The organism is Paraburkholderia sp. LEh10, assembly GCF_017814945.1.
Lineage (GTDB): Bacteria > Pseudomonadota > Gammaproteobacteria > Burkholderiales > Burkholderiaceae > Paraburkholderia.
This window is the reverse complement of the sequence record NZ_JAGIPX010000026.1, coordinates 1-54,615: the sequence shown is the minus strand read 5'-3', so window position 1 is coordinate 54,615 and position 54,615 is coordinate 1. Positions and strand designations below refer to the sequence as shown.

The following is a 54,615-nucleotide window of genomic DNA, read 5'->3' as shown; positions in this document are numbered from 1 at the left end:
TATGCGCATAAACCGGGATGGCGTTTATAAACGCCGATGTAGCCGTCCGAGCGCTGTTGAATATGCGCTCCGTATTCCGCCCGACTGCTTCGAGTCCCATTCCCCGTTCGTCGAAGTCCTTTCCATCGCTCTCCCTCCGCAGACGATGTCCTCACGCTTGCTTTATGCGCATAAACCTCTGCCAAACGTCCTATATCTGTTGGAAATAAACAAAAACGTTTGAACTAAAAAATCGACAAGGTAAAATTCAGCGGCGTCCAAAAAGAGGAGGTGAACATTGGCAGCAGAAATCATCGCGGTTACACAGCAAAAGGGCGGGGTCGGTAAGAGCACAATTGCGATGCACCTCGGCGCAGCCTTTCACGAAAGAGGCAAGCGCGTGCTTGTAGTCGACGCTGACGGGCAAAACACCCTCATCCACTGGGCTAGCGCGTCTTCAGATAGTGAGTCCGGCATTCCGTTTCCCGTAGTCAACCTCTCTGAGGCAGGCGCGCAGATTCATCGCGAAATCAAGAAATTCGTCGCCGACTACGATCTGATCGTTGTCGACTGTCCTCCCTCCATTACTGAGAAAGTTTCCGGCGTAGTCCTTCTAGCGGCAACGGTTGCGGTTATTCCGACGTCTTCGTCCCCGGCGGACTATTGGTCGAGCGTAGGACTCGTCAAACTCGTCCAGCAGGCACAAGTCATGAATGAAGACCTGCGCGCGGTCTTTTTGCTAAACAAGACGGAAGAGAAGCGAATGCTCACGCGAGAGTTGAAGCGTGCGTTGGAAGAACTCGGCTTCCCGCTTCTGCGTACCCAGATTCCGACACGCGAGGCCTACAAACAGGCGATGGCCCTCGGCCAAACCGTATTGCAGATGAACGACCGGGGCGCCAAACTCGCCAGCCTCGAGATCCGCGCATGTGCCGATGAGATCGCTGCCCTGCTACCCTGAATTTATGCGCATAAAGGTACTTGAATGAAACCGTCCCAATTCGCCAAAGGCTTCCAGGCACGCCCCGATACGACCAGTAGCGAAAAGCGCACGGCGCTCGATCGGCTCAACGCGATCGACGGGCTCGTGCAGAGCGCGCCCAAGGCTGCCAACGTCGCCGCATTCAAGCCCCCCCCTGTCCCGTCGACACTCCCGAACGAATCGGACTCGATCGATTCAGCGAACGAGTCGAGCGAATATCGCGCTTGGCGAGCTGAGCATGGCTACCGTCCTGGCCAGATCATTGAGCTCCCACTGAAGGCGATCAAGCCAAGTCCTTTTAATCCGCGATACTTCTATTTGAAGTCGTCGATAGCAGAACTTGCCGTCAACCTCGCGAAGCAAGGGCAGCAGCAGGCCATCCACGTTATTCCCGATTACGACAATCCGGGTAGCTACTTCGTCAGCGATGGTGGTCGGCGCGTCCGCGCGTTGAAGGAGGCGAACAAGGAAACGGTGAAGGCGATCGTCATCGATCTGCCTATCGGGATTCAGAGCTATAAGCTCGGTTACGATCTCAATGTCCAGCGCGACTCGCAGACGGTGTTCGACAACGCCATCGTATGGCGCCGCTTTCTGGACGAGCGACACTTCCAAAGCCAGAAGGAACTCGCTGACCATCTCGGTCTGGACGAGTCGACCATCGCAGTCGCGCTGTCGATTGCGAAACTGCCGGAAACGGTGATGCAGGAAATGGTGGCGCGGCCAGATCGATTCGGCTCGAACATGGCGTATCAGGTCGGCCGATACCACACGGCCCGCGGAACCGATGCGACGCTTCGCCTGATCAACAAGATTCTCTCCGACGATCTGAGCACGCGTCAGGTCGCGGACATCGTCAAGGGAAGGGCGACCGCGCAGGACAGCGCAAAGCCGACGGGACGTCAGCGTTACGCGCAGCGGCTCGATATCAAGCTGGGTGGTGTTTCCGTCGGCGATCTGAAGTCGTATGGAGACGATCGACTTGAACTGAAGTTGCGGGGATTATCGCGCGAAAAGCGCGACGAAATACTTCGGCAGATCGAGCAGATGTTATCGGAGCAGTAAAACACCGCTAGGGAAAAGGTGCGCCAACAGCGGCGCACTACATCAAACGCACGACGTCACATTCAGGCGGCTCGCGACTGACTCAAAGTGAACGCGAGCAGATCGCCATCCGTCGGCTCGCCCCAGGTCTTGCGCGCGAGCCAGTCGAAGAACGCTGTTTCGGTCAACTTGGACTCCAAGCCACGTCGACGCCAATCGTCTCGCAGATGAGCGCCGAGGCCCGGCAATTCGTCTTCCTCGAACGAGTTGCGTGCGAGTTCGCGCTCCCCCTCTCCCTGTTCCTCGTAAAGCGCCTGGGCCTCCTTGCGCCGATATGCCATGTACTCGCCGAGCAGGCGAGCCTTCAGATCATCGGCGGGCGCCGTCGCTGCACCTTTGCCAGCGGGGGTTGACGGCAACGCGTCCACGGGCGGCGCATAACCCTTCTTCAATGCGTCCTTGAACAATGCGGGTGCGCTGCGCACTGGTGGCAACGTCGTACTGCGCATACGCTGCTCCGTCATCTGCAGAGCGGCACGGATACGGTTTTCCTCGCTATCGGCGTAAAGCGTCTGCGCTTCCTTGAGCGGGATGCCGATCTTGACCATCCGGTCGACGAGCGTGCTATCGAAGACGTTCGGATGCTCGTCGAGCGCGAGCATCGGCTGCTTGCGCTCGGTCACGCGAAACTGGATTTCAGCGACGCGACGACCTTCGCGATGCTCGATCAGTTCGACGAAGATATTCGTGACAGCGTTGACTTCAGCGATCGCGGGACGCAGATAGTCGCGCTTGAAATATTTGTACTCGCGCTTCGCCTCGTCGCCTGCTTCCGTGTCGGGCGTACCCGAGAGGATTGGCCGCCACCATTCCCACGCTTCGCGCATTGTCAGATGGCTCGGATTCGTCAGGTAGCGCACGCAGATCTCGTACAACGCGAGTCCTGCGCTGCTGCGCAACTGGCTTTGGAACTGCAGGCTCAACCGCGCGTATTGCACCGGATCGAGCAGTTTCTTTTTGATTTTTGGCGCGAACGAGAATTCGACCCAGACGCGACGTGTTGTCGGATCTTCGAGAATTTCGGCGTCGGCGATCAGCGTCGAAATACCCCATTTGCGGCCAGGCTTCTGGCTCGACGTGCCCTGACTCCATTCGACCTGCACGGAAACCATGCGACGCAGGTGTTCCTTGACGAGCGCGGTGTCATTCGAATCGAACGCAGAGTTGGCGACGATGTCCGAAAGTAGCGCGCGATAGGTGTCGCCCGATTCGTCCGCCTGCTGCGCGACCGCGAGCAAGACGTTGAATAGCTTGCGGGTGAGAAGCGTGATCTTGCCGCTCTTGGGCTGAATGGCGATCGCCTCGACGGCTTTGCGCAATTCGGCGGAGCTTGGGCTCACCACATCGGTTTTTTTCGCGCGCTTCGTGGCCATGCGTCGAGTCAGGAAGAGATTTTGCGAAAGCATACCGGCTGCGGTGATACGCGTCTATAGCGCCTTTCTCACCTACTCGGGGTGAAATCTGTTTACGATAGCTGACTCACCAGGAGATGCTCCCGAAAAGCCTCACCTGAGAGGCCTGGGCCCATTGCGCCACAGCTTTGGTGGTCGCGGCACTCGCTCGGACAGGGGAGAAATCGTGCCCGCAATCGCCGTTAACGGCGTCCCGTAAGGACTCACCTTTCTGGACGTCGCGAATATGCGACGGACTCGAAGTCGGTCACGGTAAGCGGGCTCGTGGATGCCGGGTCGAGCCTATGCGCTCAGCAATGACGTGGGTCACGACCTCGGCTTCAAATGAGGTGCGTCGCATGAAACGTGCACCGTCACCTTCAGCAAAAGCACGTCGGCGCGGCCGCCTGCCCGTCATCCATCCATCTCGCGCATCGGCACCGGCATCTGCTGGACGAAGTCCCGAAAACCCTCACCTTTACGGGCGTGACAACAGGACTCCGCGAGGACTTCCGGCCTGGCGCACGAGGCATCAGTGCCAAAACGGTCCCGAAAACGCTCACCTATTGCGTCTGATACGACCGCAGCCGAACCAGGCTTTGGCGCGCGGACTCTATCCCGCAGAATCTCACCTTCGCCAAGTCTACCCGAGAAAATCCCATAAATTCAGTCACTTAGTCAGAATTGGCATGCGCCTTCAGAAAAAATGACACGCGGCGCGCTCCCGAATACTCTCACCCTTTTCGAATGAGAGAGCGAAATGGCATTCGTAGCGCCGATCCGCGACGCCCCCGAAAAGCCTCACCTTTGTCGGATTCGTCAAATTGCCGTTTTGTATCCCGGATCCCGCAAATACGGCCTCTCGGGCCTGACAGTCGCGTCGTTGCGCCCGTATCGCCTCACCTTAAGGTCAACATCGGCAGTAGCGACGTCCTGTAAAGGCTCACCTTTAAGCCTTGGCCCGACGCGACTGGCCCAAGATATGCGTAAAAAGCGCGCTCCCGAATCCGCTCACCTTCCCGACTTGTACGTCCCAAACTGGGGTTTCGATAGCAAACGAGCAGTTGAAGCACTCCCGAAAAGGCTCACCTTGACGGTCCGCGCGTCGACAAATACCCCACAAAAGCCACGCCGGCCCCGAATAATCTCACCTCTCCGTGCTTTTTCTTCCCGCGGAAGCTCACCAAACGGCTCGGACGCCCTCAAAACGAGCCGAAGCGGCTGCCAATTCTGCATCCTGAATCCGCTCACCGGGCATATGTCGGAGTGAAAGGGTCCGTACTCAACGTTTACAGGGAACTCCTCGACTGCACATCCCGAAAATGCTCACCTGTGTCGCCGGCGACTATTCCGGCTGGTCCTGAAGCCACTCACGAACCCTCCCGACGTGGCTCACCTCGATCCCCGAACCCCATCACTGTGAGATCCCGGGAACTCTCACCACCTGTCCCGTAAACCTTCACCCGATCGGCCGCTCAGCCTTGTCCAGTAAGCGTTTCCGCTGGCGTTAACGTTTTTAACTGGGGTTCAAGGTGTTTACTTTTATTACTCTCAACGCGCCCCCGCGAGTTCTTCGACAACGCATCTCCCAACCTAGCCCATGTACAACCGCCCGTGAAACAGTGCCACAACGACAGTGTCGAATGGAAAAGGGTTCTATAACAACGGGTTAGAGAGTATTCTTCGATTTGTTTCACGTTCGTACGGGCACGATTCAATTCGTCGCGCCGAATTCAGCGCAAAAAGGTCATCCGTGGTGAGAAAGACCCAAGTGCAGCAAAAATCGTAGCAAACGCTACGTAAATTGTTATGATTCGTCGAATTACCGCCATACTGAGGTCAACATGAATCTGGACGAAGAACGCCAGGCCATCCGAAAAGAACTCGATACGATGCGCGCGTCCGGTGCGCGTCGTCAGGATTTGTCGCTCCATGCCTGCAAGCGCCTGTTCTTCGACCTCGGTATTCGCCCGTCGATGGCTGCTGTGCGTGAATTAACGCAAACGGGCAGCGCGAGCGACATCCCAAAGGACATAGATAGCTTCTGGGAACGCATCCGGTCGGCGTCGCGCGTACGTGTTGGCGCAGGTGTGATTCCGAAAGCCCTTGAGGAGCGTGCGGGCGAGCTACTCGGTGCGTTGTTCGAAGAGGCGCTGGTACAGGCAAAGGCCTCGCTCGACGAAGAGCGACGGGAGCTGCAAGCGCTGGTCGCCGCGGCCGAGCGTGACTCTCATGAGGGCAGGATTCGAAAAGAAGTTTCCGAAGAAGCCATCCAGCGCAGCGAAGCGCGCGCCGATGCGGCTTGGGAGCGCGTGCGCCTTCTTGAGACGCAGCTTGCTTCGTCTAATACCAGCGAGTCGGCTCACCAGGAAGCGCTAAAGGCGTCTGTCAGGCGACTTGAAGCTGAAAAAGAGTCTTTGCATAAACGTCTCGATAGCGAGCAATCGACGAATGCAGGGCTGCGTGACCGGCTCGACACATTGCAGAGCGAAATGCGCCATAACACCGAGCACTACGCGCAACAGATCAAGGACGCGGTCGCCGAAGCAGAACGGCGCGTCAAGCCGATGCTCGTGGAACTCGACTCGTTACGCGCGATGGCGGCCACATATCAGGCTGGCGTGCGCGATGCGAGCAAAAAGGAGTTTGATTTCATCCAGCAACTGGCCGCTGCGAAAGCGCGTGGCGACCGCCTCGATGCCCAGTTGCGTGAGCAGTCGGACGAACTCGATCTGTTGACGCGCCAGATGGCGGCGTTGCGCGCTCAGCAAGGTATCGATCCCGCTGTCGCCGACTTGTTGTGCCAGTTGGCGAACACCGGAAGACTTAGCGCCGAGGAACTCGAAACGATCGGCACCGCGATCGACGGCCACGTTACTGTTCCCGCACGTTGCCCGAAGTGCGCTGAAGGTGAGCCCGAACTCTCGCAGGTCGGTCACCGTTATGAACTGCTGTGTCCTGAATGTGAGCATTCGTCAGGAACGGGCAGCTCGCGCTTGACGGCCGTGACGCGGTTCATGTCGATGGCGCAAACTTCCGCCGTGTCCTGACTGGAGACCGCTTTCGATTTTTCGAAAGCGCCCAAGAGCGTTAAGGTGAGCGTTTTCGGGAAGTTAATGGTGAGGATTTTCGGGGCCGTTCGGATCGTCGTCCTGCGTGGCGCCGGGCGTGGCGGGAAACGCGGATATTCCCGCGAACTGTTTCTCCTCGTCGAATTTCTCCTGTTCATTCCAGGCTTTCCATGCGCGATGTAGTCGGTTTGCGGAAACGGCCTGCGCAAATCCGAGCCACTGGCCGACAACCTCCGGTCCCACCCCACTTTCGAACAGATCAGCCGCGAAAGTGTTGCGTAACGTATGAGGGCTTGCGCGTGCTTCTCGAGACTGGCTGATTCCCGACGCCTCGACAAGCGCGTCAACGGCTCTCAGCATGGTCGCCTTGTGCATCGGACGTCCGGATGGCGAGGCCGGAAAGACCAGGTCGCCAGGCAGTCCAGCTTGCTTTCGCTCTTCGAGCCACGCGTCAATGATCGACACCGCGAACGGCGCAAGGCGTGTGCGTCGAGTGAATAGCGGATTTGACGCCTCAATCACCACCCACGGCGAGCCCGGTGTCATGCAACTAACCCCGAGCGATCGCGCCTCGCCTGTTTTGATGCCGCCGCCAAGAAAGGCAGCAATCAATGCGCGATCGCGACGTTCGCGCCAGCGCTGCGCTGGCGACAGATGCGTAACGGGCGAAAAAAGATGCGTGATCAGCGCCGTGCGTTCGGCAATCGCGAGAAATCCGGTTGGCTCGTTGTCACGTGCGTTGCGCCATTCTGCTTCGCCATCCTGAGCGATGAAACGCGCGGGGTTGGTGGACGCCAATTCGATCTCTCGCACGTGATCGAGTACACGCTCGATCAAGCGCAAATACCTGGCACGCTGTGGCTTTCGGATAGACAGGCCGGAAACGAACTCGCCGATCGACGCCATATCGACGGTGATGAGATTCTTATGACGGAGTTCGAGCCATTCAAGGAAAAGTCCCCACTGTGCCCGGTACACGTCCGCGGACGAATTACGAAAATTTTGGCTGGCGAGCCAGGTATCGAATGCGGTGCGTGGATCGAGCAGCCAATCCTGACGTTCACGATCGAACAGGTCAGTGCTTTCAGGTGCTTGCTTCGGGGAGGAGCGAATGGGATCGGTGGACGTCATCGTCTATCCTTCCGTCAGTTGCATGAAAATGATTGTAATCGGCGACACGACGAGTGGTTGGCTGTGACAAGCGTTAGGGAACGACCGGGATTGACGTTGTTTCGGCAAAGCGCCGTGGTCTTCGCAGAGCGCGAGGCAGTACACCCGCGCAGACTTTACGCGCATAAACTTCCGCCACCCGTGTGTCCGTCCGGTAAGCCCGCGCACGGGCAAACACATCCGGACATCGATTACCCGCCCCATGCGCGTCCGACGCCTTTGGTGATGGCGCGCTGCGAGCCTATCTTGGGCTTCGACTTTCGCGCCTCGTCATAAGCAGCAACAGCGAATGCGAACACAGCCGGCAATGCATTCGACTGCCCGAAGTCAACGGGATCGTCGGTCTCGGGAAAATGGAAATCGTCGGGTCGTTGAAACAGCCCGAGCATGAGCGGATCGTGCCGGCTCGCAAAACCCAGATCGGCGAGCGCTTCCGCTTCGATGGCGTGCAATAGGCGCCACGTGAGCGGCACTTGCTGCACGATGTAACGTCCTGCGATATGCCGGACGATATGTTCAAGGTCGCGCGCCGCGGACTTGAAGCGCAGCGCAGCCAGATGCTGTTCGTTGTTCAGCTTATTCATTCTTCGGCTCCGTCGGACTGCCTATACTGTACAAATATACAGTATCAACTGCAACGGAACAGGCATTGCCGAAGATCAGTTCTCTCGTAACACTATCCGTGGATCACGACCAGCAAGGCCTTCGCCTCGCCCTTCCCCGCGTTGCGAATCGCGTGTGGTTCGTCGGCGACGTAGCGCGCCGTGTCAGCGACTTTCAGGCGCTTGGTCGTTCCGGCCGCTTCGATATCGACGACGCCATGCAGAACAGTCAGATGTTCGCGCGTGCCCGGCTCATGCGCGCTCGAAACCAATGCGCCACCCGCCTGAAGGGTCAACTCATACCATTCGAATTTGCCGGCGAGCTCGATCGGCCCCCACACGCGCAGTTGATATCGCGCATCGTGCCCACTGAGCGTCGGGATGTCATGCGGGCCGGACACCGCAATCGGCTCCGGCGCCTTTTGCGGCGTAAATAGCGAATCGAGACTGACGCCAAGTGCGTTCGTCAGGCGCCACGCGACTGCTATCGTCGGATTTGCCTTGTCCCGTTCGATTTCCGACAGCATCGATTTCGACACGCCCGCAGCCCGCGACAGATCATCGAGCGTCATCTTGCGTTCGTTGCGCAATCGTTGAATCTGCTCGCCGACGCGCGGCGGTGCGGCGACCGTCTGTGCTGCCGTAGCCGCCGTGTTTGATGCGCCTCTGCGCATTCCCGAACTTGCCATTTCCAGACCTATCGTTTAGAGTTGTTCGACATACCGAACTTTAGTTCGAAAAAACGAAAATTTCCGATAAAACTGATCGCCGACTATAACAGGCCGCCGCATCCCATGGTGCGCTGCAAAGCCGGCCAATCAAGGAGCCGTTTCATGCGAGACCCTTTCCTCGCGCATCTGCGCAACACGCTCGACCAGATTCGCGCCGATGGCTTTCATAAGACCGAACGCGTGATCGCGAGTCAGCAATCGTCGGACATCCGGCTCGATAGCGGCGCGCAAGTGCTGAACTTCTGCGCGAACAACTATCTCGGCCTCGCGAACGATACGCGCCTGATCGCCGCAGCAAAAGAAGGGCTCGACAAGGACGGCTTCGGGATGGCCTCGGTGCGCTTCATCTGCGGCACGCAGACGGTGCACAAGGAGCTCGAACATGCGCTGTCCGCGTTTTTGAAAACGGACGATTGCATTCTCTATTCGAGCTGCTTCGACGCGAACGGCGGCCTGTTCGAAACGCTGCTCGACGAGAACGACGCGATCATCAGCGACGAACTGAACCACGCGAGCATCATCGACGGCGTGCGTCTGTCGAAAGCGAAGCGCTACCGTTACAAGAACAATGATCTCGCCGATCTCGAAGCGAAGCTGCGCGAAGCCGATGCAGCGGGCGCGCGTTTCAAGCTGATCGCAACCGACGGCGTCTTTTCGATGGACGGCATCATCGCGGACCTCGCAGGCATCTGCGATCTCGCGGACCGCTACGGCGCGCTCGTGATGGTCGACGATTCGCATGCTGTCGGCTTTATCGGCGAACACGGACGCGGCACGCCCGAACATTGCGGCGTGCTGGATCGCGTCGACATCATCACGGGCACGCTGGGTAAAGCGCTGGGCGGCGCATCGGGCGGCTATGTCGCGGCGCGTCAGGAGATCGTCGATCTGCTGCGGCAGCGCTCGCGTCCCTATCTGTTTTCGAACACGCTCACGCCGAGCATCGCTGCAGCATCGCTGAAAGTGCTCGAACTGCTTGCCAGCGACGAAGGCCGGCAATTGCGCGAACGTGTACGCGCGAACGGCGCGCACTTCCGTCAGGCAATGAGCGCGCACGGCTTCACGCTCGTGCCCGGCGAACATCCGATCATTCCCGTGATGTTTGGCGACGCACAACTCGCATCGGGCATGGCCGATGCGTTACTGAAGGAAGGCGTGTACGTGATCGGCTTTTCGTACCCGGTCGTGCCGAAGGGTCGCGCGCGCATCCGCACGCAAATGAGCGCCGCGCACACGGCGGAACAAATCGATCGCGCCGTGGACGCGTTCGCGCGCGTCGGCCGTTCGCTTGGCGTGATTTGAAACAGGGTATCGATACTAATGAAAGCACTGGCAAAACTCGAACGCGCACCGGGCCTCACGTTGACTCGCGTGAAGAAGCCCGAAGTGGGGCACAACGACGTGATGATCCGCATCACGCGCACCGCGATTTGCGGCACGGACATTCATATCTGGAAGTGGGACGACTGGGCGCAAAAGACGATTCCTGTGCCGATGCATGTCGGTCATGAATACGTCGGCGAGATTGTCGAAATGGGCCAGGAAGTGCGCGGCTTCGCGATCGGCGACCGCGTGTCGGGCGAAGGGCATATCACGTGCGGCTTCTGCCGCAATTGCCGCGCGGGACGCCGCCACTTGTGCCGCAACACCGTGGGCGTCGGCGTGAATCGCGAAGGCGCGTTCGCCGAATATCTCGTCATTCCCGCATTCAATGCGTTCAAGATTCCGCCTGAAATTTCCGACGATCTGGCCGCGATCTTCGATCCCTTCGGCAACGCGGCGCACACCGCGCTGTCGTTCAACCTGGTCGGCGAAGACGTATTGATCACGGGCGCGGGGCCCATCGGCATCATGGCCGTGGCGATTGCGAAGCATGTCGGCGCGCGCAACGTCGTGATCACCGACGTCAACGATTACCGGCTCGAGCTCGCGCGCAAGATGGGTGCGACGCGCGCGGTGAACGTAGCGCGCGAATCGCTGCGCGACGTGATGAGCGATTTGCATATGACGGAAGGCTTCGACGTCGGCCTCGAAATGTCCGGCGTGCCGAGCGCATTCACGTCGATGCTCGAAGCGATGAACCACGGCGGCAAGATCGCGTTGCTCGGCATTCCGCCCGCGCAAACGGCCATCGACTGGACGCAGGTCATCTTCAAAGGCCTCGAAATCAAGGGCATTTATGGCCGCGAGATGTTCGAGACCTGGTACAAGATGGTCGCGATGCTGCAAAGCGGCCTCGATCTCTCGCCGATACTTACGCATCGCTTCGCCGTCGACGATTACGAAAAGGCCTTCGCCACGATGCTTTCCGGCGAGAGCGGGAAAGTGATTCTCGACTGGACCGTCTGAAAGCGCAGCAGACGAATACGCGCTCAACCCGCCGGAGGCCGCGCCGCCTCCGTCTGAATGACGACGTGGATCTCGTCGCCTACGGCGGGATACCACGTCGTCAGCCCGAACTTCGAGCGGCTGAACCGGCCGTCCGCTGAAAAGCCGAGCGTATCGGCTTTCGTCAGCGGATCGCGGCCGTACCCATTGAACGTCACATCGAGCGTGACCGGCTGCGTCACGCCGCGTATCGTCAGATCACCCGTCAGCTTGCCGCGCGCGTCGCCCGTGCGCTCGAAGCGCGTGCTGACGAAACGGATCTGCGGATTGCGCTCGGCCTCGAGCATGTCAGATCCCTTCACCATCTTGTCCAGTTGCGCGACGTTCGTGTCGATGCTCGCCGCGTCGATCGTCACGGTCACCTGGCTCTTGTCGAGCCCGCCTTCCTTCCAGTCGATCTGTCCCGCCACGCGATCGAACCGCATCATGAAGTGCGAATACCTAAAGTGATCGACGTCGAATGTGACGCTCGTGTGATGCGGGTCGAGCTCGTACTCGCCGACAGGCACGCGCGCCTCGGTTTGCGTGACCGTGTGCGTGACGACCTGCAGCGGCGTGCACGCGCCCAGCGCCGCGGCAAGTGCGACCGCCGACACGACGCAGCGAAAAGCGATGCTCATGACAGTCATCCTTTGAACGGTTTTCCGACACGATAATGCATGCAGCGCGAACGCGTCATTTGACGCGAAGCTGGCATTAACTTGACGAAGGAGAATGATCGTTCTACCCTTCGCGGATGGTTACTTCTGATGACACGTCAAACGCTGCGGCCGGCGCGCGCGAGCGGCTGCTCGATGCCGCGGAAGCGCTGATCTACGCGGGCGGCATCCACGCGACGGGCGTTGATGCGATCGTCCGGCAGTCGGGCACCGCGCGCAAAAGCTTCTACACGCATTTCGAATCGAAAGATGCGTTGGTGGCGGCTGCACTCGAGCGGCGCGACGAACGCTGGATGCAATGGTTCATCGACAACACACTGCGCCGCGGCAAGCATCCGCGTGCGCGTCTGCTGGCAATGTTCGACGTATTGCGTGAATGGTTCATGTCGGAAGACTTTCACGGTTGCGCGTTTCTCAACGCAGCGGGCGAGATTGCGTCGGCTGACGATCCCATTCGCGTCGTCGCGCGCGAGCACAAGGAGCGTCTGCTCGATTTCGTGCGGACGCAGTGCGATGCGCACGTCGCGTCGACGGTCGGCGATAGCCGGCGCGCCGCGCGGCTGTCGCGGCAATGGCTGATCCTGATCGACGGGGCGATCGGCGTGGCGCTCGTTAGCGGCGACGCCGATGCAGCGCTCGATGCGCGCGCCGCAGCCGCGCATCTGCTCGATCCCGCAACGACCGAAAATTCTGCAAGTGCAAGCACCCGTTCGCCGAACAGGCGAGCGTCCACCTGACGCAGTTCAACGAGGAAACATCATGGCCGACATCGAAAGACGTCCTCCCGTCCCGCCCTTCACGCGAGAGACAGCGATCCAGAAAGTACGCGCCGCGGAAGATGCGTGGAATACGCGTGAGCCCGAGCGCGTGTCGCTCGCTTACACGCCGCAAAGCAAATGGCGCAATCGTTCAGAGATCTTCTCGGGACGCCCGGAAATCGTCGCGTTTCTCACGCGCAAATGGGCGCGGGAACTCGACTACCGGCTAATCAAGGAACTGTGGGCCTTCACCGATAACCGCATCGCGGTGCGCTTCGCCTATGAATGGCACGACGATTCGGGCAACTGGTTCCGTTCATACGGCAACGAGAACTGGGAGTTCGACGAGAACGGTCTGATGGCCTTTCGCCACGCGAGCATCAACGACAAGCCGATCCGCGAAGAAGAGCGCCTGTATCGCTGGCCGCTCGGCCGTCGTCCCGACGATCATCCAGGGCTGTCGGACCTGGGCCTCTAAAATATTTGTATCGAAACGGTTCGAAACGGTGAACGCGCGCACGACGCGTTCACCGGGCCGGCTTCGTTCGTCCGCTATCGTTGCTGTCTGCACGCGCGTTGTCGTTCCGAGCGCACACTCCACATCAGCTGTAGGAATTGTGGGGTAGAGTGCGCGACTGGAAAGCAATTCGACCAAATCGCGACATTGAAGACGCCGGCGCGCGACCGGTTGCGGAGAGCACATGCCGTTTGCAACGATCAAGAACAAGATACGTCGTGCATGCGTGGCGGGTCTGGTAGCGGGCGTCGGTTTGATCGGGACGTCGGCGGCGCGCGCGGCCGACTGGTGCAGCGGCGGCGTATGGGTCGATGCGATGCTCGCCTCATATCACATCGACCCGGACCCCGGCACGGACTTCGAGCAGTTCAATCCGGGCCTTGGCGTCGAATGCTGGCTCAATGGGCAATGGGCATTGACGGCGGGCGGCTTTCGCAATTCGTTGCGTCGTCCGTCATGGTATGGCGGCGCCGTGTGGGCGCCGGAGTTCGTCCACTGGGGCTTCGTCCGCCTCGCCGCGATTGGCGGCATTATCTCCGGCTATAACTACGGCAGCTGGGGCCTCGGCCACAATCATACGATTGGGCCTGTCGTGGCGCCTATCGTGATGGTCGAATACAAGCGCGTCGGCGCAAACTTCATCCTGGTTCCGCCCATCCCTTCGGATAACCTGCCGTTCACAATCGGGTTTCAGGTCAAGGTGAAGTTCTGAGCGAACCGGCCAGTTCCCGCTCCCACGGTGGGAGCGGTTGCCACGCGGCCGTCAGGCTATCGATGAACATCCGTACTTTCGGCGCGACCTGTCGCCGTGTCGGGTAGATCGCGCGAATCGGCGAACCGCGCGGAGCGAACCGTTCGAGTATCGGCGTCAACTGGCCGCCCCTGATTGCGCTCGCGAGCAGATACGTCGGCAGATGGACGATGCCCACGCCATGTATCGCCGCTTCAACGAGCGCTTCCGCGCTGTCCATGCGCAATCGTCCGTTCAAACAACCCGGCAGCTCGATCGAGCCTCCGACGAAGCTCCACGGTTCAGGCCGTCCAGCACTGACGAACTGCAGGCATTCGTGATCGAGAAGTTCGGCGGGGTCCCACGGCGTGCCGCGTTCGGCGAGATAAGCAGGAGAGGCGCAGGCAAGCAGACGTTGAGTCGCGACAGTCTCGATTACGTCGAGTCGCCAGGTTGCCACGTTACGGCTGGAGCAGTTGCTTCAAGGTCGTGCCACGTGTTCTGAAGGTGACGATTACCGCGAGACTCAGCAGCGCGAGCAATCCACCCGCTCGCATTGTGGCTGCAATTCCGATGTGATCGACTATCGCTCCCCCCAGCGAGCCGAATGCAATCGACACCTTAACCGTCGTTACGAAGAGTGCCGAACACGCTTCAGGGTGATCTGGTGAACTCATCTGCATCCAGACGCTCAGGCACAGCGGAATAGCGCCGTATGCGGCACCCCATACCATCACTGCGGCAATGACGACTGCCTGAGAGGTTTGTAGCAATGGCAACGTCAGCAGCGCCAGCATGATGAGACCGCCCAATGCAAGCAGTGACACCTCAGGTGAAGAGTGACAACCGCCGAAGCAGCGAAATTCGCCACGAAGCCGACAATGCCGAAGCCGAGCAGAACTGGCGCGATCCACGACGCGGGAAATAACGCGTTTCGCTCCAGGAACGGTGCAATGTATGTGTACGCGGTGAAATGGGCCACAAACTGCAACGCGACGAGCAGCAGGCTCCGTCGAACATTGGAGCGCAACAGCATTGCGCCAAGATCGTTCGTCTTCATCGCGGCTTTTGGTGGAATCGTCGGGAGCACGACCCATCGCAACGAATGGTGAGGCTTTTCGGGAGGCTGGATTCGGTGAACATCGACAGCAATCCACACATCACCTCAAGAGCCAAAACACCGGGAAAAAGCCGAAAAAACCGAGCGTATGCAGTTCGCCACGCATCCGAAACAGGTCGCCCGTTCATCAAAGGTGAGCTTTTTCGGGGTGTCGGATGCAGGCACAACCGGCTCCCGAAATCCCTCACCTTTGCGATCCACCCGTGCGAAACGGCCTCGCGCGTCAATCACCGCAACCGCACCGACGCCGTTCATAATCGCAGGCAACCCGATCCATTGCTTGCGGCTGAAGGCGTCTATGAACGATTCGAAACTGGACTGGAGCGACGTCCGAATCTTCCTCGCGGTCGCGCGCTGCGGCACGCTGGGCGCGGCTGCGCGCCAGCTCGGGCAGACCCAGCCGACCATGGGCCGGCGTCTGCGCGCACTGGAAGAAGCCATCGGCCACACGCTCTTTCAACGCACGGCCGAAGGCTTCGTGCTCACCGACGAAGGCCACGCGGTACTGACCTACGCCGAGCGCATGGAAGAAGAGGCGCACGCGTTCATGCGCGCGCTCGCCGGCAACGAGCAGCAATTGTCGGGCGGGCTGCGCGTCTCGTCGTCGGACTGGTACGGCATACACGTGTTGACGCCCGTGTTCGCCGGGTTCCTCGCGCGTCATCCGCAGATGTCGATCGAGCTGATCACCGATTCGCGCCGCTACAACCTCGCGCGCCGCGAAGCCGACCTGGTGTTTCGCATCACGCCGTTCGACGAACCCGACGTGATCCAGCGCAAGCTGATGCATATGGATTACGCGCTCTATGGCCGCATCGATCTCGTCGCGCCCGTGCGCGGTGATGGCAAAGGCCAGTCGCTGATCACCATGGATACGGCATTCGGCGAGTTGCCCGACGTCGCGTGGATCAGGCAGATGCTGCCGAACGCGCACATCGCGTATGCGAGCAACAACCGCGGCGTCCAGGCGCGCATGTGCGCGGAAGGCGGCGGCTTCGCGGTGCTGCCGTGTCCCCTCGGCGACAACACGCCGGGCCTGCGCCGCATCGACCTGGGCGAAGCGCCGCCCGGCCGCGACGTATGGCTTGGCTATCATCGCGACCTGAAGCGCCTTGCACGCCTGCGCGCGTTGCTCGATCTCGTGATCGATCGGCTCGCGAACGTGTGAGCCGCGGAACACACTCCATCAATCGACGTCGACGACGATCTTCCCGCGCGCGGTGCGCTCCGTGATCGCGTCGTACGCGCGTTCCGCCGATGCCAGATCGAAGCGGCGCGGATCGAGATGCGGCGTGAGCTTGCCTTGCTCGACGAGGCGCGTCGCCTCGGCAAGCATCTCGCCATGATGTGCGCGCTGCTCGCCCGTGAGCAGTGGATGGAGCGTGAACACACCTGAATACGTCGCTTCGCGGAACGACAGCGGCGCGAGCGCGTGCGTGCCCCAGCCGAGCGCGCTTACGACATGGCCGAAATGCTTGACGGCTGCGAACGACGCATCGAGTGTCGCGCCGCCGACGGTATCGACGACGAGATCGAATCCTTCGCCCGCGGTCAGTTCGGACACGTATTGTTCGACGGAGCTTGCGGCATAGTCGATCGGCGTTGCGCCGTAGCGCGCGACGACATCGCGATCGCGCGCGCTTGCTGTCGCGAACACCTGCGCGCCGAGCGCGCGCGCAAGCTGAACCGACACGTGCCCGACGCCGCCCGCGCCGCCTTGCACGAGCACGGTCCGGCCGGCCTGCAGGCGCGCCCGGTCGACGATCCCCGCATACGACGTGATGAACGCGAGCGGCAGCGCGGCGGCTTCGCGCATCGACAGATTGGACGGCTTGTGCGCGAGCAGTTGCGCATCGACGGCGGCGTATTGCGCGAGCGATCCCTGAACGCCGCCGACGCCTCCCGTCATCCCGTATACCTCGTCGCCGACCTTGAAGGCTGTGACGTCGGCGCCGAGCGCCGCGACCACGCCCGCGAGATCGATGCCGAGCACGAGCGGCAACGGGTGACGCGCATGCGCGGCGTTGCCTGCACGGATCTTCGTGTCGAGCGGATTGAGGCCGCTTGCGTTGATCCGCACCAGCACCTCGCCGCGCGCGGGCTCGGGGATGGGCAGGGTCGTCGGTTCGAGCGGACCTTTGTACTGGTTGAGAACGAGGGCTTGCATGGACATGATGTGCTCCGGCAGAAGTTGAACGCAGCTGATGAAGAGCATCATCGGCGAAACGCTGAACCCTGGTAAATCAAAGATTTAGCACGACCGCCAAACAGAAATGCATGCCGCGAGAGAGCATTGTCGGCACACGCGGGGTCACGGTGTGTTACCTGGGTCTGCGAACCGAAGCCGGCTTCGCGCAGTTCGTGCGACGTAAAGGTGAGAAGATTCGGGAGTGAGCCGGGAGGGGCGTGAACGCGCACCGAAGAAAGACTCAAACCCTTGATAGATAACGGTTTGCGGGGAGCGTCAAAGTTGCGGTGACGCGCGCTGCGCGATCATAGGTGAGGGTTTGCGGGACTCAGCAAAAGTGACGCCGGAAAGCGGGCCACAACTCACCTTCCGCACCGTGAGGACTTCAGACAAGACCGCTGATGTGTCTGCCGTCGCGATGCGACAGCACATCGGCGAGCCGTTCCATCGATACGGGCTTCGTCAGGTGATAGTCGAAGCCGGCTGCGAGCGCGCGCGACTTGTCGGATTCGGATGAGTAGCCGGTTAGCGCGATCAGGAACATCTGCGCGAGCGCCTTGTTCGAGCGGATCGTGCGCGCCACTTCGAAGCCGTCCATCTCCGGCATGCCGATATCGATGATGCCGACCTCCGGCATCTGCTTTGCAGCGACCTGCACGGCTTCGCGTCCGCTGCGCGCGACCATCACTTCATGGCCCTCCAGTTCGAGCAGCAGGTGCAGTGCGTCGAGCGCGTCCGCGTTGTCGTCGACAAGCAGGATGCGGCTTGGCGCGGCGCCCATCGTGCCCGATACATCGGGTGCGATGGGCGGCTCACGATCGAGAATCGGCAGGCGCAGCGACACGATCGTGCCTCTGCCGACACCCTGGCTGTCGAGTGCGATCGTGCCGTCATGCAGTTCGACGAGCCGCTTCGCGACCGCGAGCCCGATGCCAAGTCCGCCTTCCGAGCGGCGCATGCTGGATGGCGACTGCGCGAACAGTTCGAACACATGGGCGAGCGCTTCGGGGCTCATGCCGACGCCATTGTCTTCGATCACAATCGACAGCATGCCGCCAGGACCGGCGTCGTCGTCTGGGTTATCGGCCTGCACGCGCAGTTGCAGCGTGCCGCCTGCGGGCGTGTACTTGGCCGCGTTCGACAGCAGGTTGCCGATTACCTGGCTCAGCCGCACATGATCGGCGCGTACAAAGACGGGCTGGTCAAGCCCTTCGATTACGAGGCGATGCTTGCGTGCGTCGATGTGATGCTTGAGTGCCGTGATCGCGTCGTACACGATCTCGTTCAGCGACGTGCGGCTGTATTTGATTGCAAGCTTGCCGTGCCGCAGCCGCGCGGCGTCGAGCAGATCGTCGACGAGCGTGCGCAACTGGCGCATCTGCCGGTGTGCGATGGCGAGCACGTCGGTAGCCTGTTCCTCGCCTGCACAGAGCAGCTTGAGCGCGGCGATCGAGCTGTCGATGGGCGCCATCGGGTTGCGCAGTTCATGACCGAGCATCGCGAGGAATTCGTCGCGCCGATGCGCTGCGTCTTCGAGCGCGCGCCGCGCCTGTTGCGCGGCGGTGGCTTCCGCCTCGGCTGCCTGTTGTGCATCGAGCAAGGTCAGCGCGGCGCCCGCAAGCACGGCGAGATTGCCGAGCAGGCGCACGTCTTCGCGGTCGAAACGATGGTCGTCGTGTGAAGCGACCCAGATTGCCCCTAACTGTTTCGCACTGGCGCCGCGCGTCGGGATAGGCGTGACGATGCCTTCCGTGATCTTCGCGCCTGCTTCCCGCAGGCTCTTGAAGTACGCGTGCGGCTCGACGAAAAGTTGCGGCGCCCCGAGTTCGAGCGTCATCCCACATGGGCATTCGGCCCACGCCGTCGTCCTGCCTTCGAAGCCGGCGCACGCACCCGCGACCGCGCGCCAGCGAAACACCGCTTCACCGTCGCTCATGGTTTCGAGCAGACTGATGCCTGCGCTGCCCGCACGGCATGACGCGAGCGCAGCGTCGGCGATCGCCTGTAGCAACGTGTCGCGGCGTCCCGTTTGCGCGCCCGCTACGGTGACGAGCGTGCGCACTTCCGCTGCATGATCGGGCGTGCGCGCCGGCCGGTCTCTCAGATCGTCGGTACGCAATACGCCTGCCCGGCGGGCGCTTTCTATGCCGTGGCTCATGGTGCTCGATCAAATAGGGTTTGTGATGCCGGTAACAGACACGGCCGCACGAAAGGCGGGCGCGCCAGCGGGCGACGCGCCCCCCAATTGACCGAAGTATAGGCGTTGGACTGGAATGGTTGCCGCGATTTCGATGGGCTTGCGCGATGCAGGTACGGTCCGTGCGTAACGATGAGCCAGCGACCTCTGGAGAACGTGATGAATCAACGGGACGTTTATGAAGGCGGCTGCGCGTGCGGCGCAGTGGTTTTCAGGGCGACGGGCTCGCCGCTACGCGTGGGAATGTGTCATTGCATGACGTGTCGGCGGGTGCATGGGTCGGCGTTCGGCTCGTATGCGATATTCGCTTGCGGCGCGGTCTCCTTGACGGGCAGCACACGCGAGTGGCAAAGCTCGGAACAGGGACGGCGTCATTTCTGCCCCGTGTGCGGATCGGTGGCGTTCATGATGTACGCGGACCGGGACGAAATCGATCTGCCGCTGGGCGCGTTCGACGAAACAGGGCTGTTCGAGCCCGCCTACGAACTGTGGTGCACGCGTAAAGAACCGTGGCTGCCGCGCGGCGCGCGCCCGGAATATGACGAGGAGCGTCCGCGTTAAGAGTGTGCTCACGCTGTGCGCGCGCCCGCTGAGCGGCTGAAGAGAAAGACGCGCGAAAACGGCGCAAGGTTAGTAAATAAACGCGCAAAAAAAGCAGCGCAAAAAGCGCCGCCGATCGGGCTCGCGCCCGGCGCGGGCGGATCGATCCGCCCGCGCCGCGATCGCATCGACCGCTGCTATTTCTCGCTCTTCTTGGGAATTTTTGCGCCGGACTTGCGCGCCTGATTCAGCGCGATCGCGACGGATTGCTTCTGCGACTTGCCCGCTTTCTTCTCGGTCTTGATGTTGTGCGAGACCGTTTCCTTCGATGTGCCTTTCTTCAGTGGCATGACGCTCTCCTTTTCCGTTGTCAAAGACGCGCGGCGCCAATCCCTTTCGGCATTGCTGTGCGCCGCTGAAGGCCGCGAATGAACTGCGGTGGCCTGCCAACGAGCGAGCATGGCCCGTTCCCGGCCAGTGCATTGCGTGCGAGGGCCCTGTCGGGCCTGAGTCATGAAGCGCTGGCGGAAAAGCGGTACGTCGTTTGCTGAACTGTTTCTGACGACGCTGGAAGACAGGAGGCTGTCGTGAATTTCTCCTCCAATGCGGTCGGCGCGATAGCGGCAATCTTTGCCGCTATCGCGGCGGTCGGCTACGCGCAGACGGGCTGGCATCCCGCCACGCAGAGCGACAAGTCGATGGCCACGCCCGGCGCGACATCCGGCGAGCTGAAGACGCCGCGACCCGGTCAGTCATCGACGCCCGGCATCTCGGGCGCCGCGTCGGACCCGGGTGTGCTCAACAGCCGGCGTGCGCACAGCAAGCAGGGCGCGCACGACAGCCGAAAGCCCACGATGGACGCGCAGCGAGTGCGTTGATGAACGCGCGACGGCAGCGTCATCGAACGCCGCGCGAGTCGTGCAACGAGTAGTGCAGCAGGCAGCAAAGCAGCCGCGTATTCGCAAGCGTTTGTCACGCGACGACTGCGCCATTTCAATCGATGTGCCGGCAAAAACGCCGCGTCCGGCATGCAGCGTACTGGAGCCGCAACATGACAAGGCCACGGATGATTTTCCCGAAACCGCGTAACACTGTGGCCGCGAAACCCGAGTCGAAGGACGACTATCAGATCTATGCAACGTATCGCCGCACGACGGAAGGCTCGTACATGGGACAATTGAAGGTCGTGCGCAAGACGGACGGGCGCTTGCTGTTTCCTTTTACGGGTGCGCCCGACATCGGTCCGTTCACGGACGGCGACCAGGCGCGCGAGGCCGCGCAACGCCACGGCGAAACGGTCGTGCAGTCGGATCTCGACAACCCCGAACCCTGAGCCGCTGTGCACGCGCGTGCCCGCTTCACGGGCAGACATTCGTATCCGGTGCCTATAATCGCGCGACGGTATGAACGCGGCGCGTTACGACGCGCACTCGTGGACGACGGAGACACGTATGAAGCGTAAGAGCGCAATGGTGATCGGCGTGGGCGCCGAACTTGGTCTGGGCGCGGCGCTGTGCAGGAAGATCGCGGCGAACGGGTATCACGTGATCGTCGCGGGCCGCACGCAGGCGAAGCTCGACGTGGTGACGCAAAGCATCGCGGGCCGGGGTGAATCGGCGGAGCCGTTCGCGATGGACGGCGCATCGGAAGCGGACATCATGCGTCTTTTCGACAAGGCGATGTCCCCGCCTGACGATATCGACCTGCCTTCGCTCGTCATCTACAACGTCGGCAACAACCGGCACATTCCGTTTCGCGATCTGACGGAAGGCCAGATGCAGGATTTTTTGCGCTCAGGGCCGCTCGGCGGCTTTCTCGTGGGACGCGAGGCGGCGCGGCGTCTCGCGCCGCTCGGACGCGGCACGGTGATCTTCACGGGCGCATCGGCGAGCTTGCGCGGCAAACCGGGCTTTGCGCATTTCGCGGCAGCCAAGGCCGGTTTGCGCATGGTCGCGCAGAGCATGGCGCGCGAGTTCGGGCCGCTCGGACTGCACGTCGCGCATGTGGTGATCGACGGCGGCATCGACGGTGAGCGTCTGCGCAGCTCACGCCCGCAAGCCGTCGCCGAGCGCGGCGAGAACGGGCTCCTGAGCGTCGATGCCATCGCCGAAGCGTACTGGCAGATCCATCTGCAGCATCCGTCCGCATGGACGCACGAGATCGATCTGCGGCCCTTCAAGGAGCCGTTCTGAGCACACGCGGCTAACCCGCGCCCATACGGCTCTGATCGACGAACTTCTCGGTCGCGTCGTCGATCTTGCGGCCTTTGCGTCCAGTCGGACCATGCACGTAAAGCACCTTCACGTTGCTCTCTTCCGGCTGCTGCGCGACGGGTGGCGTCATCTCGTAGCGCACTTCGCGCGCGTGATCGCGCAGTTGCAGGTTCGGATTGAACACCGAGTTGAAGCGCCATAGCATGCGCACGAAATTCGTCTGTCCGCGCAAAAGCAACGAAGCCGCTTCGCCCGCCGCGCGATACAGCGCGCCCCAGCCAAGATGCTTGCGGTTGAGCACCTGTTGCGTGCGAACCAGCTCGGCGTAGAACTCGGGCAGCGGCAGCTTCGTCGGCAGCACCGCGTGCTGGATGTCGTAAAGCCGGTAATCGAGGCTCGTCAGTTGCCGCTGTTCGCGCAGCCAGATTTCCGTGCCCGGGTACGGCGTGTTCACGCTGATATTCACGATCTCCGGAATCTCCAGGCACCATTGCCGGATCGTTTCGAACCGCTCGTGGTCCCAGTCGGGATCGGCGATCAGATTGATCGCGACCGTGATGCCGAGCGAGCGCGCAAACGCGAGTGCTTCGAAATTCCTGTCGACGTCGATGCGCTTGCGAAATGCCTTGAGGCCTTCGGCATCGACGGCTTCGAGGCCGATGAACATATATTGCAGGCCGAGCCTGCGCCAATACTCGAAGACTTCCTTGTTACGCAGCAGCACGTCGCCGCGCGTCTCCAGGTAGTACTTTTTGCGAATGCCGCGCCGCTCGACTTCGCGCGCGATCGCCATGCCGTGATCCGCATGCACGAAGGCGACATCGTCGACGATGAAGACGCCCGGCTCGCGGATCGACGCCAGTTCGTCGGCCACCACTTCGGGGCTGCGCGAGCGATAGCTGCGTCCATAGAACGTCCACGCGCTGCAGAATGTGCAGTCCCACGGGCAGCCGCGCGCGAACTCGATCGACGCGCAGGGGTCGAGCACGCCGATGAAATACTTGCGCCGATGCCTCAGCAGATCGCGCGCGGGCCGGATCTGATCGAGGCTTTCGACAAAGCCCGGCGACGGCCCATCGCCTGCGCGCGTGACGACGCCCGGAATGCGCAACAGGTCGTCCTTGCGCGCGACGGCGTCGAGCAATTCGACGATCTTCGCTTCGCCTTCGCCCCTCAGCACGCAGTCGATTGCGCCGTCCGCGTGCCGGAGCATGTCCTTCGCGGTAAACGACGCGCTGTGTCCGCCGACGAACACGAAGCTGCCCGGCATTTGTGCCTTGACCGCCTTCGACAGATCGATGATTTCGGGAATATTGGCGAGATAGTTGCCGGAGAAACAGATGACGTCGGGTCGCCAGCTACGGATGAGTCTGTGCAGCGCGCGATGGGATTCGACCTGCAGGTCGATCAGGCGGATATCGTGGCCGGCTTCGCGTATCACGGCGGCGACGGTTTCGAGTCCGAGCGGTTCGAGCCTCAGGTACACGCGGGTGTACATCAGGCCACTGGGGTGAACAGCGAGCACCTTCATGAGATCTCCTTGCGTCGGAAAGTGCACGCCTGCGCGTTCGATGCGCTGCGTGCCGGGCTTTCGTGCTGGTATCCCTGGTACGGGTCGACTGCTGAGCCTGTGCGTCCTGCCGGACCTCACCGCGGGGGCTCTACGCGATTCTACTGTTCATCGGCGGTGTGTGCGCGAGCGGGGAAATGCGGATTGCGGCGCGGCAAAGGTGAGCGTTTTCAGGAGAGCGCATGCAAGCACGCCGAGCCGGCATACATGCATGGCATGAGGCGGCGCATCGTCGCATCGCAGCATGGCCGCGTGAATTCGTCAGGCGAGGTCCTTCATGCTGTCGCCGCGCCTCACTGCACGGGATGCCGCCAATCTTCCCACCCGTCGCGCAAGCGCAGCGCGATACGCTTCCACGGCGGATCGGCGAACAGAATGAGCGCGCCCAGCGCGAGGCACCCGCACACGAGAAACGTCCCGCGATAGCCGAGTCCCGCGACCAGCACGCCCGACAGCACGCCCGACAGGATCGAGCCGACCCGCGACGCGTTGAAGAACAACGCAGTCGCCGCACCGGGCGAACGCGGCATCAGGTTCTGCATATACGTCATGCCGAGACACGACGTCACGGCTACGACGAACGCGTTGAACGCCTGCATCGGAATCAGCACATTGATCGTGCCCGCTGCCGCGACGGCCACGAAATACACGACATGCACGGCCGCGCAGGCAGCGAGCCAGTTCAGCTTGTTGAGCGTCGAGCCGCGCGCGCCGAGCGCGAGCATCATCGGAATTTCGAGGAATGCGCCAAGGCCCAGCATGATCGACACGTCGAGCCGCGTGCCCTTCAGCCCATGCACGACGTAAAGCGGCAACACGATCATCGTCGCGTTCGCCGCAAGGCCGATCAACGTCAGCGCGACGACGGAACGCCAGATCTGCCGCTGCGTGCCGGGAGCAGGGCGCGGCGTGCGAGGCGGCGCGGGCGGCGGCGGTTCGGCGGGTTCGGTGACGGTCGTTACTTCGAGGGATGATGCCGGGTCGCCGGCATAGTGCGCCGGTGCGCTGTGCGGATCGCCCGCTGGCGATTCGCGGATGCGCCACACGATCGCGCCGCATGCGGCAAAGCACGCGGCGGCGAACAGAAAGAGACCATAAAAGCCAGCCGCCGCGAGCACGAGCGCGCCGACCGACGGGCCGAACACCCACGCCATCGACAACACCGTGCGCAACGTCGCCAGCGCGAACGCGCGTTCCGCCTCGTCGCGCACGGGCAGCGCGGCGCGCGCGAATGAAAACACCATCGACATCGCCGAGCCGCCCGCGCCGAGAAACGCGACGCCGATCACGAGCAGCGTCGTATAGTTGCGCACGAAACAAAGCAGCAGAAAGCCAAGCGATGCCGCGATCAGCGCGGCGAGCAGCAAGCCGCGGTGATGTCCGTGCCGGTCGGACCACTTGCCTGCCCACGCGCTCGCCACCACACCGCTTGCGGCGATCAGCGTCATGAAGAGACCGAGCCGCAAAGGCGTCATGCCCGCCTGCTCGACGCCGAACAGCGACAGATACGGCGCGGTGAACGACATCGCGATGCCCAGCATCAGTGTCGCGCCCGCAAGCGGCATGAAGGAATGGATGCGCGTGAGACTGCTGAAGCGGGAGTTCATCGAGAGCGCGTGTTCGAACTGTGGGATGCGTGCGCGAGTGACGAACACGGCACGGAGGAGGCATTGTCGAACGCAAAGCGCATCGTGCGCAACGCCCGTTTCGTCACGTTATGCAAAGAATGCGCGAAGCATTTGCGGCAAGCCGAGAGGCCCGCCCGTCGTCAAGGAGATGCGCTGCGCAGCCGCGCGAAGCGGCTAGACTGAGGGGCTCGTTGCACCCCTGCATATACCTGTCGATAAAAGACCGATGGCAAATCTCAAAGACCCGATCGAATCTTACATATTGGCGAAGGACGGCAACCGTCCACATCTTCTGGCAGATGCGTTCGCACACGATGCTTCGCTGGCCATGAACGTGAAGACGGCCGCCATTGCGTTTCCGCGCGAAACGCACGGACGCGATGCGATTGCTTCCGTATTGGTGAGCGGCTTCGCCCAGCAGTACGAGAATGTTTATACGTTCTGCGTCGGCGAGGTGCCTCGCGAAGGACAGCGCGAGTTTGCCTGCAACTGGCTCGTCTGCATGACGGAAAAGGCGACGGGCGCGGCGCGTGCCGGTTATGGCCGCTACGACTGGACGGGCGATGCGCAAGCGCGGCGCGTGACCCGGCTGCAGATCACGATCGAAGATATGGCGACGCTCCCGAGAGAAACCGCCGCGAGCATATTGGATTGGGCGAGGCGCCTGCCGTATCCGTGGTGCGATCGCGACGCGTTAAGAGCAGGCGTGCCTGACGTCGATGCCGTGCAGCGTGCTGTCGGCCAACTCTCGAGCACCTGACGCGCTAGCGAACCAGTTGATCGCCGTCGAGCGCCGCGTGCGCACCGTACGTCCACGCATGATTGCGCGTGCCGTGACCGATCGGAAAACCGGCGTAGATCGGCACGTCGTACGGCTTGAGCACATCGACGAGCATGTCGTGCAGCGTGAAGTCCGCGTTGTCGGGCAGCGGACAGCGGATGAAATCGCCGAGCACGAACGCACGGGCGCCGTCGAACACACCCGCTTCGCGCAACTGCATGATGCTGCGGTCGATGCGATAGGCAAGCTCCGTCACGTCTTCGAGCAGCACGATCGCGCCTTCGCAGCGCGCCTGCCATTGCGTGCCGGCAAGACTCGCGAGCACCGTGATGTTGCCACCCGCAAGCCGTCCTTCGACGCGCGGCGTGCCTTCGCCATACAGGCGTTGCAACGGCACGGGCGCGGCGCGCTCTTCGCGCAGCTCGGCGAGCACGCTTGCGCGCGAAGCGTCGTCGTGTCTGGTCGCGAGGCCGTTCAATGTCGGACCGTGAATCACGCGCACATTGGTCAGGCGATGAAGCGCGCCGAATAGCGCAGTCGCATCCGAAAAACCCACCAGCGTTTTCGCGCACGGCACGGCGTCCGGCACGGCATGCAGGCAATAGACACTGCCGTAACCGCCGCGCGCGACCCACACGATATCGACGGAAGGATCGGTCAACGCACGGTGCAGATCGGCGGCGCGGTCTTCGTGCTTGCCCGCGTGATAGCGATAGCGGTCACGCACGTGCGCGCCGACCCGCACGCGCAGCCCCCAGCTTTCGAGCAGCGCGATGCTGCGCTCGACATGCTCCATGTCGGGCACGCCTGCCGGCGCGACGACGGCGACCGTCTTGCCATCGAGCTTCATGCGCCCGCCTTCTTCGCCAGCAGCGCGGCCGTGTCGGGCGCGCCCATGCGGCTCGCGGCATCGGCGGGCGACACGCCGTTCGCATCGCGCGCATTCGGATCGGCGCCGTGCGCGAGCAGCAGTTCGACCATCCCGGTGCGGTTGAACATCGCGGCGATCATCAGCGCGGTGCGTCCATCGGGCGATGCGCCCTCGACATCCGCGCCATGCGCGAGCAACGTTTGAACGACGTCCTTGAAACCCTTGAATGCCGCGCCCGCGATGGGCGTCTGTCCGTTGTCGTTGCGCAGGTTCGGGTCCGCGCCGCGTTCGAGCAGCACGCGCACGGCGTCCGCGTGACCGTGATAGGCCGCAAGCATCACGAGGCTGTCGCCTTTCTCGTTGCGCAGATTCGGCGGCGCGCCTTTCTCGATGACGGCGGCCAGCACGTTCGCTTCGCCGCGCCTCGCAGCGTCGAAAATTTCGCGCGCCACTTCGAGCAGTTCAGGATCGATGTCTTCGGCGCTGCGCTTGTCGTTTGTCATGAAGCCTCTCCGCCGCGCCCACGCTGGATGGTCGCTGTGATGGTCCCGCCGCAAACGCGGCGCATCGGATAACAGAGGATACAGGCAATGGATGTTTGATGCCGTCGTTGCCTTGCTCGCTCATCGCATGCGGATGAACCTGCGTCAGGCCGGGCCGCAGGTGCGAGCGCAGTTGCGAGCGCAGTTGCGTCCGTGAGCGCAGTGAAAGCGCAATGGTGAGAATTTTCGGGAGCCTGGCGGGTCGCGTCATGCCTGCTTGCGCAGGGTCGGCTCGGCGGACCCGTTTGCCAGGATACGGTCGAGGCGGGCGCTCGCGTCCGTCAGCGCGCTGAGCGGCGCGCGCTGCAACTGCGCATCGTAGGTGCTGACGATGTGCGCGAACATTTCGATGTGCGCGTCGTCCAGACGCCAATCGTCGCTCGCGCGGCCGCGCTCGAAGGTCACGGCCAGCGCCTGATCGGCGATGCGCAACTGCTCGTACGTCATTTCACCGTAGCCGAGGTCGCACAGGAAGCCGGTCAGCAGCATCGTCTGCGTGAGGGTCTGCGCGGCGCTCAGGCTGCCTGCGCCTCGCCGCAGCGCATCGAGCGCGATATGCACGGGCAGGATCAGTTCGGCCGCCGTGCTGCGCGGGATCGGCAGCAACAAAGCCTTCGCCTGCCGCGCGCGCGCCGCCTGATTGCTGCCGGGAAACGGAATGGTCTTGGCCATGTCGCCTGCAAGTTAGTGGGAGTGCACTAGCGATAACGGCGCGTGACGGAAAAGATTGAGGGCTGATTTTCCAAAACCGCAAACGTTTGTCGAAGGCTTTTTTTGCCGTCTGTGATTCCCGGTGTGTAGGCTGCGCTACAGCTGCTTGTAGTAAAACGTCGTTCCGCACAACGATCCGTCGGGCATCAGCGCATATTTCGGCACGTCGCCGACGCGCTGCCAGCCCTCGCGTTCGTATAGACGCTCGGCATCTCCTCCCGTCACAGTGTCGAGGACCAGCACGGTCTTGCCTTCGTCGCGCGCCGCGTCGTCGGCGGCGGCCATCAGTTGCTGCGCGACGCCCCGCCGGCGCGCGCCGCGATGCACCAGCATCTTCGCGAGATCGGCGCGATGCGGCTGGTTGTCGGACTGCGCGAGCACCAGCTGAACCGTGCCGACGATGCGCCCGTCGGCGTCCTCCGCGACGAGCAGCGCGCGCTCGCCGCGTTCGACGCCGTGCGCGACCATTTTCCAGAACGCGACGGCCTTGTCGCGTGCGAGCGGCCACATGAAGCTGACGGAGGCGCCGCCCGCGACGCAATCGATCAGCACGTCGGCGAGCCCGTCTACGCACGCTGCGGCGTCCTGCGCGGCGACGCGCCGCACGCGGATCCGTTCGGTCATGGGTTTCTCCTCATCGGTGAGGCGGGCAGCGTCGAGAGCGCCACCAGATAGCGCGCCGGCTTGCGCGTGGGATTGCGGAACACGGTCGGGCAGTCGACGCGCATCGCCACGCAGTCGCCCGCTTCGAGCCGCCAGTGGGCGCCGCCCGCCGTGATCTCCATTGCGCCTTCGATCAGCCAGATCTGCTGATGGATCTCCGCCTCGCGCGCGCCCGTCTCGTAGGCGACACGCTGCCCGGCGGGAAAGTGAACCTCCACTAACTGGATCGGCGATGGGAGCGGCGGCGACAGATTGCGCCGCGTGTAGCCCGACGCGGGATCCGTCCACACCGCTTGCGTGGCTGCGCGCGCGAGCGGCGAGGGCGCTTCGGCGGGCGGCGCGGGCGCTTCGAACAGCGACGCGAGCGCGACGCCCAGCGCGGTGGCGAGCTTGTCGAGCACGGTGGCCGTCGGACTGCTCTGTGCGCGTTCGATCAGCGAAATGTTCGAGCGGCTCACGCCGCTGCGCTCGGCGAGTGCTTCGAGCGACAGGCCGTGGCCGTCGCGCAGTTCGCGCACGCGGCGCGCGATCAACGAATTGATGTCCATGTGTCCATCATAATGGAACAAAATTCCAGCATGCTGGACGAGCGAGGTTTCGCCGATCGTATGGGATAGTGCAAATGGGTTCGTGCACAATGCCCAGACGCCTCGACTCCCGAACAACAGCGATCTGAACGATGAGCCGTCGACCCGCCGCGTCAAGTCAGCCGTCCAACCGATCGATCGGCAAAACCATCGGCATCGCCGCGCTCGTGCTGGCGGGGCTCGCCATTGCGCTGCTGGCGGCGGCGCTGCTCGGCGGCTGGCTGCTGCTGCGCGGCAGCCTCGCGCAACTCGACGGCACGCAGCACGTGCCTTCGCTGTCGTCGGCGGTGACGATCGAGCGCGACGCGCTCGGCGTGCCGACCATCCACGGCGGGTCGAGAGTCGATGTCGCGTTTGCGACGGGCTTTCTGCACGCGCAAGACCGCTTCTTTCAGATGGACCTGCTCAGGCGCGTCGCGGCGGGCGAAGTGTCCGCGCTGATCGGCCCGAATGCGCTCGACCTCGACCGGCGCAACCGCCTGCAGCGATTTCGCGCCCGCGCGCACGCGATCTTCGCGGCGATGCCCGAAGACCAGCGGCAACTCATCGAGCGATATGCGGCCGGCGTCAATGCCGGACTCGCCGCGCTTTCGTCGCGGCCGTTCGAGTACTGGATGCTGCGCACGCAACCCGAGGCGTGGCGGCCCGAGGACTCGTTGCTGGCGGTCTATGCGATGTACTTCGATCTTCAGTCGTTCGAGACGCGCCGCATCCTCGCGCGCGCCGTATTGCGCGACCGCGTGCCCGCCGATCTGTACGCGTTCCTGGTGCCCGCCGCGAGCCACTGGGACGCACCGTTCGATAGCGCATCGACGCCTCCCGTCGAGCCATCGCGCATTCCCGCGACGCGGCCCGACTGGCTGTCGGCGGCGAATTCCGTCAGCGCCGGGCGCAAGCCGCACGAGGGCGCGGACGCGGCGGAGGAATCGGCGGTCGGCAGCAACGGCTGGGTCGTGGACGGCGCGCACAGCGCGCACGGCGGCGCGATTCTCGCGAGCGACATGCACCTCGGGCTGTCGCTGCCGAACATCTGGTATCGCGTCTCGCTGGCGTGGCCCGCCGCCGATGGCCAGCCGACGCACGCGCTGACGGGCGTGAGCCTGCCGGGCACGCCGCTGGTGATTGCGGGCAGCAACGGCAAGATCGCATGGAGCTTCACGAACAGCTACGGGCGCTATATCGATCTGATCGAGCTGCACCGCAATCCCGCCGACCCGTTGCAATACCGCACGCCCGATGGCACATGGGCGCGCGCGGCCGTTTTTCACGAACGCATCGACGTGAAGGGCGGCGCGAGCGTCGATCTGCCCGTGGCCGAGACGCGCTGGGGGCCGGGATTGATGGTCGGCTCGCGAGCCTATGCGCTGAGATGGGTCGCGCACGATCGCGAGGCCGTGAATCTGAATCTGCAGAAGCTCGAAGACGCGCGAACGATCGACGAAGCACTCCGCGCCGCGCAATCCAGCGGGATCCCGACGCAGAACATCATGGTCGCCGACTCGCGCGGCAAGATCGGCTGGACCTTGGCGGGTCCGCTGCCGCAGCGCGATCCGGGCGACGCACAAACGGGACCGGACAGCGACACGCCGTACGACTCCAACACGTACAAAGGCTGGCAGCGATATCTGCCGCCCGCGTCGTATCCGAAGCGGATCGACCCGCCGCTCGGCCGCTTGTGGACGGCGAACAATCGCGTCGTGATGTCGAGTGAGACCGCGCTGATCGGCGACGCGGGCGCCGACCTCGGCGCGCGCGCCTCGCAGATTCGCGACGACCTGCTTGCCGCGCCGAGCCCCGACGAGAGCGCGATGCTGTCGATCCAGACGGACGACCGCGCACAATGGATCGACGTATGGCGGCGCGTCGCGCTCGAAGCGCTCGATGCCGCCGCGCTCGAAGGACATCCGCAGCGCGCGGCGTTCCGGCAGCAGCTGCTCGCGTGGAACGGTCGCGCGGATGCCGATGCCGTAGGCTATCGCCTGACGCGGATGTTCTTTTTTTCGCTGTACGACGCGTGGTTCGGCAGGCTCGATGCCGATATCGCGGGCGCGATGCCGGGCGGCGGCAGCGGCGGTATTGCGCCGCTCGGTTTGCGCGTCGCGAACTCGCGCTATGAAGCCGTCATGGAGACGCTCGCCGAACATCATGCCTGGGTGCCGGACGGCTCCACGAACTGGCGCGCGTTCATGCTCGATCGCATCGACCATTCGATCGAGCAGTTGCCCGCGACGACATCCGTCGACGACGCGCGCTGGGGAGACCGCAACCGTGCGGCGATCGAGCATCCGTTCGCGCGCCTCGTGCCGCCGTGGCTGCCGTGGGTGCGCGGCTGGCTCGGCGCGCAGCATGATCCGTTGCCCGGCGACATCAACATGCCGCGCGTGCAGACGCCGAACTTCGGCGCGTCGGAGCGGATGATCGTGTCGCCGGGGCGCGAGCAGCGCGGCATCTTCGAAATGCCGGGCGGGCAGTCGGGGCATCCGCTGTCGCCGTTCTTTCTCGCGGGCCACCAGGCATGGGTGCGCGGCGAGAAGACTTCGTTTTTGCCGGGCGCGCCTGTGCATCGGTTGACACTCGGCCATGCGGCGCAATGATCGCTATATTGATGATTTTCGTGGAGTGTCCGAATGGAGAAGGAACGGAACAGCGATCTCGTCGCGGTGCGCGATCTGCTGCGGCAGTTCGTCAGCGAGCGTGACTGGTCGCGCTTTCATTCGCCGAAGAATCTCGCCACCGCGTTGAGCGTCGAGGCGAGTGAACTGCTGGAGCCGTTTCAATGGCTGGAGTCGGGCGAAAAAGGCGAACTCGCGGACGACAAGCTCACGGCCATCCGTCATGAAATGGCCGACGTGCTCGCGTATCTGGTGATGCTTGCCGATCGGCTCGACGTCGATCTGTATCGGGCGGTGCTCGAAAAGATCGATCTGAATCGCGCGAAGTACCCGGTGCATAAGGTGCGCGGCGATTCGCGAAAATACTCGGAGTACGACGAGTAGCGCTTCTTTCGCGTGGTTCACGCGGGCTCGACATCTTCCGCGAAGAAGCGCCTGCGCGCGTGCTCGTCGCTCGGATTGTCGGGGCCGCGGCCCTGAAGGCATGCATGCGCTGGACGGCTTTACGGCGACGGCGGATGCAGGCGGCCATCGTCGCCGAGAACGAGGCCCTGCCAGGTCGCGGGCTTGCCGGACAACTCCCAGGCGGCGATCTGCTGCGGCGTTCTGCCGATGCCGCCGCGTACGCTCGCGAGCGCGGCGTGGTCGAGTACTTCGCTCATCGGCAGGTCTTTGATGGTCAGCGTATTCATCGTAGTGCTCCTTGGGCGGCGAGGCCGCTTTGCTCGCGGGCTCGACCGATCAAACGCACGGTCCATGCCAGGCAAGCGGAGCGCGTCGCGGCGGGACGCCGCGTGTCGCACTGATGGATGCGCACCGACGACTGCGCGCCGTCTGTCGGCGCAGAACCCTCTACGCGGCGCAGATGCGGGCGCCTGCGCGATCAGGGCGATTAAGCGATGTGAGCACACAAAAAAGCCGCCCGAGGGCGGCTTGCGCGGATCACCAGCGATTCGCAAAGGACTTACTGCTTGATGCCTTCCGTCTGGATGTTCAACACGGTCTTCGTGCTGAAGCCGTAGGACTTGCCCCAGTCCATGCCGAAGTCCGCGCGGTCGAACGTCGCCGTCGATTCCGAGCCGCACACTTCGCGCTTGAGCATCGGGTTGACGAAGCACTTGAACGACTCGATCTTCAGGTTCAGCGGCTTCGTCACGCCATGCAGCGTCAGCGTGCCGATCACTTCGACAGGCGTGTCGCCGTCGAAGCGGATCTGCGTGCCCTTGTACATGGCCGTCGGGTACTTCGCCACATCGAAGAACTCGGGCGTTTGCAGGTGCTTGTCGAGCTTGTCGTTGCCTGTGTCGATCGACGCCGTATCGATGGTCACGTCGACGGTGCCCGTCTTCGCAGCGCGGTCGATCGTCACCGTGCCGTTGCTCGACTTCTTGAACTTGCCGCGCCATGTCGAGATGCCGCCGAAGTGATCGGCTTCGAAGCTCGGGTACGTGTGGCCCGGATCGAGCTGATAGGTGTCGGCGGCGGCCATCGCATTGAACGACATGCCCGCGATCAGCGCGCCCGCTGCGATCAACAGTTGTTTCTTCACGTTATTCTCCTGAATAGATGAGTGTGCCCCGCGCGCTCAATGCTTTGCGGCGACGATGTGAAACTTGATGACGACGTCGTCCGCCACCACCGTGGTGTCTTTCCATTCGCCCGTGCCGACGTCGTACTGCGTGCGTTTGATGGGCAGCGAGCCGTCGAACGTCTGCGTCGCGCCTTGCTGCGTGATCGCGACGGGCACCGTGATGACCTGCGACTTGCCTTTGATCGTCAGCTTGCCGGTAACCTTGTACTGATTGCCGCCGGCGGGCGCGATCGCTGTCGAGACAAACGTCGCCTTCGGGAACGTCGCGCTGTCGAACCATTCCTTGCCGCGCACCTGCTTGTTGTACTCGGGGTCGCCGAGGTCGTAGCTGCCCGTATCGATCGACAGGTTCGCGCTGCCCGCCGTGGGCTTCGCAGGGTCGAACGTCAGTTGCGCGGTGAAGGCCTTGAACGCGCCGTCGACGGGCACGTTCATCTGCTTCGACGTTGCGACAACCGTGCTCTTGCTCGTGTCCACTTGCGCGAAGGCGGGCAGTGCGGCGGCGAACAGGGCAGCCGTGACGGTCGCCAGCGCCCGGCGATAAACGATGTTCTTCATGGTCGTGAATGGGTGGAGCGCAAAACGCGCTGAATGAGCGGGTTCATTTGAGGAAAGGGATCATTCGTGCCAGCAGTCCGTCGCGCTCGACGAACTGATGCTTGAGCGCCGCCAGCACATGCATCGCGAACAGTGCGAGCAGCGTGTAGTTCAGCGCGACATGCGCGATGCGCAGCGCGGCCTTCAGCGCGTGGTCGGGGCCGATGATGGTGGGCAGCGGCAGCACGCCGAGATACACGACCTGCACGCCTGCCGCGGAGCTGAAGAAGTAGCCCGTGAGCGGAATGGCGAGCATCAGCACATAGAGCAGCGCGTGCGTCGCGTGTGCCGCGGCCCGTTGCCACGCGGGCATCGGGGCGGGCATCGGCGGCGCTTCATGCGTCGCGCGCCATACGATGCGCAGCACCGCGAGCGCGAATATCGTCACGCCGATCCACTTGTGCCAGGAGACGTATTTGAGCTTGGTCGGCGTGAAGCCCGGAATGTCCGTCATGATCCAGCCGAGATAGAAGCCGCAGATCATCAGCAGCGCGATCAGCCAATGCAGCGCAATAGCCGTGCGGCTGTAGCGCTGTGTCTTGCCTGCGCGTGGAGATGAAGCGTGGGACGTCATAAGCAGTCGCGTGTTTCTGATTGAATGCGAATAGTAGAGAGCCAATTCGCCAGTGAATAGCCGGACAAAGAAGAACACTTCGTTGCTCAGGTATGGCTAATGACCCGCTGATCGGCGCTGCGAACGGGTCGAATCGGCACACTTGTGCGCCGGGACGCGCCGCGCGGCTCGCGCGAGATCCGACCGTCACGCCAGGATGGGGCGGCCAATGGTGAGGCGGCTTGCCGTCGATGTGCTCACGGATGCGCTTGAGGTGAGACGATCCGGGAGCCGCGGAACGGTGAGTTGCCGCGTAACCCGCGCAGCACTGTCGTGAAAGGTGAGGCTATTCGGGAGCTCGTGCGAATGGTGCGGCGCCGGTTAACCGGTGACGATCAGCAGCGCGCCCGTGACAATCAGCGCGCCGCACCACAGCCAGTCGAAATTGATCCAGCCACGGCGCAGCATGCCGAGCCCCAGGTACTGATAGGCAGCGAGCGCGATTGCGCCTGCCGTCGCGAGCGTCACGACGGTATGCACGGCCGTGACCTGGCCGACCGATTCGAGCGACGCGCCGACGGGCATTCCCGCGCCGCACAGCGGCAGCAGCGCGGGCAACAACATCAGGCCCGCGCCATGCATCGTCGCCATCGCCGCCGACCATACCGCGAGTCCGACGAAGCCCGCCGTCATGCCGATGCGCACGCGTTGCCGGTGGCCGTAGAAATGGTGATATCCGGCCCATGCGATCAGCAGCGCGCCCATGAACGCGCGCAAATGCTCAGTGTGCGTGAAGAGCCCGAGCGCGACGGCCGACGTCGTGACGAACGCCACGGAGACGGCATGCCCGAGCGCGAGCGGCGGCAACGCCATCAGCAGCGCCTTGCGGCTGCGATGCTGAAGCCCGAGCGCCGCCGCGAACAGCCAGCCCATCGCGGGATTCACGCCATGAAAAATGCCGCTGCCGATCACCGTTGCCCATACGCCGTTCATCGCGCCTGCCTTTGCCCGTGCGTTTGCGTCGTCACGGGTAGCAATACGAATCCGACGACGCATCGCCGCCTTCGAGCCGTATCTGATGCGGACGGTGCGACTTCGGCCAATCGACGAAGAAGTCGTTCGTTGCCGACAGGCCGCCGTTCTTGTCCGTATCGAGCCTGACCATCCAGCCGTCGAGCCCCTCCGTGTAGAACTGTTCGTCGATCGCGCCATACAGAGAGTTCGTGAAGTACACGCGGCTGCCGTCGCGGCTCACTTCGACCATCTGCGGGCCGCCGTTCAGCGGACGTCCGCTTGCCGCCGGATGCGTCGCGCGCGCCGCAATGCCGCCGACGCGCACCGTGCCCGTCAGTTCGGGCTTCATCGGGTCGGAGACGTCGTATTGCCGGAGGTCGCCCGTGCCCCAGCACGACACGTAGAGGAAGCGATCGTCGAGCGACAGCGCGATATCCGTGACGAGCGGCGGCACCGCGCCGAAGCCCTTGAGCATCGGCGGGAGCACGGCGGCGTCGGCGGGCTCGGCGGGAATCTCGATCACCTTGCGCGCGGCCCATTCGCCGCCATCGCGATACCACGTCCAGATCGACGCCGACAAATCCTTGAGGCTGATCACCGAGTTGACGAAGCCGTAGGCCCGGGTGGGGTCGTGCGCTGGGCGCAGCTCGAACACGAGCTGGTTCTCCGCGCCGAAATCGACCATCTGCTTGTGCTTGCGCGTGTTCATGTCCCAGAAGTGCAGCCGGTGCCCGTACTGGCCGCCGAGCAGCACTTCGGGCACGAGCCCGTTTTCGAAGGTCGCGGGCAGGCCCCATTCGCTCGTCACGACGGTGTCGTAGCCGAGATGCCACCAGCCGTCGTACGACAGCTCCTGCGGGCCGCGATCGATTTCCCATTGGCCGCGAATATCGAACGTTTCGTGGTCCATCAGGAAGATGCCGCCAGGCGCTTCCCCTTGCGCGTTCGCAAGCGACACCACATAGATGCCCGCCGGTCCGCAGTGAACCGTATGCGGCCGCGTATAGCCCGCTTTCTGCGCGACTTCGTCGGGTTCGAGCACGCGCACGATCTGCGGCTTCCGCTTGTCGGGCTTCGTATCGAGAATATGGAGGCGCGACGAACGCAATCCGGGCACGACGAGATAGCGGCGCTCCGTATGCGGATGCGGCGCGTTCGGACACAGGCACGAACTGCACGCGTTCCAGCCGAAGTGATGCAGCTCGTCGCCCGTATTGGGCATCGGCACGCGGCTGACGATACGCCCGTACTCAGCCGAGCCGGGATCGACATCGACGACGGCGAGCTCGTCGGGCGTTTCGCGCGACGGATCGAAGCTCGCCACGTATGCGACGGTCTCCTTCGGCGCGCCTGCGGCCATGCGGGCGGAAGGATAGAAGGTCGGATCGGGTTTCCATGTCGCCATATCTCAGTCTCCGAAGATGTTGCGATGCGGCACGCGGTTCGCCCGCGCCATCGACTACGACGCTGCGTGCGTGTGAGGTTTCAATGTAGGCAATTTCGAAGCTTTGTGCGGGACGGTTCATCGCGACGGGGATGATTTCCTTCACGCATCGAACGCCAGGGGACGCGATTGCAGCGGTATGGCCGCAACAGCGCCGCCAGTCCATGCGCGAGCGCCGGGCAGATTAAAATGATGCGGTTCCTCCGTTTTTCTCGCCGCTTCAGGCCGCAATCCGATCATGCGTTCATGGCGTCTCGACCGTCCCGCTTCGCAAGGGCAGCTGGATCTCAGCCGCGCGACGGGGCTCGTGTCGTCGATCGGCAGCGAGGACTCGAATGCGCTCGCCGCCGAGGTGCTGAAGCTGCTCGGCGACATCGGCGCGATTTCTCAATGCACGATCTTCGCGTACGAATTCGGCAACCGGCCGCGCACGGTGTCGGTGGCCGATCATCGCGGCGGGCGCTTTCTGCGCGACGTCGCCGACACGTACGCGCGCCACTTCTATGCGCTCGACGGCAACCAGAAGATCGTCTCGTCGGCGCGCAGCGAGAAGCCCGGCTCGACACTCGTGTTGCACCAGCAGACGAGCGACGACATCCTCCACGAAGCGTATCGCGCCGCGTGCTATCAGCAGCCGAACGTGTCGGACCGCGTGTCGCTGCTCGTGCAGCCGACCCCGGATATCTGGCTCTCCGTGAACCTCTACCGCGACCGCCGCTTCGGCAACTACCATCCGCGCGAAATCGCGTTAATCGAAGCGATGGCGCCGCTGATCGCACACGCGGCGAAACATCACTATGCGATTTGCGGCCAGCGCGACATGGCGATCTCGCACCTGATGCTTGCGCGCGTGCGCGGCCTTTGCCCCGAACTGTCGAAGCGCGAACTCGATGTGCTGACGGGCGTGCTCGAAGGACGCACCGCGCAGGAGATCGGCGACACGATGGGCATCAAGGCGACGAGCGTCGTCACGTATCAGAAGCGCGCGTTCCGGCGGCTCGGCATTTCGAGCCAGCGGCAGTTGTTCGCGCTGTGCATCGGGCCCGGCAAGGCTTGACGCTTTACCGGTTACGGCAGACCTATCCGCGTTTTCCCCAGGCCTTCCGGGGCGCCCGCTTGTACCCAAAATGAGGACAGGCGGCGCAATGCCGCCCTCCATACTGCGACGCATCGCCATGCGCCGATCGACGGCGCGTCGAAGCGATTGCACCGGACCGCGTCCGGGATAGCGTCAACATCGGAGACATCAGTATGGAATCGACCTCGCGAGCGGGTGCACTGCATTCGAGCCCTGCAACGACCGCGCCGCAAGCGAACGAGCAGCCCGTGATTGCGAAAGTGTCGCGGCACTTGCTGTGGTTTCTGTTCGTGCTGTTCTTCTTCTCGTTTCTCGACCGCATCAACATCGGCTTCGCCGGCCTGACGATGATGAAGGACCTGGGACTCACCAGCACGCAGTTCGGCCTTGCGACCACACTGTTCTACGTCGCATACATCGCGTGCGGCATTCCGGGCAACATCGTGCTGGCGCGCATTGGCGCGCGCAGGTGGATCGGCACGATCATGATCGCGTGGGGGCTTGCGTCGACGGCGACGATGTTCGCGACGAGCCCCGGCACGCTGTATGTGTTGCGCGTGCTGGTCGGCGTGACGGAAGCGGGCTTTTTGCCGGGCATTCTGCTGTATCTGACGTACTGGTTTCCGGCCGCGTACCGTGCGCGCGCCAACGCGCTCTTCATGATCGCGATGCCCGTGACGGCCGCTGTCGGTTCGGCGCTGTCGGGCTTCATTCTCGGACTCGACGGCGCGCTCGGCCTGAAGGGCTGGCAGTGGCTCTTTCTGCTCGAAGGCTTGCCGTCGGCGATTCTCGGCCTCGTGGTCTACGCGTATCTCGACGACAGCCCGCAACGCGCAGGCTGGCTCGACGCGGAAGAAAAGCGCACGCTGGCGGCGACGCTTGCCGCCGAGCATCGGCAAGACGTGACGGCGGACGCGTCAACTTCGCATCCGTCGCCAACGTCACAAGCGCACGGCGGCAAGAGCATCGCCCGTGAGCTGCTGTCGCCCGTAGTGGTGAAGTTTGCGATTGCGTACTTCTGCCTCGTGAATACGCTCGCGATGGTTGCCGTCTGGACACCGCTGATCGTGAAGAGCTTCAGCGCCGATGCGAGCAATCGGACGATCGGCCTGCTCGCGGCGATTCCGCAGGTCTGCACGATCGTCGCGATGATCTGGTGGGGACGCCGCTCGGACCGCAGGCAGGAGCGCAAATGGCACCTGATGCTGCCGATGCTGTTCTCCGCCGCCGGCTGGTTGTGCACTGCATATTCGGCGAACCCCGCGTTGCGCATGCTCGGCGTGTGCCTCGCATCGGCGGGCTCGTACACGGCGATGTCGATCTTCTGGACGGCGCCCGATCACGCACTGAGCTTTCGCGCCCGCGCGATCGGCATTGCCGTCATCAACGCGACGGGCAATATCAGTTCGGCGCTCAATCCGCTCATTGTCGGCTGGTTGAAGGACGCGACACGCAGCTTTTCCGCCGGGCTGCTGTATTCGGCGGCGCTGCTCGTGATCGGCGTGCTCGTCGTGATGATGTTGCCGATGGATAAACGTGATGCGCCGCGTGCGCGCATTGCCTGACGGTCGCGCCAGCGTTAGTTAATAAAGGTCGCTTGAAGGGTTCGAATCAGGAGCATTGGATGAACAAGGAATTCAAACCATATCCGTTCACCGCGAAGCAATACGCGGCGCATCTGCCGCAATTGAAGCAAGGCACGGACGTGAAGCGCCACGCGGTGACGATCGTCGGCGGCGGGCCGGTCGGGCTGGCCGTTGCACTCGGTCTCGCGAATCATGGCGTGCCATCGGTGCTGATCGAAGCGGACGACTCCGTTTGCTACGGCAGCCGCGCGATCTGCATTTCGCGCCGCAGCCTGGAGATCATCGAGCGCCTGGGCGCCGTCGATGGCTTCCTGAAGACGGGCCTGCCGTGGACGGGCGGACGCAGCTTCTATCGCGACACGGAAGTGCTGCACTTCACGATGCCGCAGGACGAAAACCAGAAGCTGCCGCCGATGGTGAATCTCGCGCAATATCACATCGAGCAGTTTCTGCTCGACGCTGCTGAAAAGCGCGCCGAACTGATCGATATCCGCTGGCAAACGCGCGTGAAGTCGATCGACTCGCGCGACGATGGCGCAACGCTGCAGCTGTCCACGGCGGACGGCGACTACGCACTCGATACCGACTGGGTGGTCGCGTGCGACGGCGGGCGCAGCACGATACGCGAAGCGCTCGGCTTGCAGTTGCAGGGCACGAGCTACGAAGGGCGCTATGTGATCGTCGATATCGAGCTCGACAGTGATCGTCCGACGGAACGCCTTGCGTATTTCGATCCGTCGTCGAATCCGGGTTCGACCGTGCTCGTGCACAAGCAGCCCGACAACGTGTGGCGCATCGACTATCAGTTGCGCGACGGCGAAGACGCCGAGCAGGCCGTGAAGCCCGAGAACGTGATGCCGCGCGTGCAGAGCCTGCTCGACATGATGGGCGAGAAGGGCGCGTGGTCGCCGATCTGGATCACGATCTACAAGGCCAACGCGCTGACGCTCGACCGTTACCGGCACAACCGCGTGATGTTCGCGGGCGATGCCGCGCATCTGGTGCCGATCTTCGGCGTGCGCGGCGCGAACTCGGGCATCGACGACGCGGATAACATCGCGTGGAAGCTCGCGTTCGTCGTGAAGGGGCTGGCGTCGGAGAAATTGCTCGACAGCTATTCAGATGAACGCGTCGCCGCCACTCACGAGAATCTGAGCTACGGCACGAAGAGCACCGAGTTCATGGCGCCGCCTTCTTTCGCATTCGACTTGATGCGCAAGGCCGTGTTGAGTCTTGCTGTGAAGCATCCGGGCGTGCGTTCGTTGATCAATCCGCGGCAGACGTCCGCGATTACCTACGCGCGCTCACCGCTGAACATTCCCGATGGCGATGCGTTCGTTGCGGGGCCCGTGCCTGGCGCGGTGCTCGCCGAGTATCCCGTGACGATCGCCGAAGGCGGACATGCGCGCGAAGCGCACCTGACCGATCTCGTTCGCCCGCGCTTTACCGCGCTGTGCTTCAGCGACGCAGGCGACGTCCCAGCCGGGTTCCGTGCGCTCGCACAGACGCTGCGCGAGCGCGGCGTGCCTTTCGGGATCGTGCCCGTGAGCGCGCGCCTGAATCCGCAAACGGGCAGCGTGCACGCGTGGGATCACACGGGGCGTCTGTTCGAGCGTTATGACGCGAAGCCGGGCACGGTGTATCTGGTGCGCCCCGATGGTCACGTGCTGGGCCGCTGGCGCGACGCGAGTGCCGCCGATCTCGAAGCGGCTATCACCCGCGCGCTTTCTTGATGAACGGTTTGAACGAATGGAGAACGCGATGACCGATGCAGAACTCGACACCGTCTACACGCGGCTGTGCAAGACGATGACACAAGTGGGCGAGGCGAATGCGCCACTGTTTCTGGCGCGCTTTGCGCTGCTGGCGATCGAACAGATCGGCAACGCCGACGTGGCGGTGCGGCTGATCGATGCGGCAGGGGAGGGCGCGGGCGAGTAGTGGGCGAGTAGCGTGCTAGAAGCGGGCGAGTAGAGGGTGAGTAGAGGGTGAGTAGCGGCGGAGTAGCGGCGGAGTAGCGGCGGAGTAGCGGCGGAGTTGCGGCCGGGTCCGTCACGGCGCTTCGGCATCCTTGTCGCTATCCAGCTCTTTGATGAGCGCGTCGACGGCAACATACAGATCCTCGACGACCTTCGCCCCAACCTGCTTCTCCAGCGCGCGATATTCAGCTTCGAGCAGCGGCGCCATCCGTTCGACGATCTGCGCGCTTTGCGCCGTCAGCGATACGCGTACGCGCCGCTGATCGTCTTCGAAACGCGCTTTCGTCACGTGGCCGAGGTCTTCCATGCGCGCGAGCACGCCCGCGAGACTCGGGCTCGAAATCGTGCACAGCGCGCAAAGCTCGCGCGGCTCCAGTGGACCGTTCTCGTGCAGCGCGCGAATGACGCGCCATTGTTGCTCGGTCAGCCCCTGGGCCGTGAGCAGCGGACGAAAGCGCGCCATCATGAGTTCGCGCGCGCGCAGCAGCAGCATCGGCAGATTGCGATGCATCGTGCGCGGCGTGGAAGTGCGGGAGCGGGACGGAGCCATCTGCATCGAAGCCAGTAAAAAGATTCGCTAGGATATAAGCAAATCGGCGCCCGCGCGACAGTCGGCGACTACGGCTTTTCTTTACGCCGCCAGGTGTTTTGGATGGCTTCGTCGAATTTTGGCGCTGGCTACAATTGTGGTTCGCCGGCTCGCTTCCGCTGCGACGCAAATGCGCCGTCTGTCGCGTCCAGCGGACGAAAATGGGCAAAAACGCCCAGGAAAAACCCGAGGTCGTATTTTCCCGACCGCTCGGTCGGTTTATTCTACGCACCTTGGCGGATTTTTTTGATTGTGGGGGCTTTGTGTACGTCCAGCACCAGTTCTTCGACGATGCCGATGCGCACGCGGCCGCGCTGCGGGGCTGGGACCAGCGTTACGACCAGATCGGCTCGGGCTCGTTTCGCAGCGCCGTGAAGCAGATCGAGCTGGACGGCGTGCAGGTCTTCCACGAATCGGCGAATCTGCGTGTCGTGCAGCGCGGCCAGTTGCCGCCGAATCACATGACCTTCGGCATTCCGCTCGCAGGCGCGGGTTCGTTTGCGTTCGGCGGCGTGCGGATCGATCGCGGCGCGTTCGTGATGGCGCAGGGCGGCATGCCGTTCGAGTTTCACTCGCCGGACGACATGGCGCTGATCGGCGTCGTCGTCGATACGGACATGCTGCAAGGCGTCGCCGATTGCGCGGGAGTCGCGCTCGACGATGGCCTGTTTCGGCGCAGCGTGATCGACATTCCGAATGCAGCCTGCACGCGCGCGGGCCTGCAGCTCGCGACGCTGATCGAACGCGTGCTCGCGCAGCCCGACGCATTCGACGATGAGCACGCGCAGCGCGCCGTGCGCAGCCAGGTTGGCGAGACACTGGTCGATCTGCTCGCGTATCACGTGCCCGCGTCCTCGAACCGGCTGACGTATGCGTGTCAGGCCGATATCGTGCGGCGCATTCATGACTTCGTGATCAATCATCCCGAAGAGCCCATCGACATTCAAAGCCTCTGCACGCAATTGCGCGTGAGCAGGCGCACGGTGCAGAACAGCTTTCAGGCTGTCGTGCAGACCAATCCGCTCAACTACGTGCGCTCGCTGCGGCTTGCGCAGGTGAGGCGTCTGTTGCTCGATACGCGGCAGGCCGACCTCTCCGTCAGCGATGCCGCCGCGCAGTGGGGCTTCGTGCATCTGGGGCATTTCGCCAACGCATACAAGGCGCAGTTCGGCGAATTGCCCTCGCAGACGGCGCGCAGAAGTTCGCGGGCGCCCGTCGCGCGATAAGCGGCTTATACGTCGCGCCGGCGCGTCACAACGAGCCCGGTCCGGCCGGATGCGCAATCCGGCGGCGCGGCAGCAACGACAGCACACCCTTGAGCGTATAGATCACGATAAGCGTGCCCGTCAGATCGCCGATCACCATCGCGACGAGCCGCTCGGCGATATTCTGCGTATCGCCGCGCGACGCGAACCAGATGTGATGCAGCAGCGGGCTCGCAATCGAATAGGCGAGCGTCAGCATCAGCAGCCGCTTGGCGGTGAGGTTCGCAAGCGATGCCCGCAATCCCCAGCGCTCGCATGCGAGCCGATATACGCCGTACGGCGCAGCTGCCGCAATGATGCCGCCCGCGAGCGAGCGCACGATGTCGTGCGGAAACAGGTAGAAAAAATCGACTAGCCAGCTCGCGATCAGGAGGCCGAGCGCGCCGTCCGCGCCGAGCAGCAGCGTGCTCAGCAGCCGGATGCCGGCGGGCAGATAGATCCAGTTCACGCCGCGTACGAATTCCGAGTGCGCGAAGAGCTGTTCGTTCGCCCAGAGCGACAGGATGAACACGACGACCGTGCCCGTCACCGAATAGAAGTGCAGCCTCAAGCGTGACACCGTCGTAAAATCCACAGTTGCTGTGCGAATACAGCCGCGATGATAGCCTACCCACTCCAGATCAGACCTCGAACCTCGCAGCGCTTCGTAACGCGCCGCACCGGAACTTCCCGCATGACGCGTCCCGCGGATATCTACCTTCGTTTCCTGCAACTGGCCGAGGCCTTGCGCGGCTTGCCGTCGCTGCCCTCGCTGGACCCGCTCGAAGAGAAGATTCTGGAAATGGTTGCGCGCGCCGGCCAGAGCAGGGAGCGCCTATCGGTGCGCGACATGATGGGCAAGAGCGAACTGGGCTCGCCCGCGACGCTGCATGCGCGGCTCAAGTCAATGCGCGACAAGGGCTGGATCATGCTGACGGATACGGAAGACACGCGCCGCAAGCAGATCGAGCTTACGCAGGCTGCGCTCAGGCATTTCGACAGGCTGTCGGAGTGTCTCGTGAAGGCCGCGAGCGACCGCTAGCGCTTCTACGTCACACCGGGAGAAAAAAGAATCCGCGCTCGCGAGAACGCGGATTCAAAGGCACGCTTGAGCGGAGACTGCAAGCGGCTTGATCGTCAACAGACCTTGACGAGGAGAGAGCCAGTAAGCGCGCTTATGCGTGGTTATGCGCGGGATTGCGGCATGCGTCGACCTGCACATTCGAGTCGTTCCACGCCGAGCCGAGGATGATGCTGCAGAAGTTCAGGCGCTTGTAGTCCGGGTCTTTCAGCGCGAGCACGTCGGCCTTCACGTTGCCGAACGTCGTGAGCGGCTTGTGCTTCGTGCCGTTCGCGAACGCCTCGATGATGTTTTCCTTGAAGCTCTCGCCACGCGGATGCGCGGCAACGACCAGCTTGCGGTCGTCGTTCGAGAACTCGTCGTAGGCAAGGCCCAGCACATCCATCTCGACGCCGGCCGTCACCAGCGCGACCACGGGCTTCTTGTACTGCGGAATGCCCGGCGTCGTATGCAGCGCAATCGCGTCCCACACCATGTCGATGTCGTTTTCACTGATGCCATAGCCTTGCAGGAAGTTGCGCGCGGCGTTCGCGCCGTCGACTTCGAAGCGGTCGTGCGCGCTGCTGTACTTCTCCATCAGGCCCATGTCATGAAACATCGCGCCGATATACAGCAGTTCCGGGTCGTACTTCAACTGCTTGCGCTCGCCCGTCAGCGCGCCGAACAGGAACACGCGGCGCGAGTGGTGATAGAGCAGATCGGTTTCAGTGTCGCGCACGAGCTGCGTCGCTTCGCGCGCCATCTTGCTGTCGGGGATCTTGATGCCTGCGATGATTTCGCTCATTCGGGTTCTCCAGAAACGTGATCGACGGTGTCCGTTCGCTGTGTCCAGGTGAGCGAGCGGTGTATGGTCAAAGTGTAGGGAGAGCCCTTTTGCGCGGCAAAAGCATTGATACCCGCGATGCTGCCAACCGCGCGCGGTTTTCTGCCAACCCCGGCGGAAGCGCTTGAGGTGAGGGTTTTCGGGAGCCTTCGCGAGGGCTGCCAAGGCGCTTTCGACGGTGTTCGCGCGAGTGTTGATCGCGCGAACTCGTCGCGTTTCATTTCGGCCCGCAAAACAGCGGGCAAAAAATCTACATCCAGTCATCGCTGCATGCCGACGAAACGCCCGCGATGCTGGCGACGGTGCTGCTCAAGCGCCGTCTCGTCGAACTCGAAGCGCGAGGCGTGCTCAACGCCGAGATCGTGCTCATGCCCGTCGCCAATCCAGTCGGGCTTGGCCAGCATGTGCTCGGGCAGTTTCTCGGCCGCTTCGAGGCGGGCAGCGGCAAGAACTTCAACCGGCACTTCATGCCGTTCACGTCGTTGCTGGACCGCGCGAAAGACCGGCTCCGGTCGGACGCGCGTGAAAATCGCGATCTGATCCGCGAACTGGTGCGTGAACAGCTCGACGCGCAAAAGCCGCTCACGGAATACGAGTCGCTGCAACTCGCACTACTGAAGCTCTCTTACGATGCGGACGTAGTGATCGATCTGCATTGCTCGCTCGAAGCTGTGATGCACGTGTACACGAGCGAAGCGGGCTGGCCGGAGATCGAGCCGCTTGCGCGCTATCTGCGCTCGGAAGCGTCGCTGCTCGCGACGAACTCGGGCGGCCGGGCGGTCGATGAAACGCACAGCCTGCTCTGGTGGCACTTCCAGCAGGAGATACCCGCGGGCAAGCCGGTGCCGACTGGCACCGTTGCCGTGACGATCGAATGCCGCGGGCAGCGTGACGTCTCATACGAAGTCGCGCAGCAGGACGCCGACGCGATCGTCGATTATCTGACGTATCGCAAGGCGATCGAGGGCGACGCGCGGCCGCTGCCCGAACTGCCGATGCCCGCGACGCCGCTTGCCGGCAGCGAGCAGTTTTATGCGCCCGTCAGCGGGATCCTCGTGCATCGCGCGAACATCGGCGACCTGATTCGCGCGGGCGACGCGCTGTTCGATATCATCGATCCGCTGACGGACGAGACCACGACGATCACCAGCAATACGGAAGGCGTGTTCTACATGCGGCGCGCCATCCGCTTCGTGACGGCGGGCGCGCCGTTGGGCCGCGTGACGGGCACGCGGCCGTTCCGCACGGGCGTTCTGCTGGGCGCATGAATTTCGCGTTGGGCTCGCTTGAGCCTCGACGCGGCGGGCGCAAAGTTTAGGCGCATAAACTCGCGTTGAAGGGCGCAAAGCGTTCGCCTTGTCGCGCTGCGCCCAACGCCGTCGACTTACGGCATCAAGCCACGTTGAACCGCGCAGCCGGCTTGCTACGCGACAGGTTTGGTCCAAGCGCAGCACGAGCCGACTCGAACGCTTGCCAGTCGGCGTAATCGGGCAGCGACGGAATCGTCGCCAGTTCGCCACGGTCGAAGCCGACGAGCGACGCATCCACCATCTGTTCCGCCGGCATCACGATGCCCTGGTCGAGATGCTCGACGGGCAGGCCCGCCACGTCCCAGAACTCGGTGCGCGTCGCGCCCGGCAACACCGCCTGCACCTTCACGCCCTTGCTCGCCAGTTCGTGATGCAGCGACTGTGTGAACGCGAGTACGAATGCCTTCGTGCCGCCATAGACGCCGTTCAGCAACTCCGGCGCGATTGCGACGATTGACGCGATGTTGATGATGCTGCCACCGCCGCGTGCGACGAAAGCGGGCGCGATCGCGTATGTGAGCCGGGTCAGCGCGACGACGTTCAGCTTGATCATCGATTCCATCGTGTCGACGTTCGCATCGACCAGCGGCGCGGCCGCACCGACGCCCGCGTTGTTCACCAGCACGGTGATGCTCGCGTCCGTGCGCAGCACGTTTTCCACGCGCCGGATGTCGGCGTCGTCGTTCAGATCGGCGGCGACGATTTCGACCGAGCGGCCCGTTTCGTTCGTGATGCGCATCGCCAGCGTTTCAAGGCGTGCGCGGTTGCGGGCCACGAGGATCAGATCGTAGCCGCGACGCGCGAGGCGGTCCGCGTAGATCGCGCCGATGCCCGACGAAGCGCCCGTGACGACGGCCGTACCGAGGTGGGCCGCCGGGTTGGAAGAATTCGACATATCAATGCTCCTGAGGATAGTGGTGCAGATCGACGTAACGTCGTCTGCATGTCCGTCAGATTAGGTGCATACTCACACGGCCTCAATGTCATAGATGCCACCTTTTAGGACATCGCAGGAGTGAAGCCATGCTGCGCGTCGGAATCGTTCTGTTCCCCGGTTTTCAGGTGATGAATCTCGGCATGACGACCGTGCTGGAGTTCGCGAATCGCGAGGTGAGCGAGCCGCTGTACGAGTTCGTGCTGCTGTCCGAGCACGGCGGGCAGGTGCCGTGCTCGTCGGGCTTTGCCGTGACGACCCGGCCTTTCGACGGCGACAGCCGCTATGACACGATTCTCGTCGCTGGCGACAACGATCTGGAGCCGTCGACGCCGTCGCTGATCGCGTTTCTGAAGCGCGCGGCGCCGTCCGCGCGGCGCGTGGCGGCTGCCTGCACGGGCGCGTTCCATCTGGCCGAAGCCGGGCTGCTCGACGGCCGGCGCGCAACCACGCACTGGTACTACGCCGACGACATGCGCAGGCGCTATCCCGCCGTGAAGGTCGAGGAGGACCGAATCTTCATCATCGACGACAACGTGTGGACGTCGGCGGGCATGACGGCGTGCATCGACCTTGCGCTGGCGTTCGTCGAAAAGGATGCGGGTGTGGAGCTCGCGCGGCATGTCGCGCGCAAGCTCGTCGTGTATCACCGGCGCGCGGGCGGGCAGTCGCAGTTTTCGGCGCTGCTCGAACTGGAGCCGAAGTCCGACCGCATCCAGACGGCGCTCTCATACGCGCGGCGCAACCTGAATACGCCGCTTTCCGTCGAGCAGCTCGCGGACGCCGCGCATCTGAGCCCGCGCCAGTTCACGCGCGCATTCAGGGAGGAAACGGGGCAGACGCCCGCGAAGGCCGTCGAGCGGTTGCGCGTCGAGGCGGCGCGCCTGATGCTCGAAACGGGGCGGCACGGCGTCGACGTGGTTGCACGCGACACGGGCTTCGGCGATCGCGAGCGCATGCGCCGGGCGTTCTTGCGCGCGTTCGGCCAGCCGCCTCAGGCGATCCAGCGCATGGCGCGCGGCCCCGAATGAGGGACGCGGCTGCAAACTGCAACCGGCTTTCGCTGCGCCGCATCGTCCGAATGCAAAAGGAAACGGCTCGCCGATTGTCGCGGCGAGCCGCTTTATATGCGCGGATCGAACGGGGATAAAGCGCGACGCGCCGTTCAGATGTTCAGCTTTGAGACCTTGGTGCCCGAAAGGGACACGTCGCCCATCAGACCGGTGTTCGTCATTACGATGGCCTCGACGGGCGCCGTTGCCGTCGATGTGTCGATCTGGCCGTTCGCGCCGACCTTGATCAGCGCCACCGACGCATCCGCCCCTGCGGACCAGCCCTTCGCGTTCCGGAATGTGTCGAGCGCGTCCTGCGTCATGAACAGGAAGATGATCGCCTTCGACTGCGCGCCCGCCGTCAGGCCGAACGAGCCGGAAACCGTGCTGTAGTAGCCCGCCGTGCTGCCGCCGATACGCAGCGCGCCTTCGCCATACTGTCCGCCGACGACGAAGCCGACCTGCAGCACGGAAGGAAACACGAGCACCCCGCGCGCCTTGCCAACCAGTTCACGCGAGCCTTGCACGGTCGTATACAGCTTCGCCAGCGCGCCGTCGACGCTGGAGTCGATGGACTGCCGCTTGGACATGTCGGTTGCGGCGGATTCCCCGCTGCTCTTGGTGGTGGTGCAGCCCGACATCAGCAGACCGCCGTAGGCGAGTGCCACGGCACTTGCTGTTACGAAGTGTCTTCTTTGCATTGTCGTTCTCCGACTATGAAGCATTGAGGGGACATGCGGATTTGCACGTGTGATCGCGCGAGCGCAACAGCTACGCGCTTCAACCAATATCAGAAACGAGTCAAACGTGGGAGGGGCGTTTTTCAATTTGGTTCGAGGCGAATGTGCCGCCGCGCGAAACGATCGGGCTCGACGTTTCGGGTTGAAAAAAGCCGTGCGTTCCTCGCGAGGCGCGCGGCCGAGCACATTTCGGCGCATCAATACGCGCCGCGCATGCTTACCATCATCGGGACGAAAATAAAAAATCGCCGTGTGATAACGGCGATTTTCGATGGCGCTTCGCGTGGCTCATCCACGCACCGCATCACTGCGGCGACGCGGCGGCGCTCGAAGCGGGTGACGCGGCGATAGCGGGCGTGGCGTCGAGCGCGGTCGTCGTTTGGTGCGGTGGCGCCGGCTCTGGCGGGAGCGCCGCTTCGTGCACGGGTGCCGCCGGGGCGGGCGTGGCCGCTGAAGCGCTCGTCGCTGAAGCAGGCGCGGCCGGGTCGGCGGAAGCCGTTTGCGCGGCCGGCATGATGACGGGCGCCACGTTGCCGCCCGGTGTAGCCGGCATCGGCGTGACGACCAGCGCGGGAGCGGCGGCGGGCGGCGGCATCGGCGTGACGCTGACGGTCGCGTCCGGCACGGGCGCGCTGCGCACCACGTTCGCCAGATAGTGGCCGACGAGATCGAAGAAACCGTCGTAGAACCTGCCCGTCTGGATCGTCTCGCTGGAGATCTTCACCATCGCGTCGCTATTCGAGCGGATCGGCAGCGACAACGAGCCGAGCACGCTTAGTCCGACGCTCGCCGACGTATCGCTCTTTTTCAACGCATAACCGTTCTGCACCGCGTTCGCGTAGACGATGCTGCTGTTCGTCGCATCGTCGCCCGCCGTGCAGACGATGTGAAATTCGACCGTGAAGTGAGAGTCGCTGGCCGGCTGGAAATTCTTGGTCGCATCGACGCTGTCCGGGCGCACCAGCGTCGTCATGTAGCCCTGGCTCAATAGCGCGCGGCGCGCGCCTTCGCACGCTTCCGTGCTCGTGACCTCGAACGTGCGCGTGTACGGGCTCGTGCCGTTGCTGATGAAGTCTTCCTGCAGCTTTGCCTTGGGCGGCGTCGAGCACGCGCCTAGCGCGGCAAGCACAGGCAGGATCGACACGAGAGCGGCTCGGGAACGGCGGCTGGACATGGTGGACACACTGACGAGCATCGGACGGCAAGCATTGTAGTGCGGTTTGGCCGCAAGCCGTTATTCCCCAGACAACGAGCCCCCCACCGCGCGTTGCGCGCGAAACGGGGCGCCAACGCTAGCCCTCGCGGGTCAAGGCTGCGCTGCGGCTGCCCACGGCCGCCCCGTTCATTACGAACCGTTTCGAAAGCGCGGCGCACCCGCGCACGCAGCGTTTATCGCACGCAGCTTTGCGCCGTGCGCGGCAGTTCGACCTTGAACACCGTGCCGGCTTCGTTCGACCGGGCAGCGACGTTGCCGCCGTGCATGTGCACGATCTTGTGGACGATATGCAGTCCGAGCCCGAGAACTTCGCTAGAGCGCTCGCCCGCCGCGTTCGGGCCGAATGGTCACAAAGTACTCAGCGCGTAATAACGCCGCGCGCAAAAAGAAATCGCGCGCGGCAATCGAATCGAACGTGCTTACTGGCTTGCGCCTTGTCCAATGCCCGCTTTTTTCTGCGCGTTTTGCAAATCCTGCGGGTAATTCGGATCATTGGCAGTAGGCTTGTATCCCGCGTCTTCGAGCTTCTTCAATTCGGCGTTCTTCTTCGCGCGCGCTTCCTTGCGGGCCTGCTTGCGCTGCGCCTTGGTCGGCTTCGCAGCAGACGCGGCAGCGCCTGCGGTGGCCGCATTGTCTCCACCCGAAGCGTCCGTGTTTTGCGCGTACGCCGGTGCAATTGCGCCGATGCCGAGCGAGGCCGAGGCGAAGAGGACGATCAGTTTTCTGGCGATGTGCATTTCTTTTCTCCCGTCGACCGGAGTGGGCGCATTCGCGCCGTACTCGGGTCGCATGCAAGTTGGTTGCTGTTCTCTCAAGTCGAAGGGCACTTGAAAAGGCGTTGCGATCGATTCCGCTTGCGCGGCTCAACATGGACGAATGCGGACGAACGCGGCCCGAAGGCAATCGGCATTCCGCGCGATCCAATGTATACGACATGCACGGATCGCGCCTGGCAGGGGCATGCCGGTAGAATCCGGCTGGGATGGGCAGTTGTCCCAACCGAACGAACGTGACACGAAAGGAGGAGACCCGGATGGCCGTAGCAGCAACCGTTTATCGTGGCGATGTCGTGGAGAACACGCATATCGCACATGTTGCCGTCGTCGATACTGAAGGGCGCGTGCTGCATGCGTCGGGCGACCCGTCGCGCGTCACGCTGGTCAGGTCGGCGGCCAAGCCGGCTCAGGCGCTCGCCGTCGTCGAAACAGGCGCGCTCGAGCGCTTCGGATTCGACGACGCCGATCTCGCGCTGATGTGCGGCTCGCACAACAGCGAAGAGCGGCATATCGAACGCGCGCGGCGCATGCTCGCGAAGGCGCAGGCCACCGAGGCCGATTTGCGTTGCGGCGGACATCCGCCCATTTCCGATGCCGTCTATCGCGAATGGATCCGACGCGACTTCGTGCCGGGCGCCGTATGCAGCAACTGCTCGGGCAAGCACGCGGGCATGCTGGCGGGCGCACGGGCAATGGGCGCGGCGCTCGCCGACTATCATCTCGCCGAACATCCGCTGCAACGGCTCGTCAAGCACACGGTCGCGCAGGCGTGCGACCTGCCCGACGACGGCGTGCAATGGGCCGTCGACGGCTGCAATCTGCCGACGCCCGCGTTCCCGCTCGACCGGCTCGCGCGCCTATACATGAAGCTCGCGCGCGCGGCCGACATGCACGCGCCGCAGCGTTCGGCGAGAGACGAGGCGCTTGCGCGCATCTATCGCGCGATGACGGCCCATCCGGAGATGGTCGCGGGCGAGGGGCGGTTCTGCACGACGCTGATGCAGGCGTCGCGTGGCGCACTGGCCGCAAAGGTCGGCGCGGACGCCAGCTATGCGATCGGCGTGCGCGCGTCGGCGCAGACGGAAAAGCTCGGCGCGAAGGGCGCGCTCGGCATTGCAGTGAAGGTCGAAGACGGCAACTCGACGATCCTCTATGCGATCGTCGCGGAACTGCTGATGAAACTCGGCATCGGCGATGAAGAGGTGCATCGCGCGCTCGATCCCTTCCGTTTGCGAAGCATGCGCAACACGGTCGGCCTCGAAACGGGCCGCGTCGAAGTGGGCGTGGCGCTCGCCGAAATCCGCTAGGCGCTAGCTGGCCGACTGGCTGTCGTCAGGGGGATCGAACATCGCCTGACACTTCGGCGACAGCTTGTCGTAGTGGGCCTTCATGCACGCTTCGATCTTCTCCTTGTTCGGGATATGGATCGCGCAGAACTTGATCGCGTCGTGCTTGCAGGCCTTGGTCTGTTCGTCGCGCGTGGCGGCCGTCCCGACGTTCGCGGCCGCCACGCACGCAACAAGCAAGGCTAGCGATTTGAGCTTCATTGCCGTGCTCCATTGGTCTGATGGTCCATGCCGGATCGAAGGCGAGACCGCGGCTGGCCGCCCGTTCTTCATGTATTCAGAATCGAGTAAAGCAGGCGGCCTGACATCGATCAAGCAAAAAATGAACCCAACGCGGCGCAGCGCACTGACGACGACATGAGAACCCCCGATAATGGTGAGCTTGCATCCATTGTCAAAGCAGCAGGCGGCGCATGTCCCCCATGCTATGCTTGCATAGCTAACAGGGGACATCTCACGGGCTGCGTCGAGGGCGTCCGCAGCGGCATCGATACAGCTATCCGCATACGCACGGCCACAACAAATACATCATGGACTACCGGCATCTTCAGCAACGCAAAAGCCTGCATGCGCGGATCGTGCAGGAACTCGGCATCGAAATCGTCAGCGGCCGGCTGGGGCCGGGCGAACGCCTGCCCGCCGAAGCGACGCTATGTGAAAAGTACGGCGTGAGCCGGCCTGTGCTGCGTGAGGCGACGCGCGTGCTCGTGGCGAAAGGGCTGGTGGTGTCGAAGCCGCGCGTCGGCAGTGTCGTGCGCAAGCGCGAAGAGTGGCACATGCTCGATCCCGATGTGCTCTACTGGACGCTCAACAGTATCCCCGAAGGGGAGTTCTTTCTGTCGCTGATGACGGTGCGCCGCATCATCGAGCCGGCAGCGGCCGCGCTGGCCGCGACGGCTGCAACCGACGACGACCTCGCGCGCATTGGCTCCGCGTACGACCGCATGGAACGCGCGCAAAGCGCCGGCGATCTGCTCGAACCCGATCTGGAATTCCACCGCGCGATCATGGCGGCGACGCACAACGACATGCTCGCCTACATCGGCAACATGATGTCGCTCGCGCTGACGGAGTCGATCAAGCTGACGAGCCGCCATCCCGACACGCATGCGCTGTCGCTGCCGCGCCATAAGGCGATTCTCACCGCGATCCAGAATCGCGATGCGCTCGGCGCGCGTCAGGCGAGCCTCGTGCAGCTCGAACACGCGAGCGCCGACGCCGATACGATTCTCGGCATCGGCACGCATAGCGTGACCTGAGCTACGTTGCGCCGTGCGGCGCGTTCAATGCGAATGCGCGGGCACCTCTGCACCGCGGCAGCCCACCAGAAAGTCGAAGTCGCAGCCCTGGTCGGCCT

At 63.3% G+C, this 54,615-nt stretch carries 57 protein-coding genes and 2 pseudogenes; 26 read left to right on the top strand and 33 right to left on the bottom strand.

The genetic code is table 11. From position 1 onward, the window contains the following. Positions 1 to 277 precede the first annotated feature (277 nt). Together parA and J8I87_RS21930 are read left to right on the top strand one after the other, a co-directional pair. Positions 278 to 940, top strand: coding sequence for a ParA family partition ATPase (gene parA, locus J8I87_RS21935; RefSeq protein ID WP_209933980.1), 663 nt, complete (start codon positions 278 to 280; stop codon positions 938 to 940). 24 nt (positions 941 to 964) lie between these two features. Beyond that, positions 965 to 2,026: a ParB/RepB/Spo0J family partition protein gene (locus J8I87_RS21930; protein WP_209933979.1), complete on the top strand. Its 1,062-nt coding sequence runs from the start codon at positions 965 to 967 to the stop codon at positions 2,024 to 2,026. 62 nt (positions 2,027 to 2,088) lie between these two features. Here J8I87_RS21930 and J8I87_RS21925 read toward each other — a convergent pair whose 3' ends face one another. Then, positions 2,089 to 3,438: a replication initiation protein gene (locus J8I87_RS21925; RefSeq protein ID WP_209933978.1), complete on the bottom strand. Its 1,350-nt coding sequence runs from the start codon at positions 3,436 to 3,438 to the stop codon at positions 2,089 to 2,091. A gap of 1,862 nt (positions 3,439 to 5,300) precedes the next feature. Here J8I87_RS21925 and J8I87_RS21920 point away from each other — a divergent pair. Then, a complete protein-coding gene (locus tag J8I87_RS21920; RefSeq protein WP_209933977.1) occupies positions 5,301 to 6,506 on the top strand; it encodes a DNA-binding protein in 1,206 nt (401 codons plus the stop codon). Positions 6,507 to 6,569: 63 nt separating this feature from the next. Here the strand turns inward: J8I87_RS21920 and J8I87_RS21915 are convergent, their stop codons facing one another. The 3 genes from J8I87_RS21915 to J8I87_RS21905 form a co-directional block, all read right to left on the bottom strand. Then, positions 6,570 to 7,658: a tyrosine-type recombinase/integrase gene (locus J8I87_RS21915; protein WP_209933975.1), complete on the bottom strand. Its 1,089-nt coding sequence runs from the start codon at positions 7,656 to 7,658 to the stop codon at positions 6,570 to 6,572. 230 nt (positions 7,659 to 7,888) lie between these two features. Continuing rightward, complete coding sequence (locus J8I87_RS21910; RefSeq protein WP_245254068.1) at positions 7,889 to 8,281, bottom strand: DUF2471 family protein; 393 nt, start codon at positions 8,279 to 8,281, stop codon at positions 7,889 to 7,891. Positions 8,282 to 8,373: 92 nt separating this feature from the next. Further along, positions 8,374 to 8,988 (bottom strand): helix-turn-helix domain-containing protein, encoded by a 615-nt coding sequence (locus J8I87_RS21905; protein ID WP_209933974.1) that lies wholly within the window; start codon positions 8,986 to 8,988, stop codon positions 8,374 to 8,376. Positions 8,989 to 9,132: 144 nt separating this feature from the next. On the opposite strand from J8I87_RS21905, the gene J8I87_RS21900 reads away from it, so the two are divergent. Both J8I87_RS21900 and tdh read left to right on the top strand, forming a co-directional pair. Further along, complete coding sequence (locus J8I87_RS21900; protein ID WP_209933973.1) at positions 9,133 to 10,332, top strand: glycine C-acetyltransferase; 1,200 nt, start codon at positions 9,133 to 9,135, stop codon at positions 10,330 to 10,332. Positions 10,333 to 10,350: 18 nt separating this feature from the next. Continuing rightward, a complete protein-coding gene (gene tdh, locus J8I87_RS21895; protein ID WP_209933972.1) occupies positions 10,351 to 11,379 on the top strand; it encodes an L-threonine 3-dehydrogenase in 1,029 nt (342 codons plus the stop codon). Positions 11,380 to 11,402: 23 nt separating this feature from the next. On the opposite strand, the gene J8I87_RS21890 is transcribed toward tdh, so the two are convergent. Continuing rightward, on the bottom strand, positions 11,403 to 12,038 hold the full coding sequence (locus J8I87_RS21890; RefSeq protein ID WP_209933971.1) for a YceI family protein: 636 nt from the start codon (positions 12,036 to 12,038) through the stop codon (positions 11,403 to 11,405). Positions 12,039 to 12,154: 116 nt separating this feature from the next. On the opposite strand from J8I87_RS21890, the gene J8I87_RS21885 reads away from it, so the two are divergent. From J8I87_RS21885 to J8I87_RS21875, 3 genes are all read left to right on the top strand, one after another. Next, positions 12,155 to 12,814 (top strand): TetR/AcrR family transcriptional regulator, encoded by a 660-nt coding sequence (locus J8I87_RS21885; RefSeq protein WP_209933970.1) that lies wholly within the window; start codon positions 12,155 to 12,157, stop codon positions 12,812 to 12,814. Positions 12,815 to 12,836: 22 nt separating this feature from the next. Further along, a complete protein-coding gene (locus tag J8I87_RS21880; RefSeq protein WP_209933968.1) occupies positions 12,837 to 13,313 on the top strand; it encodes a nuclear transport factor 2 family protein in 477 nt (158 codons plus the stop codon). Between the two features lie 223 nt (positions 13,314 to 13,536). After that, positions 13,537 to 14,064, top strand: coding sequence for a hypothetical protein (locus tag J8I87_RS21875; RefSeq protein ID WP_209933967.1), 528 nt, complete (start codon positions 13,537 to 13,539; stop codon positions 14,062 to 14,064). Here J8I87_RS21875 and J8I87_RS21870 read toward each other — a convergent pair. From J8I87_RS21870 to J8I87_RS21860, 3 genes are read right to left on the bottom strand one after another with little or no spacing between them, the layout of a single operon-like run. Next, a complete protein-coding gene (locus J8I87_RS21870; protein ID WP_209933966.1) occupies positions 14,048 to 14,542 on the bottom strand; it encodes a substrate binding domain-containing protein in 495 nt (164 codons plus the stop codon). The genes J8I87_RS21875 and J8I87_RS21870 overlap by 17 nt on opposite strands. 1 nt (position 14,543) lies before the next feature. Continuing rightward, a complete protein-coding gene (locus tag J8I87_RS21865) occupies positions 14,544 to 14,879 on the bottom strand; it encodes an MFS transporter (protein WP_209933965.1) in 336 nt (111 codons plus the stop codon). Continuing rightward, positions 14,864 to 15,142 carry an MFS transporter gene (locus J8I87_RS21860; protein ID WP_209933964.1) on the bottom strand — a complete coding sequence of 93 codons (279 nt, stop codon included), beginning with the start codon at positions 15,140 to 15,142 and terminating at the stop codon, positions 14,864 to 14,866. Before J8I87_RS21860 ends, J8I87_RS21865 begins: the two co-directional genes overlap by 16 nt. Before the next feature lie 358 nt (positions 15,143 to 15,500). On the opposite strand from J8I87_RS21860, the gene J8I87_RS21855 reads away from it, so the two are divergent. Next, positions 15,501 to 16,370 carry a LysR family transcriptional regulator gene (locus tag J8I87_RS21855; RefSeq protein WP_209933963.1) on the top strand — a complete coding sequence of 290 codons (870 nt, stop codon included), beginning with the start codon at positions 15,501 to 15,503 and terminating at the stop codon, positions 16,368 to 16,370. Positions 16,371 to 16,388: 18 nt separating this feature from the next. Here J8I87_RS21855 and J8I87_RS21850 read toward each other — a convergent pair whose 3' ends face one another. Beyond that, a complete protein-coding gene (locus tag J8I87_RS21850) occupies positions 16,389 to 17,375 on the bottom strand; it encodes a zinc-dependent alcohol dehydrogenase family protein (RefSeq protein ID WP_209933961.1) in 987 nt (328 codons plus the stop codon). A 400-nt stretch (positions 17,376 to 17,775) separates the two neighbouring features. Continuing rightward, positions 17,776 to 19,548: an ATP-binding protein gene (locus J8I87_RS21845; protein WP_209933960.1), complete on the bottom strand. Its 1,773-nt coding sequence runs from the start codon at positions 19,546 to 19,548 to the stop codon at positions 17,776 to 17,778. Positions 19,549 to 19,746: 198 nt separating this feature from the next. Here J8I87_RS21845 and J8I87_RS21840 point away from each other — a divergent pair, with 198 nt between their 5' ends. After that, complete coding sequence (locus J8I87_RS21840; protein ID WP_209933959.1) at positions 19,747 to 20,148, top strand: GFA family protein; 402 nt, start codon at positions 19,747 to 19,749, stop codon at positions 20,146 to 20,148. A 176-nt stretch (positions 20,149 to 20,324) separates the two neighbouring features. Here J8I87_RS21840 and J8I87_RS21835 read toward each other — a convergent pair whose 3' ends face one another. Beyond that, positions 20,325 to 20,477, bottom strand: coding sequence for a hypothetical protein (locus J8I87_RS21835; RefSeq protein ID WP_209933958.1), 153 nt, complete (start codon positions 20,475 to 20,477; stop codon positions 20,325 to 20,327). Between the two features lie 237 nt (positions 20,478 to 20,714). Here J8I87_RS21835 and J8I87_RS21830 point away from each other — a divergent pair, with 237 nt between their 5' ends. The 3 genes from J8I87_RS21830 to J8I87_RS21820 all read left to right on the top strand — a co-directional run bounded on the left by J8I87_RS21830 (position 20,715) and on the right by J8I87_RS21820 (position 22,319). Continuing rightward, positions 20,715 to 21,005: a hypothetical protein gene (locus tag J8I87_RS21830; RefSeq protein WP_209933957.1), complete on the top strand. Its 291-nt coding sequence runs from the start codon at positions 20,715 to 20,717 to the stop codon at positions 21,003 to 21,005. 173 nt (positions 21,006 to 21,178) lie between these two features. Next, positions 21,179 to 21,460 (top strand): DUF6723 family protein, encoded by a 282-nt coding sequence (locus J8I87_RS21825; RefSeq protein ID WP_209933956.1) that lies wholly within the window; start codon positions 21,179 to 21,181, stop codon positions 21,458 to 21,460. Between the two features lie 118 nt (positions 21,461 to 21,578). Then, the gene (locus tag J8I87_RS21820) at positions 21,579 to 22,319 is read left to right on the top strand and encodes an SDR family NAD(P)-dependent oxidoreductase (protein ID WP_209933955.1); all 741 of its coding nucleotides are present in this window, start codon (positions 21,579 to 21,581) and stop codon (positions 22,317 to 22,319) included. A 10-nt stretch (positions 22,320 to 22,329) separates the two neighbouring features. On the opposite strand, the gene hpnR is transcribed toward J8I87_RS21820, so the two are convergent. Continuing rightward, the gene (hpnR, locus tag J8I87_RS21815) at positions 22,330 to 23,871 is read right to left on the bottom strand and encodes a hopanoid C-3 methylase HpnR (protein WP_209933953.1); all 1,542 of its coding nucleotides are present in this window, start codon (positions 23,869 to 23,871) and stop codon (positions 22,330 to 22,332) included. A 332-nt stretch (positions 23,872 to 24,203) separates the two neighbouring features. Further along, the gene (locus tag J8I87_RS21810; RefSeq protein ID WP_209933952.1) at positions 24,204 to 25,517 is read right to left on the bottom strand and encodes a sugar efflux transporter; all 1,314 of its coding nucleotides are present in this window, start codon (positions 25,515 to 25,517) and stop codon (positions 24,204 to 24,206) included. A gap of 247 nt (positions 25,518 to 25,764) precedes the next feature. On the opposite strand from J8I87_RS21810, the gene J8I87_RS21805 reads away from it, so the two are divergent. Beyond that, positions 25,765 to 26,298: a hypothetical protein gene (locus J8I87_RS21805; protein WP_209933951.1), complete on the top strand. Its 534-nt coding sequence runs from the start codon at positions 25,765 to 25,767 to the stop codon at positions 26,296 to 26,298. A 4-nt stretch (positions 26,299 to 26,302) separates the two neighbouring features. Here the strand turns inward: J8I87_RS21805 and J8I87_RS21800 are convergent, their stop codons facing one another. From J8I87_RS21800 to J8I87_RS21780, 5 genes are all read right to left on the bottom strand, one after another. Continuing rightward, positions 26,303 to 27,169: an LD-carboxypeptidase gene (locus tag J8I87_RS21800; protein ID WP_209933950.1), complete on the bottom strand. Its 867-nt coding sequence runs from the start codon at positions 27,167 to 27,169 to the stop codon at positions 26,303 to 26,305. Further along, positions 27,166 to 27,693: an ankyrin repeat domain-containing protein gene (locus J8I87_RS21795; protein WP_209933949.1), complete on the bottom strand. Its 528-nt coding sequence runs from the start codon at positions 27,691 to 27,693 to the stop codon at positions 27,166 to 27,168. Before J8I87_RS21795 ends, J8I87_RS21800 begins: the two co-directional genes overlap by 4 nt. 246 nt (positions 27,694 to 27,939) lie before the next feature. Then, positions 27,940 to 28,404 (bottom strand): hypothetical protein, encoded by a 465-nt coding sequence (locus tag J8I87_RS21790; protein WP_209933948.1) that lies wholly within the window; start codon positions 28,402 to 28,404, stop codon positions 27,940 to 27,942. Positions 28,405 to 28,539: 135 nt separating this feature from the next. After that, on the bottom strand, positions 28,540 to 29,067 hold the full coding sequence (locus tag J8I87_RS21785) for a GNAT family N-acetyltransferase (RefSeq protein ID WP_209933946.1): 528 nt from the start codon (positions 29,065 to 29,067) through the stop codon (positions 28,540 to 28,542). Further along, positions 29,064 to 29,654, bottom strand: a complete 591-nt coding sequence (locus J8I87_RS21780) for a helix-turn-helix domain-containing protein (protein ID WP_209933943.1) — start codon at positions 29,652 to 29,654, stop codon at positions 29,064 to 29,066. The genes J8I87_RS21785 and J8I87_RS21780 overlap by 4 nt, the downstream gene beginning before the upstream one ends. 131 nt (positions 29,655 to 29,785) lie before the next feature. On the opposite strand from J8I87_RS21780, the gene J8I87_RS21775 reads away from it, so the two are divergent. Together J8I87_RS21775 and J8I87_RS21770 are read left to right on the top strand one after the other, a co-directional pair. Continuing rightward, a complete protein-coding gene (locus J8I87_RS21775; protein WP_209933942.1) occupies positions 29,786 to 32,287 on the top strand; it encodes a penicillin acylase family protein in 2,502 nt (833 codons plus the stop codon). Positions 32,288 to 32,320: 33 nt separating this feature from the next. Beyond that, positions 32,321 to 32,689, top strand: coding sequence for a nucleotide pyrophosphohydrolase (locus J8I87_RS21770; protein WP_209933941.1), 369 nt, complete (start codon positions 32,321 to 32,323; stop codon positions 32,687 to 32,689). 119 nt (positions 32,690 to 32,808) lie between these two features. On the opposite strand, the gene J8I87_RS21765 is transcribed toward J8I87_RS21770, so the two are convergent. The 6 genes from J8I87_RS21765 to J8I87_RS21740 form a co-directional block, all read right to left on the bottom strand. Beyond that, positions 32,809 to 32,997, bottom strand: coding sequence for a hypothetical protein (locus tag J8I87_RS21765; RefSeq protein WP_209933940.1), 189 nt, complete (start codon positions 32,995 to 32,997; stop codon positions 32,809 to 32,811). A gap of 272 nt (positions 32,998 to 33,269) precedes the next feature. Further along, positions 33,270 to 33,854: a YceI family protein gene (locus J8I87_RS21760; RefSeq protein ID WP_209933938.1), complete on the bottom strand. Its 585-nt coding sequence runs from the start codon at positions 33,852 to 33,854 to the stop codon at positions 33,270 to 33,272. Between the two features lie 36 nt (positions 33,855 to 33,890). Beyond that, on the bottom strand, positions 33,891 to 34,454 hold the full coding sequence (locus J8I87_RS21755) for a YceI family protein (protein ID WP_209933937.1): 564 nt from the start codon (positions 34,452 to 34,454) through the stop codon (positions 33,891 to 33,893). Positions 34,455 to 34,497: 43 nt separating this feature from the next. Continuing rightward, positions 34,498 to 35,067, bottom strand: coding sequence for a cytochrome b (locus J8I87_RS21750; protein WP_209933936.1), 570 nt, complete (start codon positions 35,065 to 35,067; stop codon positions 34,498 to 34,500). A 360-nt stretch (positions 35,068 to 35,427) separates the two neighbouring features. After that, positions 35,428 to 36,039: a hypothetical protein gene (locus tag J8I87_RS21745; RefSeq protein WP_209933935.1), complete on the bottom strand. Its 612-nt coding sequence runs from the start codon at positions 36,037 to 36,039 to the stop codon at positions 35,428 to 35,430. A gap of 31 nt (positions 36,040 to 36,070) precedes the next feature. Next, positions 36,071 to 37,465 (bottom strand): selenium-binding family protein, encoded by a 1,395-nt coding sequence (locus J8I87_RS21740; protein ID WP_209933934.1) that lies wholly within the window; start codon positions 37,463 to 37,465, stop codon positions 36,071 to 36,073. Positions 37,466 to 37,742: 277 nt separating this feature from the next. Between J8I87_RS21740 and J8I87_RS21735 the strand changes: the two genes are divergently transcribed. From J8I87_RS21735 to J8I87_RS21720, 4 genes are all read left to right on the top strand, one after another. Further along, positions 37,743 to 38,561 (top strand): helix-turn-helix transcriptional regulator, encoded by an 819-nt coding sequence (locus J8I87_RS21735; RefSeq protein WP_209933933.1) that lies wholly within the window; start codon positions 37,743 to 37,745, stop codon positions 38,559 to 38,561. Positions 38,562 to 38,755: 194 nt separating this feature from the next. Continuing rightward, a complete protein-coding gene (gene hpaX / locus J8I87_RS21730; protein WP_209933931.1) occupies positions 38,756 to 40,147 on the top strand; it encodes a 4-hydroxyphenylacetate permease in 1,392 nt (463 codons plus the stop codon). 59 nt (positions 40,148 to 40,206) lie between these two features. Then, the gene (locus J8I87_RS21725) at positions 40,207 to 41,901 is read left to right on the top strand and encodes an FAD-dependent oxidoreductase (RefSeq protein ID WP_209933930.1); all 1,695 of its coding nucleotides are present in this window, start codon (positions 40,207 to 40,209) and stop codon (positions 41,899 to 41,901) included. 28 nt (positions 41,902 to 41,929) lie between these two features. Beyond that, a complete protein-coding gene (locus tag J8I87_RS21720; RefSeq protein ID WP_209933929.1) occupies positions 41,930 to 42,109 on the top strand; it encodes a hypothetical protein in 180 nt (59 codons plus the stop codon). A gap of 111 nt (positions 42,110 to 42,220) precedes the next feature. Here the strand turns inward: J8I87_RS21720 and hpaR are convergent, their stop codons facing one another. Next, positions 42,221 to 42,697 (bottom strand): homoprotocatechuate degradation operon regulator HpaR, encoded by a 477-nt coding sequence (gene hpaR, locus J8I87_RS21715; protein WP_209933928.1) that lies wholly within the window; start codon positions 42,695 to 42,697, stop codon positions 42,221 to 42,223. A 302-nt stretch (positions 42,698 to 42,999) separates the two neighbouring features. Between hpaR and J8I87_RS21710 the strand changes: the two genes are divergently transcribed. Then, entirely contained in the window at positions 43,000 to 43,962 is a 963-nt protein-coding gene (locus J8I87_RS21710) for a helix-turn-helix domain-containing protein (RefSeq protein ID WP_209933927.1), read from the top strand. Between the two features lie 25 nt (positions 43,963 to 43,987). On the opposite strand, the gene J8I87_RS21705 is transcribed toward J8I87_RS21710, so the two are convergent. Then, positions 43,988 to 44,560: a hypothetical protein gene (locus J8I87_RS21705; protein ID WP_209933925.1), complete on the bottom strand. Its 573-nt coding sequence runs from the start codon at positions 44,558 to 44,560 to the stop codon at positions 43,988 to 43,990. A gap of 114 nt (positions 44,561 to 44,674) precedes the next feature. Between J8I87_RS21705 and J8I87_RS21700 the strand changes: the two genes are divergently transcribed. Beyond that, on the top strand, positions 44,675 to 45,022 hold the full coding sequence (locus J8I87_RS21700) for a winged helix-turn-helix domain-containing protein (protein ID WP_209933924.1): 348 nt from the start codon (positions 44,675 to 44,677) through the stop codon (positions 45,020 to 45,022). 133 nt (positions 45,023 to 45,155) lie between these two features. Here the strand turns inward: J8I87_RS21700 and J8I87_RS21695 are convergent, their stop codons facing one another. Beyond that, complete coding sequence (locus tag J8I87_RS21695; RefSeq protein WP_209933923.1) at positions 45,156 to 45,845, bottom strand: HD domain-containing protein; 690 nt, start codon at positions 45,843 to 45,845, stop codon at positions 45,156 to 45,158. A gap of 239 nt (positions 45,846 to 46,084) precedes the next feature. Here J8I87_RS21695 and J8I87_RS21690 point away from each other — a divergent pair. Continuing rightward, positions 46,085 to 47,152: pseudogene (locus J8I87_RS21690) on the top strand (succinylglutamate desuccinylase/aspartoacylase family protein); the annotation flags it as partial. Positions 47,153 to 47,276: 124 nt separating this feature from the next. On the opposite strand, the gene J8I87_RS21685 reads toward J8I87_RS21690, so the two are convergent. Next, positions 47,277 to 48,089, bottom strand: a complete 813-nt coding sequence (locus J8I87_RS21685; protein ID WP_209933921.1) for an SDR family oxidoreductase — start codon at positions 48,087 to 48,089, stop codon at positions 47,277 to 47,279. Between the two features lie 128 nt (positions 48,090 to 48,217). Between J8I87_RS21685 and J8I87_RS21680 the strand changes: the two genes are divergently transcribed. After that, positions 48,218 to 49,159 carry a GlxA family transcriptional regulator gene (locus J8I87_RS21680; protein WP_209933920.1) on the top strand — a complete coding sequence of 314 codons (942 nt, stop codon included), beginning with the start codon at positions 48,218 to 48,220 and terminating at the stop codon, positions 49,157 to 49,159. Between the two features lie 134 nt (positions 49,160 to 49,293). Here the strand turns inward: J8I87_RS21680 and J8I87_RS21675 are convergent, their stop codons facing one another. From J8I87_RS21675 to J8I87_RS21665, 4 genes and pseudogenes are all read right to left on the bottom strand, one after another. After that, entirely contained in the window at positions 49,294 to 49,881 is a 588-nt protein-coding gene (locus J8I87_RS21675; RefSeq protein WP_209933919.1) for a YSC84-related protein, read from the bottom strand. Positions 49,882 to 50,224: 343 nt separating this feature from the next. Beyond that, a complete protein-coding gene (locus J8I87_RS21670; protein ID WP_209933917.1) occupies positions 50,225 to 51,094 on the bottom strand; it encodes a DUF2242 domain-containing protein in 870 nt (289 codons plus the stop codon). Positions 51,095 to 51,309: 215 nt separating this feature from the next. Then, positions 51,310 to 51,480: pseudogene (locus J8I87_RS44840) on the bottom strand (ATP-binding protein); the annotation flags it as partial. 75 nt (positions 51,481 to 51,555) lie between these two features. Further along, positions 51,556 to 51,873 (bottom strand): DUF4148 domain-containing protein, encoded by a 318-nt coding sequence (locus tag J8I87_RS21665; RefSeq protein WP_209933916.1) that lies wholly within the window; start codon positions 51,871 to 51,873, stop codon positions 51,556 to 51,558. 296 nt (positions 51,874 to 52,169) lie between these two features. On the opposite strand from J8I87_RS21665, the gene J8I87_RS21660 reads away from it, so the two are divergent. Then, positions 52,170 to 53,219 carry an asparaginase gene (locus tag J8I87_RS21660; RefSeq protein WP_209933914.1) on the top strand — a complete coding sequence of 350 codons (1,050 nt, stop codon included), beginning with the start codon at positions 52,170 to 52,172 and terminating at the stop codon, positions 53,217 to 53,219. Positions 53,220 to 53,222: 3 nt separating this feature from the next. Here J8I87_RS21660 and J8I87_RS21655 read toward each other — a convergent pair whose 3' ends face one another. Then, positions 53,223 to 53,459 (bottom strand): hypothetical protein, encoded by a 237-nt coding sequence (locus J8I87_RS21655; RefSeq protein WP_209933913.1) that lies wholly within the window; start codon positions 53,457 to 53,459, stop codon positions 53,223 to 53,225. A 329-nt stretch (positions 53,460 to 53,788) separates the two neighbouring features. On the opposite strand from J8I87_RS21655, the gene J8I87_RS21650 reads away from it, so the two are divergent. Further along, the gene (locus tag J8I87_RS21650; protein WP_209933912.1) at positions 53,789 to 54,517 is read left to right on the top strand and encodes a FadR/GntR family transcriptional regulator; all 729 of its coding nucleotides are present in this window, start codon (positions 53,789 to 53,791) and stop codon (positions 54,515 to 54,517) included. Positions 54,518 to 54,615: the final 98 nt, after the last annotated feature.

Coding starts and splice junctions, on each gene's coding strand:
- J8I87_RS21865 (WP_209933965.1), bottom strand. CDS start 14,879: ATGCTGGCGCTGCTGACGTTGCCATTGCTACAAACCTCTCAGGCAGTC.
- J8I87_RS21790 (WP_209933948.1), bottom strand. CDS start 28,404: ATGGCCAAGACCATTCCGTTTCCCGGCAGCAATCAGGCGGCGCGCGCG.
- J8I87_RS21745 (WP_209933935.1), bottom strand. CDS start 36,039: ATGAACGGCGTATGGGCAACGGTGATCGGCAGCGGCATTTTTCATGGC.
- J8I87_RS21840 (WP_209933959.1), top strand. CDS start 19,747: ATGAATCAACGGGACGTTTATGAAGGCGGCTGCGCGTGCGGCGCAGTG.
- J8I87_RS21850 (WP_209933961.1), bottom strand. CDS start 17,375: ATGTCCATGCAAGCCCTCGTTCTCAACCAGTACAAAGGTCCGCTCGAA.
- J8I87_RS21750 (WP_209933936.1), bottom strand. CDS start 35,067: ATGACGTCCCACGCTTCATCTCCACGCGCAGGCAAGACACAGCGCTAC.
- J8I87_RS21800 (WP_209933950.1), bottom strand. CDS start 27,169: ATGAAGCTCGATGGCAAGACGGTCGCCGTCGTCGCGCCGGCAGGCGTG.
- J8I87_RS21780 (WP_209933943.1), bottom strand. CDS start 29,654: ATGGACATCAATTCGTTGATCGCGCGCCGCGTGCGCGAACTGCGCGAC.
- hpnR (WP_209933953.1), bottom strand. CDS start 23,871: ATGAAGGTGCTCGCTGTTCACCCCAGTGGCCTGATGTACACCCGCGTG.
- J8I87_RS21775 (WP_209933942.1), top strand. CDS start 29,786: ATGAGCCGTCGACCCGCCGCGTCAAGTCAGCCGTCCAACCGATCGATC.
- tdh (WP_209933972.1), top strand. CDS start 10,351: ATGAAAGCACTGGCAAAACTCGAACGCGCACCGGGCCTCACGTTGACT.
- J8I87_RS21795 (WP_209933949.1), bottom strand. CDS start 27,693: ATGACAAACGACAAGCGCAGCGCCGAAGACATCGATCCTGAACTGCTC.
- J8I87_RS21650 (WP_209933912.1), top strand. CDS start 53,789: ATGGACTACCGGCATCTTCAGCAACGCAAAAGCCTGCATGCGCGGATC.
- J8I87_RS21685 (WP_209933921.1), bottom strand. CDS start 48,089: ATGTCGAATTCTTCCAACCCGGCGGCCCACCTCGGTACGGCCGTCGTC.
- J8I87_RS21920 (WP_209933977.1), top strand. CDS start 5,301: ATGAATCTGGACGAAGAACGCCAGGCCATCCGAAAAGAACTCGATACG.
- hpaR (WP_209933928.1), bottom strand. CDS start 42,697: ATGGCTCCGTCCCGCTCCCGCACTTCCACGCCGCGCACGATGCATCGC.
- J8I87_RS21655 (WP_209933913.1), bottom strand. CDS start 53,459: ATGAAGCTCAAATCGCTAGCCTTGCTTGTTGCGTGCGTGGCGGCCGCG.
- J8I87_RS21670 (WP_209933917.1), bottom strand. CDS start 51,094: ATGTCCAGCCGCCGTTCCCGAGCCGCTCTCGTGTCGATCCTGCCTGTG.
- J8I87_RS21770 (WP_209933941.1), top strand. CDS start 32,321: ATGGAGAAGGAACGGAACAGCGATCTCGTCGCGGTGCGCGATCTGCTG.
- J8I87_RS21845 (WP_209933960.1), bottom strand. CDS start 19,548: ATGAGCCACGGCATAGAAAGCGCCCGCCGGGCAGGCGTATTGCGTACC.
- J8I87_RS21885 (WP_209933970.1), top strand. CDS start 12,155: ATGGTTACTTCTGATGACACGTCAAACGCTGCGGCCGGCGCGCGCGAG.
- J8I87_RS21765 (WP_209933940.1), bottom strand. CDS start 32,997: ATGAATACGCTGACCATCAAAGACCTGCCGATGAGCGAAGTACTCGAC.
- J8I87_RS21700 (WP_209933924.1), top strand. CDS start 44,675: ATGACGCGTCCCGCGGATATCTACCTTCGTTTCCTGCAACTGGCCGAG.
- J8I87_RS21875 (WP_209933967.1), top strand. CDS start 13,537: ATGCCGTTTGCAACGATCAAGAACAAGATACGTCGTGCATGCGTGGCG.
- J8I87_RS21675 (WP_209933919.1), bottom strand. CDS start 49,881: ATGCAAAGAAGACACTTCGTAACAGCAAGTGCCGTGGCACTCGCCTAC.
- J8I87_RS21805 (WP_209933951.1), top strand. CDS start 25,765: ATGGCAAATCTCAAAGACCCGATCGAATCTTACATATTGGCGAAGGAC.
- J8I87_RS21860 (WP_209933964.1), bottom strand. CDS start 15,142: ATGAAGACGAACGATCTTGGCGCAATGCTGTTGCGCTCCAATGTTCGA.
- J8I87_RS21930 (WP_209933979.1), top strand. CDS start 965: ATGAAACCGTCCCAATTCGCCAAAGGCTTCCAGGCACGCCCCGATACG.
- J8I87_RS21855 (WP_209933963.1), top strand. CDS start 15,501: ATGAACGATTCGAAACTGGACTGGAGCGACGTCCGAATCTTCCTCGCG.
- J8I87_RS21665 (WP_209933916.1), bottom strand. CDS start 51,873: ATGCACATCGCCAGAAAACTGATCGTCCTCTTCGCCTCGGCCTCGCTC.
- J8I87_RS21890 (WP_209933971.1), bottom strand. CDS start 12,038: ATGAGCATCGCTTTTCGCTGCGTCGTGTCGGCGGTCGCACTTGCCGCG.
- J8I87_RS21835 (WP_209933958.1), bottom strand. CDS start 20,477: ATGCCACTGAAGAAAGGCACATCGAAGGAAACGGTCTCGCACAACATC.
- hpaX (WP_209933931.1), top strand. CDS start 38,756: ATGGAATCGACCTCGCGAGCGGGTGCACTGCATTCGAGCCCTGCAACG.
- J8I87_RS21695 (WP_209933923.1), bottom strand. CDS start 45,845: ATGAGCGAAATCATCGCAGGCATCAAGATCCCCGACAGCAAGATGGCG.
- J8I87_RS21910 (WP_245254068.1), bottom strand. CDS start 8,281: ATGAATAAGCTGAACAACGAACAGCATCTGGCTGCGCTGCGCTTCAAG.
- J8I87_RS21880 (WP_209933968.1), top strand. CDS start 12,837: ATGGCCGACATCGAAAGACGTCCTCCCGTCCCGCCCTTCACGCGAGAG.
- J8I87_RS21925 (WP_209933978.1), bottom strand. CDS start 3,438: ATGGCCACGAAGCGCGCGAAAAAAACCGATGTGGTGAGCCCAAGCTCC.
- J8I87_RS21905 (WP_209933974.1), bottom strand. CDS start 8,988: ATGGCAAGTTCGGGAATGCGCAGAGGCGCATCAAACACGGCGGCTACG.
- J8I87_RS21825 (WP_209933956.1), top strand. CDS start 21,179: ATGACAAGGCCACGGATGATTTTCCCGAAACCGCGTAACACTGTGGCC.
- J8I87_RS21735 (WP_209933933.1), top strand. CDS start 37,743: ATGCGTTCATGGCGTCTCGACCGTCCCGCTTCGCAAGGGCAGCTGGAT.
- J8I87_RS21740 (WP_209933934.1), bottom strand. CDS start 37,465: ATGGCGACATGGAAACCCGATCCGACCTTCTATCCTTCCGCCCGCATG.
- J8I87_RS21810 (WP_209933952.1), bottom strand. CDS start 25,517: ATGAACTCCCGCTTCAGCAGTCTCACGCGCATCCATTCCTTCATGCCG.
- J8I87_RS21915 (WP_209933975.1), bottom strand. CDS start 7,658: ATGACGTCCACCGATCCCATTCGCTCCTCCCCGAAGCAAGCACCTGAA.
- J8I87_RS21755 (WP_209933937.1), bottom strand. CDS start 34,454: ATGAAGAACATCGTTTATCGCCGGGCGCTGGCGACCGTCACGGCTGCC.
- J8I87_RS21725 (WP_209933930.1), top strand. CDS start 40,207: ATGAACAAGGAATTCAAACCATATCCGTTCACCGCGAAGCAATACGCG.
- J8I87_RS21785 (WP_209933946.1), bottom strand. CDS start 29,067: ATGACCGAACGGATCCGCGTGCGGCGCGTCGCCGCGCAGGACGCCGCA.
- J8I87_RS21720 (WP_209933929.1), top strand. CDS start 41,930: ATGACCGATGCAGAACTCGACACCGTCTACACGCGGCTGTGCAAGACG.
- J8I87_RS21680 (WP_209933920.1), top strand. CDS start 48,218: ATGCTGCGCGTCGGAATCGTTCTGTTCCCCGGTTTTCAGGTGATGAAT.
- J8I87_RS21660 (WP_209933914.1), top strand. CDS start 52,170: ATGGCCGTAGCAGCAACCGTTTATCGTGGCGATGTCGTGGAGAACACG.
- J8I87_RS21820 (WP_209933955.1), top strand. CDS start 21,579: ATGAAGCGTAAGAGCGCAATGGTGATCGGCGTGGGCGCCGAACTTGGT.
- J8I87_RS21900 (WP_209933973.1), top strand. CDS start 9,133: ATGCGAGACCCTTTCCTCGCGCATCTGCGCAACACGCTCGACCAGATT.